Consider the following 57,080-nt stretch of genomic DNA (forward strand, 5'->3'; position numbering starts at 1 on the left):
AATTCACGCACGCTTTTAAAATGATAGTGAACGCCCTCAATCTCGCTGGCGCGGCGCTGACGGGTTGTCACGCTGACGGACAGGGAAAGATCCATATCGCGGTCTTCCAGCAACAAACGTGCAATCGTTGACTTACCCGCGCCTGACGGCGAAGAAATGACCAACATAAGGCCGCGTCGTGCGACAGCATTTTCCACGAAGGAGATGGCCATAATCTATTCTGCTCCAGATTCTCTATTCACTGCTATGTCTGATATCATTGCGCCGCAATGATGTCTCTTTTGTTCTCTCTTTTCACAGCAATTGCGGCGTTTTTTAGTTATTAAAGCATTACCTGATCTTCACTATACGCGGAGCGGAAACGCTTGCAATCTTTACTATTCGAGGTTCTGTACCTGCTCGCGGAACTGATCGACAACCGCTTTCAGCTCAAGACCGATTGCAGTAATGCTGGCCGCATTGGATTTTGAACACAGCGTATTGGTTTCGCGATTGAATTCCTGCGACAGAAAATCGAGCTTACGCCCCGCAGGGCCGCCGTCGCTGAGCAATTTATGCGCCGCAGCCACATGCATATCCAGCCGGTCAAGTTCCTCCTGAATATCCGCTTTGGTGGCAAGAAATGCTGCTTCCATATGCAGACGCTGTTCGTCCAGCACGATCGCCGCACTGCGATTGCTGTTCATAGCATCCAGCAGCAATGCCACCTGCCCCGCAAGGCGTTCACGGATCGCCTCAGCACTGCGCGACGTATCCTGACGCGCCTGCACTGCCAGTTCCGCAATCCGGTCAACATGGCTGCCAAGCAGATCGGACAGGCGCTTACCCTCCTGCAAACGCATCAGTTTCAGCGCATCCAGTGCTTCATCAAAGGATGACAGCAATACGGCTTTCAAAGCCGCTTTACCTGCATCGTCGCTCAAGGTCTGCGGCGGCTCCAGAATACCGCGTAAATTCAGCACGGCATCCACACTGGCAGGTGCCAGACCATATTGGTTTTGCAACTGCTGCGCTGTCTGCATAACTTTGCTCAGCAAAGCCTCATTGATAACCAGCGCTGTCTGCGCCTCCGGCTCTTCAATTGTCAGGCTGACCTGAAACGATCCGCGGGCAAAAATGCGCCCCAAAGCCGTGCGCAATTGCAGTTCAAGATCATCAAAACCGTTCGGAATACGAAAGCGGGCATCAAGCCCTTTACCGTTCACACAACGAATTTCCCAGCTGATCCGTGTCTGCGCATTCTCATCCGCCCCCGACATGAATGTCGCTGTGTGGCGGGCGAAACCGGTCATGCTCTGTACTGTCATCTTAAAACCCGTTATCTGCGCCGTTTATCTTTGAAAGCGGCTTTTGCAAAAATGCCGTCCGGATGGCCGGACGGCATCATATTTTATCTGTATATTTAGAGCGGTCCAGTTAATGTTAAATCGCTGGAGCCGCTCTATCTATTTGTTTCTACGCGTATCTTATCCGAAAACCGCTTCACACTTTTCGGGATACGCTTTAATTACAAGCTTTACGGAGCCGGCGTTGGTGCAGTGCCATTTGTTCCTGCCGCCGGATTTTCCTTGCGCTGACGCTCAACCTCACGCCATTTACGCACATTTTCATTGTGCTCTTTCAGCGTTGCCGCGAAGACATGGCCACCGGTACCGTCTGCCACGAAATACAGGTCCTGAGTATCCAGCGGATTAGCAACAGCCTCCAGAGCATCGCGTCCCGGATTGGCAATCGGTGTCGGCGGCAGGCCTTTGATAATATAGGTATTATAGGCAGTTTCTTTTTCGATATCCGACTTATAGATCGGGCGGTCTGCAGGTTTGCCGCGTCCGCCGAAAATACCGTAAATAATTGTCGGATCGGATTGCAGGCGCATACCGGTATTCAGACGATTTACGAAAACCGAAGCCACATGCGGACGCTCGGATGCCACGCCGGTTTCCTTCTCAACGATGGAAGCCAATGTCACAAATTCGTTCTTGTCTTTGACCGGAAGACCGTCACGGCGTTTGGCCCAGACTTCATCCACCAGTTTGCTCTGCGCGGTTTTCAGGCGATTGACCACTTCCTCACGCGGTGTGCCGCGAGTGAAGCTCAGCGTATCTGCTACCAGACTGCCTTCAACCGGCAGTTCTTTCGGCAGGTCGCCGGAAAGCAATTCGCTATTGGCAATTCGGTCGAAAATCTGCTGGACGGTCAGGCCTTCAGGAATGGTCACTGAATGCATCAGCGACTTACCTTCAACAAAGATATTCATAATATCACGCATGGATGCACGGGCAGGAATGGCATATTCACCGGCCTTCATGCTCTTTTCCAGACCATAAGCGCGTGCGCCATAGCGGAAAATCCGCGCATCGGTAATCAGGTCTGCGCGTTCCAGCTGATCGGAAATTTCAATGATGCCGCTGCCGCGCTTCACAAAGAATGTCGAATCCTGTGACAGCGGCCCTTCAGTCGTGAACTGAACCTTGCCGAAATAGAACAAGGCACCCATGCCGATCACCAGAAAGACCAGCATAGACAGCATGAAATTGGCAAAAACCACAATCTGGCTGCGGGCATGGCGCGAACGCTTGCGCTTTTTCGGCGGCGGCGGTGTGCCCGGTTCAGGACGCAGTGCTTCGCTTGCCGATTTCAGAACCAAAGGCCCTGTTGCCGGTTCAGCCGCATCCGGTGCCGCAGTTTTTTCAGCTTGTACGGCAGCTTGCGGCTGGGCTGGTGCCGATGGTGACACCGGAGCTGAAGCAGGCGCAGCTGGTGCTGCGGCGATTTCCGGAGAAACCGGTGCAACAATTGCATTTTCATCGGAGGTAACAGGCTTATGCGCGCTCGCAGAAGCAGCGCTCCCCGCATGAGATGGTGACGCACTATTCTGAACAGCGCTATCAGAAACGGCAGGCTGACCAGCAGATTTATTTTCAGATGATTGGTCTGACGTCACACTTACACTCCGGTTCAACTCGACCCGATGGCAATGAAAACCAAGGGCCTGAGCCGATTAATCTGTATTTTTAGTTTCTTCACTCAATGGGCACAATAATTGCGGCAAAAGCACGAATGTCGCAACCCGTGAACAAAGCTTTCGACAGAAAGAATCCATATTTAAGAGAGTATTTTGATCTGAAATACGGATTGCCTGCGTCTGCTGTTCAAAAACGGCCTCACCCGTCGCGGTACAGGCTCTTAATAAAAGGCCGCCTTCACTGAAAGCGGCCTTTTCACTCCATCAGCTAAAATGCTGTATCAGGCCTGATAGCGGCGCAGGATCAGCGAAGCATTGGTGCCGCCGAAGCCGAACGAGTTCGACACAGCAACATCAATCTGACGAGCGCGTGGCTTATGCGGCACCAGATCGATCTTGGTGCTGACCGACGGATTGTCGAGATTGAGTGTAGCAGGCGCAATATTATCGCGGATTGCCAGTGTCGAGAAAATCGCTTCTGCCGCCCCCGCTGCACCGAGCAGGTGACCGATCGAGGATTTGGTCGAAGACATAGAAATCTTCGAGGCTGAATCTCCGACAACGCGTTCAACTGCTGCCAGCTCGAGCGTATCAGCCATGGTCGATGTGCCGTGAGCATTGATATAATCAACGGCATCCGGTGTGATTTTGGCGCTGCGTAACGCGGCTTCCATGCAGCGCTGTGCGCCTTCACCGTTCTCGCTTGGTGCAGTGATGTGATAAGCATCGCCGGACATGCCGTAGCCGATCACTTCCGCATAGATTTTCGCACCGCGTGCCAGCGCATGTTCCAGCTCTTCGAGAACCACAACGCCTGCACCTTCACCCATAACGAAACCGTCGCGGTCTTCATCATATGGGCGCGATGCCGCTGTCGGATCATCATTCCGCTTGGTGGAGAGCGCTTTACAGGCAGCAAAACCGGCCAGAGAAATACGGCTGACCGGCGATTCTGTACCACCGGCAACCATTACATCGGCATCGCCGAAAGCAATCATACGGGCAGCATCACCAATAGCATGTGTACCGGTTGCGCAGGCTGTGACCACGGAGTGGTTCGGGCCGCGCAGCTTGTGCTTGATTGAAACATGGCCGGAAGCCAGATTGATCAGGCGACCCGGAATGAAGAAAGGCGAAATACGGCGTGGACCTTTGTCGCGCAGCGTATAACCGGCTTCAACAATACCTTCGATACCGCCGATACCGGAACCGATCAGCACGCCGGTGCGGATCTGGTCTTCATCGCTTTCCGGATGCCAGTTCGCATCATCCAGTGCCTGATCGGCAGCACCGACCGCATAGACGATGAAAGGATCAACTTTGCGCTGTTCCTTCGGTTCCATATAGAGATCAGCGTTGAATGTGCCGTCCGTGCCATCGCCGACAGGAATACGGCAGGCAATCTGACAGGCAAGGTCGTCAACTTCGAATTCGGTCACGCGGCGCGCTGCGCTTTGGCCGGCGAGCAAACGCTTCCAGGTTTCTTCAACACCATTTGCCAAAGGTGACACCAGGCCAAGACCGGTAACGACGACTCTTCTCATATGTATCCTTCCCTGCACCTGACCCTGTTTCTCGCTGGTCTTCGCCAACGGCAGGCGGCACAGATTAATCAACCGCGTAATATCTCGACCGGAATCGATCAAGGGTTAGAATTACGCAGAATTAATAGATTGTTACAGCGCTTTTGTGGAGTGGTTAATTACAGATCCGCAAACAGAACTGTCTGACCGGCATAAAGGCAGTAAAAACATTGCCTGAGCCTTATTCAAATATTTTCCGCGCTTCAAACGATAAGGGCCGGAAGATATGATCTTCCGGCCCGATATCTGCCTGCCGATTATACAAATAATCAGGCAGAAGCTTTATCGATGAATTTAACAGCGTCGCCGACCGTCAGGATGGTTTCAGCTGCATCATCAGGAATTTCTACGCCGAATTCTTCTTCGAAAGCCATTACCAGCTCAACTGTGTCCAGGCTGTCTGCGCCCAGATCATCAATGAAGCTTGCGCCTTCAGTTACTTTATCGGCATCTACGCCCAGATGTTCAACAACGATTTTCTTGACGCGTTCTGCGGTGTCGCTCATGTCGGACCTCGACCTGTTAATACCATAGCCTTGGTAGCGGCATGGCTGATTGTAATCAAGTGTTAAGATAACTCACCATTGCAACATTCATCACAATGAAAAGCATCCTGTGGATATTCCTACTGCATAATGCCTGAAACAGAAATGCATTTCAGACGCATTATACAATATATTTCAGTTGCAGCGATTTAACTGCTGCGCCGTTGAAGCGCAATCATATTTTATCTCTGCAGCCGCCACGAAGCATAAAACATGCAGCGTAGCAATATTCGGGGCATTATCACGGTTCTGCTGTTTGGCAAAGTCCATTTTAACAAGCAACCACAGCGAAACAGAGCAAAAACCGTTAAAACAACAGAAAAAAGAGCTTTATTGCTGTATTATCAGCTTTTTAAAGTTCTTTTATTCATCATTATTCCGGCCGGAACCGTTCAGAAACCGGCCGGATCTTCATCAGATCATGGCCATACCGCCATTTACGTGCAGGGTCTGGCCTGTCACATAAGCGGCTTCATTACTTGCCAGATAGACAACGGCCGATGCAATTTCAGCACCCTGCCCCATGCGCTTCATCGGGATAGCCGACATGATTGTGTCTTTTTGCTTCTCATTGAGCTTGTCGGTCATAGCCGACTCAATAAAGCCCGGAGCAACGCAGTTCACAGTCACATTGCGCGAAGCAATTTCCTGAGCCAGCGATTTGGAGAAGCCGATAATACCGGCCTTAGAAGCGCAATAGTTTGCCTGTCCCGGATTACCGGTTACGCCGACGATGGATGTAATATTGATAATACGGCCAAAACGGCGGCGCATCATCGGATGGGTCAGCTCGCGGGTCAGGCCGAATACGGAAGTCAGGTTCACTTCGATCACCGCATCCCAGTCTGCATCGCTCATACGTACAAACAGACCATCACGGGTAATACCGGCATTATTGACCAGAATATCGACGCCTTCGAGCTGCTTTTCCACAGCCTGACCAAGCGCCTTCACTTCTTCACGGTCGGAAAGGTTCGCAGGGAAGATATAAGCGCGTTCGCCCAGCTCTTTGGCCAGCGCTTCCAGCTTTTCAACGCGGGTGCCGTGCAGAGCAACAATAGCGCCCTGTGCATGCAGCGCGCGTGCTACTTCTTCACCGATACCGCCGGTTGCACCGGTTACGAGAGCCTTACGGCCAGTCAGATCAAACATGAAATCCTCTTGAATCTGATACGCGGACAATCTTCGTCCGCTTTATAACATTATTTTCAGCGCTTCAAAATCTGAGCGATTACGCCAGCAGCGTCTGCATCTTAAGTTATGCAAGCAGAGCTTGCAGGACAGCATCAATCTCTTCAGCAGTGCCGACAGTCACACCGGTTACATCTTTGGAGATGCGGCGTGCCAAGCCGGTCAGCACCTTGCCGGAACCGATTTCATAAAGCGTTGTCACGCCGTGGCCTGCGAACCATTCAACGGTCTCGCGCCAGCGCACCTGACCTGTGACCTGCTCAACCAGCAGATCAGCAATTTCGATAGGATCCTTAACCGGAGCAACGCGCACATTGGCGATTACCGGCACAACAGGTGCCTGCTTATTAACAGTTGCCAGCGCTTCACGCATGGCATTGGCAGCAGGCGCCATCAGGCTGGAATGGAATGGTGCGGAGACCGGCAGCATGATTGCGCGTTTTGCACCGCGCTCTGAAGCCAGCTTTGCAGCCAGCTCAACAGCCGCTTTGGAACCGGAAATAACCAGCTGACCGCCGCCATTATCATTAGCGATCTGGCAAGAACCTTCTGCGGAAGCATGTTCACAGATTGCAAAAACATCAGCATGTTCAAGTCCGATGATTGCAGCCATGGCGCCTTCACCGACCGGCACGGCAGCCTGCATTGCATTGCCGCGGATACGCAGCAAGCGGGCAGTATCGGAAATGGAGAATGTACCGGCAGCGCACAGAGCCGAATATTCGCCGAGCGAATGACCGGCAACATAAGCGACTTTATCCTGCAGCTTCAGTCCCTGTGACTCCAGCACCCGCATAACAGCCATTGAAACTGCCATCAGCGCAGGCTGGGCATTTGCTGTCAACGTCAGCTGGTCTTCCGGCCCTTCAAACATCAGGGTTGAGAGTTTTTCACCGAGCGCATCATCAACTTCTTCGAAAACAGCGCGCGCTTCCGGATAGGTTTCAGCCAAAGCCTTGCCCATACCGACAGCCTGACTGCCCTGTCCCGGAAATGTAAATGCTACAGTCATTAAAGCCTCTTTATTTTGTATCTGTGTTTGGCGATCCGCACACATATATATTATATTGCCTCTGCGGATACGATAAAATTATCTATAACTGCAACGCCCTGTGCCTTTCAGCCGCTTTCAAGTCAAGTCTTCGCGCCTGAAAACCCGTATACGCCGCTGCGATAACCCGTGTTTTTGCCTGCATAAGCGGCACAACACGCATAGCTTTGCTTTTGCCGGTTGCAAAATTTTCAAAAAGCCACTAATAGGCACTCGTCATTGTCCGGCATCAGCTGGGGGCTGAACGGAGGCCGGATTTAAATATCCGGAGAAATTCTAGCGATTTCAACCTCCCGTGTCTCCGCTCTCGATCGTCTCGACCCGCGTCCTTTCTTCTCCGTTTTACGGATATAGACAAGTCGCAGAGGCTTAGCCGTTGATCCGGATGGTGGTTTTTTGAAGAAAGGCAAAGACAATGGCTCTTTATGAACATGTGATCCTTGCCCGACAGGATATCTCGCAGCAGCAGGTTGACGCACTGGTAGAACAGTACAAGGGCGTTCTTGAAGCTAACGGTGGTAAAGTCGGGAAAATCGAAAGCTGGGGACTGCGTCCTCTGACTTATCGTATCAAAAAGAACCGTAAAGCTTACTACACACTGGTAAACATCGATGCTCCTGCTGCTGCAGTTGCTGAAATGGAACGCCAGATGCGTATTAACGAAGACGTTCTCCGCTTCATGACCATTCGTGTTGAAGAACACGAAGAAGGCCAGTCAGCAATGCTGAGCCGTCGTGATGACCGTCGTGAACGTGAAGACCGTTTCGGCCGTGATGACGATCGTCCACGCCGTCCGCGTCGTCCACGCGACAACGAATCTGCCGGTGAAGGAGAAGAATAATGGTTGATATCAATCAGATCCCGACCCGTCGTCCGTTCCATCGTCGTCGTAAGACCTGCCCATTCACAGGTCCTAACGCACCGAAGATCGATTACAAGGACATCAAACTCCTGCAGCGTTACATTTCTGAACGCGGCAAGATCGTTCCTTCCCGCATTACAGCTGTAAGCCAGAAGAAACAGCGCGAACTCGCAAAAGCGATCAAGCGTGCACGTTTCCTCGGCCTGCTGCCATATGTTGTGAAATAAGATTTTTGATTCGGGGTGTGTCCGCACACCCCGGTTCATTTCTGATGCACCGGGGCATTAAAAACCGGAATAAATGATTTAGTGGCCGCAAGGTCAGGTTGGGAACAGAGCGCTGAAGCGATCGTTCTCTAACTGCAACCGGAAACTTCCGGGCAGGACAGCAGGATTAAGATGAATTACAATAGCAAACATATCGGAACCGGTGTTCTTGCGGGGCTTGCAGCCGCGCTGCTGGCGTCCGGCGTGCTGGTTCAATCCGGCCTTGCTATGGTTCTCTATGTCCTCACCCCTCTTCCTATTTTTATCGCCGCACTTGGCTGGGGCACTGCCGCAGGCCTGATTGCCGCTGCGACAGCGAGCATTGCCGTTGCGATTTTCGCCGCGCCTATGGTTGCGGTTCTGATTGCCCTCACCAGTTTCATCCCTGCTGCAACCGGCGCTTATCTTGCTGGTCTTGCGCGACCTGCTCAGGAACTGGGCGGCCCTAAAGATGCACTGGTTTGGTATCCGCTGCCGGACATTATGTTCCGCCTCGCACTTCTGATTTCTGTCAGCTTCATCATCGTCGGCTCGATTATCGGCTATGGCGAAGAAATGGTGCGTGAACTGACCGGTGCGATGATCGCAAGCCTGCAGGCTTCTGATCCGCAGTTCAATGCAAGCGACGATTTCCGTGAAATGCTGCAGCAGTTTCTGCTGTTCGGTCTGCCTGCCATTCAGGCTGCAACCAGCCTGATGTTCCTGACCGCTAATTTCTATCTCGCGCTGCGCATCACTGAACGCTCCGGCGTGCTGCGCCGCCCGCGCGATAACTGGCCTGCAACATTGCGCATGCCGCGCCCTGCTCTGCTGGTTTTTGCACTGACCTTTGCCGGCTCCATGTTCCTGTCCGGCCCTGCAAGCATGATCGCCACCACTTTTGCTGGTGCGCTTGCTGCGGGCTTTATCATGGCCGGTCTGGCAATTATTCACTGGCGGACACGCGGTGCCACATGGCGTCCGTTTGCCCTGTGGCTTGCCTATTTCCTGCTCATCATCTTCGCATTCTCTGCACTGATCTTTCTGGTATTCGGCCTGCTCGATACATCGCGCGGCGCTCCGCTCTCCAAAGATCCGTCCCAGAATTCATAACCATAAACACATTCAGAACTTAAACACTCAAGGAATAGTCCAATGAAAGTTATCCTGCTTGAACGCATCAGCCGCCTCGGTCAGATGGGCGATACTGTTACTGTAAAAGACGGCTTTGCCCGTAACTTCCTGCTCCCGCAGGGCAAGGCACTGCGTGCCAACGAAGCCAACATGGCTCGTTTTGAATCCCAGCGCGCTCAGCTCGAAGCCCGTGATCTGGAACGCAAAACCGAAGCACAGGCCGTTGCTGACAAGCTGGACGGCAAGAGCTTCATCGTTGTTCGCTCGGCTGGTGAAACCGGTCAGCTGTACGGTTCGGTTTCGACACGTGACGTTGCTGATGTTGTAACTGCTGAAGGCTTCTCGCTGAACCGCAACCAGGTTGACCTGAACCACGCGATCAAGACAATCGGTATTCACACAATCTCGATCGTTCTGCACCCGGAAGTATCGGCCACAATCACCATCAATATCGCACGTACAGCTGACGAAGCTCTGCGTCAGGAAAAAGGTGAAGATCTGTCGACTGCTGCTGCTATCTACGGCATCGAAGAAGAGCCTCTGGCTGAAGAAGTTTTCGACGAAGACTTCGATGGCGAAGAAAACGCATAATCAGCGTTTTCCTACAGATTTCGTATCTGAAAGGCTGCACCGGACATCCGGTGCAGCTTTTTTATTGCCCGTTTATTTATGAAACCATCACGCGAAAATGATTACACTCTCCGTAATTATTTCTGCCCCGCTCTTTCCAGAACAATAAAACCGGCTATTCTTAAAGCGCTGTACCGTGTTTAGCTCTTTGTATTGACGCATTATCCAGCGAAAAACCGCTTTGCACTTTTTCTGGAAATGCTCGAAAGGCGGATACAGGCGCGGAAACCCGCCGCTTCATCCGCCGCTCAACCGGTTCTGCAAGATCGGAGGAGGATGAGACATGAGTAGCATGCTGCATTCGGTTCTGAACAAGCTGATCTCAAGCGGCGATCTTAAAGTACAATTTGCCGATGGCACGACACACACTTACGGCAACGGCACTGCGCCGCGTGTCACGCTTGCCTTTCACAATAAAGCGGCGGAAAGAGCGATCGCTCTTGATCCGGAACTGAAGCTTGGCGAATGTTTCATGGACGGGGATATCAGTTTTCCGGAAGGCGATATTTACAGCTTTCTCCGGCTGGTCTTTGAGAATACCGGCCCTACGGCGGCAAAAGAGCCGTGGATGCGTATCCTAACCAGATTACGCAAAATTTTCAGACCATTACAGCAAATGAACACGCTGGCACGCTCTTCCAGAAATGTGCAACGGCACTATGATCTGAGTGGCGAACTGTATGATCTGTTTCTTGATCCCGACAAGCAATATTCCTGCGCCTATTTTGAAACGCCGCAGACCAGCCTTGCGGAAGCACAACTGGCAAAGAAGCGGCATATTGCGGCCAAGCTGCAAATCAAACCCGAGGATAAATTACTGGATATCGGCTGCGGCTGGGGCGGATTAGGTCTGTATTTTGCAGAATTTCTTGATGCTGATGTTACCGGTGTAACCCTGTCTCAGGAGCAGTTCCAGATTGCCAATCAACGGGCAAAAGCGCGCGGGCTGAATCAACAGGCACAGTTTTTGTTGCAGGATTATCGCGAGTTGAACCAGCAATTCGACCGGATCAGCTCTGTCGGCATGTTTGAACATGTAGGAGTTACCCATTATGCCGAATTTTTTCAGCAGGTTGCGCGGCTGTTAAAACCGGATGGTTCCATGCTGCTGCACTCTATCGGCCGCAGTGACGAGCCTTCCGTCACCAATCCGTTCATCCGTAAATATATTTTCCCCGGCGGCTATATCCCCTCCCTCTCGGAAGTCCTGCCGCATATTGAAAATGCGGGACTGATTATAACGGATATCGAAATTCTCCGCCTGCATTATGCGGAAACGCTCAAAGCATGGCGTGAAGCTTTCATGGCGAACCGCGATAAAGCAAAAGCCATTTATGATGAGCGTTTTTGCCGGATGTGGGAGTTTTATCTGGCAGGCTCGGAATCCGCCTTCCGCTGGCAGAATATGATGGTGTTTCAGATACAGCTTGCACACAGACAGGACGCTGTGCCGCTAACCCGTAATTATATTGAGCAAGAGGAAAAGCGGCTTAAGCGACTGGAAATGCGCAAATTCAAAGCCTGTAATGACAGTAGCAGCGAGAAAGCCAGCCCGAAACATCTGGTTTATTAAAGCGCGGGTCAACGGGCTGCAGTTTTGTGACAAATTGACGACACTCTGTTACTCATAAAGTTTTTATCAAGAGATTGTGAAGTTCCGGCGATTGCACCGCTGGTGCGCTTCAGACATTTATCTGTTTGCTTTTACGCGCTCTTTTACCTGAAACCTGCATCGCATCTTTCGGAGCGCTGTTGTTTCAAGGGATAAATATCTGATGCCCAGCGTGCAAACCAAGCTGCACTCACGCCTGAATAAAACAACCCTGCTTGTCTTATCAGCAGGATTACTGGTTCTTCTCGCTTCCTATCCGCTGGCATTCATTCTCCCTGCATGGACATCGTGGGAAAACGGCCCTGTTGAAAATGCTCAGGCAATATTGCTATTTCTGGGTATGATACAGGCACTGATTTTTCAAAAATCCGGCAGTTCAGACTGGAAATGGTTCTGGCGCGGTGCGGCATTGATCTGGTTTATCTGCGCAGTTCGGGAATTGAGCTGGGGTGCGGTTTTCCTTGAGCCAATCAGCCTTTCCGAGCTTGGCCCTTTCTTCTCATCACGCCAGCTCTGGTACAAACCAGCCATCATGCCCGCATTAATTGCCTCTGTTTTGCTGTTAGCGGTTCTGATGCTGAAAAACGGCTCGCATAAATTGCTCAAACCATTACAGCAATCCGGCGGGTTGCCATGGGGTTCATTTTTGCTGGCAACGCTGTGCATGATGATTTCAACGGCAGCAGAAGAGCATCTCGGCCTCACAACCGGCCTGACCGGCGCAGCCGCTCAAAACCTTGAAGAACTGAGCGAATTGGCAGCCTATATTTTTCTTCTGACCGGACAGGTCCAGCTCCGCTATCACCAGTCCGTTTTGTCAACCGCTCTCTGATCGGGTTAATATACTTTAGAGTTTAGACATCCGCAGACCTATTACAGATAATCAAAACAGTAAAATGATCCGGTAGAATCTTACCGGATCACTTTAGATACACTATATTTACAATTTTAAATTTATTTCAGCTGGACAACCAAGTCGCCATTAACAAAACTATCTGTCATGTTCATGTTCAATTTTCTCTTAACATATGCTGTGTCAGTAATACCATCAACAGCTATAAGCTTGTAGTTCAACATAGCTGTTTGTTGAAAAGCATTACCGATCCCTTTAAAAACAAACTTACCTTTACTATCACTTTTAAAATTAAATAGTCCTTCCTGATAAGTCTCGTACATAAAATCAACGATCGTCACATCAGGCGATGTTCCTATAAAATTAAATACCGGACTTCCAGCTCCCAGTGTAAAACGGGGGAGAAGAGTAAGTGTCGGAAGACCACTCGCAAATTCAGCGAAAAACTGTGCCGCTGTAAAATTTACAACCGCATTATCTGCTGCGTCAATCCATCCAGAACTGGCAAATATATAATCCGCATTGACGTCAAATTTGCCATTTTCAGTTACGTTGATTTTTGGCTGATCAACAGAATCTTTTTTAAGGGATGAAAAATATACAAATTGTGAGCCTACTGTAAAATGACCGCTATCACTTACACTGATATTCACAAAGTCCGGATAAATAGGATCTCCGGAAGAACCACAATTGAACTGTGAAAGCCCTATTAACTGGAAAGCACCCTGCCGGACTATAATCTCAGGATGTGAACCGTAACCTGAACCACTCCGTTTGTCAGGCCAGCTTGTAAAATTGGGACTGGTGTTTTCTGTCGCCTTTAGCGTCAGAGTACAATCCCTAGCATCCATAATAAAAAATCTTTCATTATATTTATTAAAATCAACACCACTCCCCAATTGAGTTTGTGATCCATAATCACTTATATAAATCTGATCATCATCAGGTTTCCAATTAAATATATCAGTCATTAAACACCTAAAAAACAAAGATAAAAATATTAAATATTATAAATTGAACAAGAAATATAAAATATACTATATTTTGACGATAAAACACTGTAAAAATTACGAGATAAAGCAATAAAATATTATTCTGAATTCTGAAATTATTAAAATCCTAACACACAGCTGCAGCCTGTGAATCGCTGTGAATCATGGTATAGCCGCTTCAACTGCACCGGCAGATTGTTTACACTCATATTTCAACAGACTCTGATGTCCGGCTTTTTGCCGGATAATTCCCGCTTGATTGCGGCAAAGGATCCAGAACTTTATGGCTGACGCGACTGTTCACAAACTTGAAGAGACACGGGACACCCAAAATTCGCTTTACCGCGAAGCCCCGAACAATATCGAAGCGGAACAGGCTCTTCTCGGCGCGATTCTGATTAATAATGATGCTTTTTACCGTGTTTCGGACTTTCTGAAGCCGCCGCATTTTTACGACCCGCTGCATCGCCGTATTTATGAACTGGCGTCCGAGCTGATCCGCGTTGGTAAAATGGCCAATCCGGTGACCATGAAAACCTTCCTGCCTGCCGATGATAAAGTCGGCGACATGACTGTGTTTCAATATGTGGTGCGCCTTGCCGCTGAAGCAGTAACCGTTATCAATGCGGAAGATTATGGCCGCGCGATCTATGATCTTGCCACACGCCGCTCGCTAATCGGCATCGGTGAGGAAATGGTCAATGTCGCCTATGACGCGCCGGTCGATATGGCACCGCGAAGCCAGATCGAAGATGCGGAACGCCGCCTGTTTGAACTGGCAGAAACCGGTCGCTATGACGGCGGCTTCCAGCCTTTCAACGAAGCCGTTAAAACCGCGATTGATCTCGCGGGTGTAGCCTTCCAGCGTGACGGGCACCTCTCCGGTGTTTCCACCGGCATCCACATGCTGGATGGTAAGATGGGTGGCTTGCAGTCTTCCGACTTGATCGTGCTGGCGGGGCGTCCGGGTATGGGTAAGACCTCCCTTGCCACCAATATCGCTTTCAATATTGCCGCTGCCTATCAGGGTGAACAGCTGGCAGACGGCTCAATGAAAGCCATCAATGGTGGTGTGGTCGGCTTCTTCTCGCTCGAAATGTCCGCCGAACAGCTGGCAACCCGTATTATTTCCGAGCAGACAGAGGTTTCCTCATCCAAAATCCGCCGCGGTGAAATCTCGGAAACCGATTTTGAAAAGCTGATCGCCTGTACACAGACGATGCAGCGTATTCCGCTCTATATTGACCAGACCGGTGGTATCTCCATTGCGCAGTTGTCTGCGCGTGCCCGCCGCCTCAAGCGTCAACGCGGCCTTGATTGTCTGGTGATTGACTATATTCAGCTGATGACCGGTTCTTCAAAAGCCTCCGCGCAGAACCGCGTGCAGGAAATTACCGAAATCACCACAGGTCTTAAAGCCCTTGGCAAAGAGCTGAATGTGCCGATTATCGCACTGTCACAGCTCTCCCGTCAGGTAGAAAACCGCGAAGACAAACGTCCGCAGCTCTCCGATCTTCGTGAATCGGGTTCCATCGAGCAGGATGCGGACGTTGTGCTCTTCGTGTATCGTGAAGAATATTACGTCAAAAACCTTGAACCACGCGACGAATTCGATCCGAAATATGACGAGTGGAAAATGCACTTTGAGAAAGTCAAAGGCACGGCAGATGTTATCATCGCCAAACAGCGTCACGGTCCTACCGGTACTGTAAAGCTTGCCTTCCAGTCGGAATTCACGCGCTTTACCGATCTGGCCGAAGGCACTTATCTGCCTGAACAATATGACGACCACTGAAAGAGCATAACTTGGCCAAGAACCGGATTCAGTTCATCTGCCAGAATTGCGGTGCCACGCATTCGCGCTGGGCAGGCAAATGCGACGGCTGCGGCGAGTGGAACACACTTGTCGAAGAAGGCACATCCGGCGGCATCGGCTCGGGTCCGGGCAAAATGGCGATGCGCAAAGGCCGTGCCGTTGCGCTCACCACGCTCTCCGGTGAGATTGAAGATGCACCACGCATCCAGTCCGGTATCAGTGAGCTGGATCGCGTAACCGGCGGCGGTTTTGTCCGCGGTTCCGCACTGCTGGTCGGCGGTGATCCGGGTATCGGCAAATCCACATTGCTCACACAGGCTGCGGCCGCATTGGCACGTCGCGGCAACCGCATCATCTATGTATCCGGTGAAGAAGCGGTGGCACAGATCCGTTTACGCGCACAGCGTCTGCATGCAGCAGATACGTCCGTGGAACTGGCGGCGGAAACCAATGTCGAGGATATTCTCGCCACCATTGATACCAAGCCGCGCCCTGATCTGGTGATTATCGATTCCATCCAGACTTTATGGACAGATGCGGCCGATAGCGCACCGGGTTCGGTAACACAGGTTCGTGCCGGTGCGCAGGCGATGATCCGCTATGCCAAATCAACCGGCGCCGCCGTGGTGCTGGTCGGCCATGTGACCAAGGAAGGTCAGATTGCAGGCCCGCGCGTGGTTGAGCATATGGTGGACGGTGTTTTGTATTTTGAAGGCGAAGGCGGGCACCATTACCGCATCCTGCGTACTGTCAAAAACCGTTTTGGCCCGACTGATGAAATCGGCGTGTTTGAAATGTCCGATAAGGGGTTGCGGGAAGTTTCCAACCCGTCTGAACTGTTTCTCGGTGAACGTAATGAAAAGGCTCCGGGGGCTGCGGTTTTTGCCGGTATGGAAGGCACCCGCCCTGTTCTCGTGGAAATTCAGGCACTTGTCGCTCCATCTACACTCGGCACACCGCGCCGCGCCGTTGTCGGCTGGGATAACAGCCGTCTTTCCATGACCCTTGCCGTGCTGGAAGCCCATTGCGGTGTGCGCTTCGGGCAGCATGATGTTTATCTCAATGTGGCCGGTGGTTATCGTATTTCCGAGCCTGCTGCGGATATGGCTGTGGCAGCGGCACTTGTCTCGTCGCTTGCCGGTATTCCGCTGCCTGCCAATAGCGTTTATTTTGGTGAAGTCAGTCTTTCCGGTGCAGTACGTGCCGTAGCTCATGCGGCTCAGCGCATTAAAGAGGCGGAGAAACTCGGCTTTAAACAAGCTGTTCTGCCTGTCGGCGGGGGTGAGTTGTCACGTCCACACAATTTCACGCTGACAGAAACCGGTTCCCTGCCCGATCTGGTGGCACGAATTGCTGCTTCCGGCCCCGGAAAGAATGCGCAGAACCGAGATTAGCATAGGTCTATCACAACAGAAAACTCGGGAATCATAGGCTCTCTGCAACTTAAAATAACGGATGCGGAGCATTAACAACCGGACATAGGCTGTAATTTTTACAGGCTATAACGGCTTTAAATTGCAATCGGCTCCCGAATTAGTGATTTATGAAAGAAATTCAGGTTAATTTTCGACGACAAAAGTGTCACAACTCTATCGGACTGACGCGAGACACTGTAAATCTTTGAGCTGCGGCAATTATGCCCGCACGAAATTATATGTCCCGAGGGACAGACCGACACAGAGGAATTAGGCAGGATGCCGATTACATTGCTAGACGGAATTCTTATCGGGGTAACCCTCGTATCGGCCATTCTGGCCATGGTACGCGGATTTTCGCGCGAAGTGCTTTCGGTGGCATCCTGGGCTGCGGCAGCTCTGGCCGCCTATTTCTTCTATAAGCCTGTCGTGCCTTACCTGCAGCCATATATCAGCAATGAAACCATTCTGAATATTGCGGCAGCCGGTTCAGTCTTTCTGGTGACATTGATTGTTGTATCAATCATCACCATGAAAATTGCCGATTTCATCATCGACAGCCGTATCGGTGCGCTTGACCGCACATTGGGTTTCATTTTCGGTGCGGCACGCGGCGTTCTGCTGGTTGTGGTTGCAATGCTGTTCTTCAACTGGCTTGTGGCTACAGATCAGCCAAGCTGGATCACCAATGCCAAATCCAAGCCGATGCTGGATTCTCTTGGCCAGCAGCTGGTGGATATGCTGCCGGAAGACCCTGAAACCGCAATCATTGAGCGCCTGAAGCCGCAATTGGGCACCCAGCCTTCCGCGCAGGATGTGCCTGAGAATGATGTACCGGCTCAACCGGCAAACTAAATCCAATTCCCATATTTAACAAAAACGCCGGCAGATAAATCTGCCGGCGTTTTTGTTATACTCCCAGTCTGGCATTCGGCTTTCGAAAATCCGGCCATCGCCCGATTGTCAATGCCCTCAGCAGCCATTCCAGCGGCCCGTAATAATAATGGCGCATCCACCACCGGCTCACAAATAGCTGAACAATAAAAACAGACAGGCCAATCAGAACATTGACAATCGCTGTTGTTTTCTCGATCAATCCAAGCCCAAAGCCGTAGAAAATGAAGCTGCATATCAGCGATTGCAGCAGATAATTGGACAGCGCCATACGCCCCGCCGGAGCCAGTGCATCGCGCCAGAACTGGCCATGTTTTGCGCCGAAAAGCCGGAGCATCAGTGCGATTATACCAAAAGTCAGCAGCGGCGCCGTTACAAGGGTTAATGCCAGACCAAACACTTCCCATTCTGTACCGCTTGCAAACAAACCTGTCAGCGCAGTCAGTACCGATGCGGGCAAACCGATCATGATAGCGGCTTTTATTGCCGGTTTCAGATAAGGCCTGTACAGCTCCGGTTGCGCGAGAAACTGGTGCCTGCCTGCCAGAAAACCGAGCAAGAACATAGCCAGTGCACAAGGCACCTGTATCAATAACAGCAAAATCCACATGGTTTGCAGCTCTGTTATATGCTGCATGATAACTGCGCTAAAACTGCCGCTATAGGCTGTATGAGCCAGCTGCGCTTCAGCTAAGAGTTCAGCAATGTCTGTCTGATCCGGGTTCCAGAACAAAGCGCCGACCAACAGCCAGAGCAATGCCGTTAAACCAATCAGCCACACCGCAGCTTTAATCAACGTGTTGTCCGGCTTGTTCCGCCAATATAATAAAACCACGCCGAGCACAGCATAGGTTGTGAGAATATCGCCGTGGAAAAGCAGAACTGCATGCAGCAGACCGACAATCCACAAACCGGCCTGACGCCGTAAAAAACGCGGAATAAAAGCCTCTCCGGCACGCTCTGCCGACTGCATTTGCAGCGTGACGCTATAGCCGAACAGAAAAGAGAACAGCAGATAGAATTTCATCTCAAAGATTGTTGAGATGATTAACTGCACGAACTCGTTAAAACCAAAGCTTAATTCTGCATCGCTATTTGGAAACCCGTAAAAAACGGAAGAAAAGGCCAGAATATTGACCTGCAAAATGCCAAGCAGTGCAAAACCACGCAGGGCATCCACATCCGCAATACGGGATACAGGCTTTGCAGCCGGAGACGGGACATCTGATTTCATTTCTGCGCTTCCCTGCCATTTGCAAGACCAAGCACGCCCGTCATCATTGTTTTCAATGCTGCTTTCTGTTCCTGAGGCTTAAATTGCGGATCAACAGAAACACGGCTGAAAATACCGTCCACCATCACCATAAGACAATGCACAACCGACGCGGCAGAAAATTGCCGGCGGAACTGTCCGCGCTCCATTCCGAGACTGACCAGATATTCCAGTTCCTCACGCATCACACGGGTGCTCAGCCGGTACAAAACACCAATCTCCGCATCCCGCCCTGCCTCTGCAGCAATTTCCAGAGCCAGCGATGCCTGAGCAGTATCGGAAGCAACATCCAGCACCACATCAAAAAAAGCGTCCAATGCAGTTACAAGATTTTCCTGCTCGCGCAATGCCGCAACAAATATCTGGGTCTGCTGCAAATCCTCTTCAACAATCGCAGCGATGATTGCTTTCTTGCTTGCGAAATAATGAAACAGATTTCCGGTGCTGACGCCTGCCGCCGCACAAATTTGTGCCGTGCTGGTCTGGTGAAACCCCTGCTCCGCGAAACAGGCTTTCGCGGCCTCCAAAATCATCTGTTTCTTTGCCTGATGTTTTTCAGAATCTGTCACGCGCATAGCGCACCTCTAAAATAGACTGAACGCTCGGTTTATTAATTTGAAATTACAGCTTACGCAAGCGATAAAATAATCCACACAGACTGCGACCAAATTGTGCTATTGTTTAAAACCTGAGGAGAACTGTTGTGTCTAAGGACTAACCGCCATATATGAGGCTGAAAATCAGAGGCATATGGGGAGTAATGTCTGCGAAGGAGCAATTTTCCTGCTGAGAACAGCAGAAAACATAATCGTCTCCCGAACACCCTCTTCCTGATGTCCCGCTCAGACTTTTCATCAGAGCTGCATTTTGAGCCTCAGTCGTCTGAACTCTGCGCAATGCTCTGAATTGTTCCTTTTGCATGGCACTGCAACCGGAAAGCTTTCGGTTTTGGGACTATGCAGCAAAAGCACTCTTATGATAGAGAGCATTTTTAATTGCTCTGCAATCGAAAGGCCCAGCGGCTATGATAAGTCATTCCGGTGAAACCGCCCATATTTCGTCAGATCATTCTCAGAAGATCTGCGCCTCTCACACAGGAGAGAGCGGCGGCACAGAACCGCTTCATAATTCTTCCCGTTTTTCCTTTGATGAAGACGCCTTGCATGAAGAATGCGGCGTCTTTGGCATTCTCGGCCATGAGGATGCAGCAACGCTGACAGCTCTCGGCCTTCATGCCCTGCAGCATCGCGGACAGGAAGCGGCCGGTATTGTTTCCTATCATGAAGGACGCTTCTATTCCGAACGTCACATGGGGCTGGTTGGCGATCACTTCACCAATCCTGCAACATTGAAGCAGCTGCCGGGCAATCTTTCGATCGGTCATGTGCGTTACTCCACCACCGGTGAAACTGTGCTGCGCAATGTGCAGCCGCTATTTGCCGAACTGGAAGTCGGCGGCATCGCCATTGCCCATAACGGTAATTTCACCAATGGTCTGAGCCTGCGCCGTCATCTGATTGCCTCCGGTGCGATCTGCCAGTCCACTTCTGATTCTGAAGTTGTGCTGCATCTCATCGCCCGTTCGCGCCTTGCGTCATCCAGCGACCGTTTTGTCGATGCGATCCGTCAGGTTGAAGGCGGCTATGCGATCCTCGCTATGACCCGCACCAAACTGATTGCAGCGCGCGATCCTGTCGGTATCCGCCCGCTGGTTATGGGTGAACTCGACGGCAAGCCGATTTTCTGCTCCGAGACCTGCGCACTCGACATTATCGGTGCAAAATATATCCGTGATGTGGAAAATGGCGAAGTTATCATCTGCGAAACACAGGCAGACGGCTCTATCAGCACCACATCCATCAAGGCCTCGAACCGGAAGCCGGAACGTGTTTGCCTGTTTGAATATGTCTATTTTGCCCGTCCTGACTCCGTTGTCGGCGGCCGCAATGTTTATGTTGCGCGTAAAAACGCCGGCATTAATCTGGCCAAAGAATCTCCGGTTGAAGCAGATGTTGTTGTACCTGTGCCGGATGGCGGCACTCCGGCAGCAATCGGCTATGCACAAGCCAGCGGCATTCCGTTTGAGCTCGGCATTATCCGCAATCACTATGTCGGCCGTACCTTTATTGAACCGACACAGCAGATCCGCGCCCTCGGCGTAAAGCTGAAACATTCCGCAAACCGTGCCATCATTGAAGGCAAACGCGTTGTGCTGGTGGATGACTCCATTGTGCGCGGCACTACTTCGATGAAAATCGTGCGAATGATCCGCGATGCCGGAGCCAAGGAAGTACATATCCGTGTGGCCTCCCCGATGATCCATCATCCGGATTTCTACGGTATTGATACGCCGGATGCAGACAAGCTGCTGGCCAACCAATATCCTGACCTGCAGGCAATGTGCGATTATATCGGTGCGGATTCGCTGGAATTCCTCTCCATTGACGGTCTTTATGAGGCGGTCGGCGGCGAGAAGCGCAATCCGAAAGCTCCGCAATTTACCGACCATTATTTTACGGGCGACTATCCGACCCGTCTGGTTGATCAGGAAGAATTGTCGAATATTCACAATTTCGCATTACTTTCCAGCAACGGCTAAAATTCTAAAAGGCGGCTTTCAGCCGCCTTTACATTATGCAGACTGAAACGGGTGGATTTTTATGAGCTTTGATCTGAGCGGACGCACAGCACTGGTGACCGGCGCATCCCGCGGCATCGGTTATTTTCTGGCATTGGAACTGGCGAAACGCGGTGCCCATGTGATTGCTGTTGCGCGGACTGTCGGCGGCCTTGAAGAGCTGGATGATGAAATTCAGGCAATGGGCAATACAGCAACCCTTGTCCCGCTTGATCTGAAAGACATGCCTGCTCTTGACCTGCTCGGCTCATCTATCAATGACCGCTGGGGCAAACTGGATATTCTCGTCGCCAATGCCGGTGTGCTTGGCACAATCTCTCCGGTCGGCCATGTGGAAGCCAAGGTGTTTGACAATGTTATCAGCACCAATCTGACCTCAATCTGGCGCCTGATCCGCTCGGTTGATCCGCTGTTGCGCCGTTCTGATGCCGGTCGTGCTATTCTGATGTCCTCCGGCGTTGCTCATACAGCGCGCGCATTCTGGGCGCCTTATGCCGCTTCCAAAGCTGCGGTAGAAGTGATGGGGCGCTCATGGGCAGAAGAAACCAAACAAATGCCGCTGCGGGTTAACTCCGTCAATCCGGGTGCTACGCGCACAGCAATGCGCGCCAAAGCAATGCCGGGTGAAGATCCGGAAACTCTGCCGCATCCGGCCGATGTGGCTGCAAAAATTGTGCAGCTCGTCGATCCGGCGCTGACCATTACCGGCCAGCTTTATGATGTACGTCAGGATAAATTCCTGCAATATCATATGCCTTCATAAACACATGTCTATAATCGTCTGGCCGGATTATTAATAACCGGCCAGAACTGTTTTTTATCCTGTCTTTTCAATCAAATAATTTTCTTCGCGGCTTTTTTATACGCAGCTCCCTGCTGCCTCATTTTATCCTGCCGCCTTCCCCTCTGAACTGTCCATTTTTTCAACTCTCTGAAAACAGAAGGGTCTGTTATGGATCATTTTTATATACTTACCGGCGGCCCGGGCTCCGGCAAAACCACTCTGCTCAATGTTCTCAAACAGCGGGGGTACCAACATAGTCAGGAAGCCGGACGACATATCATTCAGGATCAGGTCAAAATCAGCGGCAAGGCTTTGCCATGGCTCGATCCCGCACTTTTCGCGGAAATGATGCTGTCATGGGAAATGCGCTCTCACCTGCTGGCCACACAGACAATACCTGATAAGCCATATTTCTTTGACCGCGGGCTGGCCGATATTGCCGGTTACCTCACCCTTTCCGGCCTGCCTGTGCCGGATCATGTGCATCAGGCAGTGAAGCACTTTCGCTATAATAAAACCGTTTTCATCGCGCCGCACTGGCCGGAGATTTATCAGGGAGACCAAGAGCGTAAGCAATCACTGCAAGAGGCTGAGCGCACATTTGAGGCTATGCACTCAGTCTATCAAGATTATGGCTTCACTCTGATGGAACTGCCTAAGGCAGATGTTAAGGCAAGAGCAGATTTTATACTCGCCCACACAGCTGAATTTACGTAACAAAAAAGCCCGCTCAAAAGCGGGCTTTTTATTTTTCATTATCTGAACAGTTTCACGCCTGATTTTCAGAGGACTTTTTCTCTTCCGCCGCGAAACGGCGCTTCCATGCCAGTGCACTGAAAGGCAGAAATACCAGATAGGCCAAAGCTGTCAGTGTCAGTGTCTGCCAGGTAAAGCTCATCAGAAAACCGGCATAGATTACTACGCCGAGGATCAGCGGCATAACAAAGTCACGACGGATAAAGCTGCCTGCGGTTTTGCCGTTATAAACCGGCAGACGGCTGACGAGCAAAAAGGCAATCACAATCGTGAAGCCTGCTGTGCCATAGGCCAGAGCCTTGCTTGGCAGCACGCCGAGAAAGCCGGAATAGACCGGTAGCAAAACCAGCATCGCACCGGCCGGTGCCGGAACACCGATGAAATAATTACCCTGCCATGCAGGCTGGTTCGGATCTTCCAGCATTACGTTAAAGCGCGCTAAGCGCAGACAGCAGGCAATCGTATAGATCAGTGCGGCAATCCAGCCGAAAGAACCGGCCTGATCAAGCATGAACAGATAGAGCACCAGTGCCGGAGCCACGCCGAAATTGACGATATCGGCCAGAGAATCCATCTGGGCACCGAATTTGGAAGACCCTTTCAGGAGCCGCGCAATCCGTCCGTCAATACCGTCGAGAAAGGCTGCAAGCAGCACCATAGCCACGGCCTGTTCGAAACGATGCTCAATGGCAAGACGGATACCGCTCAAGCCTGCACAGATCGCAAGAACGGTAATCAGATTAGGAATGATGATCCGCATCGGAATTTCGGAAAAGCGCGGACCGCGCCCTTCCGTATTGCCATTTGGATCCAGCGGCGGGAAAGGTGCTTCAAGCATCAGGCAATCCGCACAGTTGGCGCAGTGCGCGTTTCATCAAATTCTGCCAGAACGGTTTCACCTGCCACAGCCGTCTGGCCGACAGCAACGCGGGCAACGGCACCTTTTGGCAGGTAAATATCATTACGCGAACCAAAACGGATCAGACCAAAGCGCTCGCCGGTTGAAAGATCTTCACCGGCTTTTGACCAGCAAACGATACGGCGGGCTACAAGACCGGCAATCTGCACTACGGCAACGGTGCCATGGGCGCTGTCGATCAGCACCGAATTGCGCTCATTCTCAGTGCTGGCTTTATCCAGTTCCGCATTCAGGAATTTACCCGGGCGGTGCATCACGGCAGTGATTTTGCCACGCACCGGTGCACGGTTGATATGAACCGAAAACACATTCATGAACACGCAGATGCGCAGCATCGGCTCTGTACCCAGATCCAGCTCTGCCGGCGGAACGCACATGCCAACAGAAGAAATCTTGCCATCTGCAGAGCTGATGACGAGTTTGTCATCCAGCGGCGTGATACGCAGCGGATCACGGTAGAAATAAATGCACCAGATGGTCAGCACCATCCCTACCCAGAACAAAGGTTCCCACAACCAGCCAAGCAACAGCGACACAACAAAAAATGCTGCGATAAAGGGGTAGCCCTCGCGGTGGATAGGAACAAAAGTATTGCGAATGGTATCGGACAGGCTCATCGGTTTTCCTCAGATTTTCCGCTTCAATAACGCAAAGTAACAGCGTTTAAAATGATTAAGCGCAAACAGCGCAACAAAATTCATGATATTCGTGCTTTATCATAACAAAATGCTCACAGAACATTACCGCAAGCACCGGTTTTGATTTTTTTATATTCCGCATTGATACGGAATCAAAACGGTTCAGGTGATGTTGATATCACCGGAACCGCCATTGCTGCATGCATATACAATGAACAGCCAGTGCGAATATCTGCTGTCATCATAGAGGATCATCGGTGCCCTGTCATTCTCCGGCAGGGGCGCCGCGAATAACAATGCCAAGTTCATCGCTTTCACGAACCTGACGCAGACGGGCTTCCGCTTCATCAGCTTCACGCTGACGATCCCACATGGAAGCATAAAGTCCGCCTTCGACCAGCAGATCACGATGGGTACCGCGCTCGGCAATCTGGCCGTCTTTAAGCACGATAATTTCATCGGCGCTGATAACAGTCGACAGACGGTGCGCAATCACCAATGTTGTGCGGTCACGGCTGACCAGATCCAGAGACTGCTGAATATCCTGCTCGGTTGCTGTATCCAGTGCCGAGGTTGCCTCATCAAGGATCAGGATCGGCGGGGCTTTCAGAATTGTACGGGCAATCGCCACGCGCTGCTTCTCGCCACCGGAGAGTTTAAGTCCGCGTTCGCCAACCATCGACTGATAGCCTTCCGGCAATAGCTGGATAAAACGGTCGATCTGTGCCAGCTTGGCAGCCTGTTCCACTTCCTGCTCAGTCGCCGACGGACGGCCATAGCGGATATTATAGGCAATAGTATCGTTAAACAGCACCGTATCCTGCGGGACCATACCAATCGCATGGCGCAGGCTGACCTGCGACACTTCGCGGATATCCTGCCCGTCAATTGTCACCGAACCCTGCTGCACATCATAGAAGCGATAAAGCAGACGGGAGATGGTTGATTTACCTGCACCGGACGGTCCTACAATCGCAATGGTCTTGCCGGATGGTACTTCAAAGCTGATATTGCGCAGGATCGGACGGGACGGATCATAGGCAAAGCTGACATTGTTGAAGCGGATTGCCCCTTGCGAGACGGCCAGAGCCGGTGCATCGGGCTTGTCTTTAACCTCTTCTTCAACTTCAAGAAGATCGAACATCTGCTCAATATCGGTAAGCCCCTGACGGATTTCACGATAGATAAAGCCGATCATATTCAGCGGCAATGACAGCTGCATTAACAGCGCATTGATGAAGACAAAATCGCCGAGTGTATGGGTTCCGGCCTGTACTTCGCGGGCAGACATCACCATCAGGATCATCATGCCGACACCGAAAATCACGGCCTGACCAAAGTTCAGCCAACCAAGCGATGTCCATGTCTGGGTTGCCGCTTTTTCATAACGTGCCATCGAGCGGTCATAGCGCTCGGCTTCCATCGCCTCATTGCCGAAATATTTGACGGTCTCAAAATTGAGCAGTGAGTCAATCGCTTTGGTATTGGCATCCGTATCGGATTCATTCATTTCGCGGCGGATATTAATACGCCAGTCACTCGCCTTGACGGTGAACCACATATAGAGCCAGACCGTTGCCGCAACCACGATCAAATAGCTGACACCATAGGCGAAACCGAAAATCGCTGCAGTCAGCGCAAATTCCAGCAGGGTCGGTACCGAGCTCAGAATGGTGAAGCGCACAATGGTTTCAATGCCTTTGACGCCGCGTTCAATCACACGGGACAGGCCGCCGGTGCGGCGCTCAAGATGAAAACGCAGCGACAATTTATGCATATGCACAAAAGTCCGATAGGCAAGCTGACGCACTGCATATTGGCCGACGCGGGCAAATAACGCATCGCGCAACTGGTTCAGACCGGCCTGAATAATACGTGCCAGATTATAGGCAACGACAAGCATCAAAGCGCCGACAAAAATCTGCGGCACCCAGCTTTCCGGTTTGAAAGAACCATCCAGCGCATTCGTTGCCCATTTGAAAAAATAAGGCACCAGCATCAGCACGAATTTGGCGATGACCAGATAGAAGGTCGCCCAGACGACCCGCATTTTGAGATCATGACGCTCACTCGGCCACATATATGGCCAGAGTTTCGCCAGTGTTTTCAGGGTCTGACCGGATTCTGCCGAGACTGTTTTTTGTTTTTTCATCTTTTTATTTAACGCCACAGACGGTCACTGCTGCCGCCTTCATGCTGTATTGCGGTCTAAGTGCCGCAGAATTGCTGCAAGTTTCTTCATCGTCTTATCATAGCTGCAGGCGTGATAGAAACAAAACGCCTGCACAATGTTGTGAGGAAGACAAACACACTCCGGAGAAACAGGATTTACGGTAGTTTCTGCTTCACATCCTGCTCGCTGAGCGGGGTTTTCGGCATGACGAAAACCTGTCCCGGCCAGATCAGGTCAGGGTTCTTAATCTGATCAGTATTGGCCAGATAAATCGTGGTATAACGCGTGCCGCTGCCATAAGTGCGCTTGGAGATTGTCCAGAGATTATCGCCTTTACGGATAATCACCGAGCCTTCCGCTTTTTCCAGAGGCTGTGCCTGTGTCTCTCCGGCAGGCTGGCTTTCCTGAGCGGCCTGTCCGGCATCCGGTGCACTTTGCGCGGCGATTGCAGGAGCAACAGCCGCAATATTCTCACCGGCTTCGCGACGGAAAGGTACACGCGCTGTGGCCAGAATTTTACCGCCCTTATCCATCAGATCAGCACGGATAATATAGTCACCGACAGCAAGCGGCTGCTGGGTCTGCACCAGATAGCGCCCCTCAGGGGTGATGACAGCTGTGCCGAGCAAAGTCTCATTGGCTGATACATTAACCGTCTGGCCACCGCGTGCATGACCGGCGACAAATACCGAGCGGCCTTCAATCTCCACGGCCTCCACGGCAATGCTGACGGCATCCTGAGAATTGCCCTCTGCAAGCCCGCCCTGTACGGCCTGCGACGGCAGCAGGGTAACAGCAGCATCATTACCATGCGCAGCTGCCGGTGCATCTTTATTCTCAGTTGTCTGCGCAGCATTTCCGCTACTGGCCTGCGGCGTAGTAATCATGCGGCTGGCCTGACCAGGCTCTTCAACAAGTGCGAGAACCTGACCATCCGGTGTTGCAGGAACGGAGAGGATCGCGGTCTGCTGCGATGTTGCAACGGAATTATCTTCTGCAGTTGCGCGCAGAACCAGCTGATAGTCGCCGCTTTTCAGCGCCTCATCCAGAATAATTGCAAAATCACCGTTCTCACCGGCCTTGGCAGAGCCTAGCACACGGGTTTTGGAAATCACATCAACCACAGAATTCGGTGCGGCTTTACCGGCAATGACCAGTGAGCCGTTGCCTTCAAGGCGCAGCACATCAAAAACCGGAACTGTGACACTCTGTTCCGGCACTGTTTTTTCCGGTTCTGTTGGCTTGGTATCCGCCGTTGCAGCAGTATTACCCGCAACAGGCTTGTCAGTCTGGGCAGGAGTTTCAGGCTGGGTCGTCGCAGCAGGCTTGTTATCTGTTGCTGTTTTTGAAGCAGGTGCCTGTGGAGGCTGATCCGTTTTCTGCGGAGCCATGCTAAAATATGCAAGAAGACCACCTGCTATAACAACAGCAGCAAAACCGGCAAGCGCATAACGACTATTCTGCATACGGGGCTGACCCTTTTAACACCAAGCTTAAAAAAATATTATAACATGCTGTGTCTGCTTATAAATCCAAATGTATAAGCAGCACATTTGCCAACAACTAGCGCTTTTTTATTGTTACAGCAAGAATATCACATATCAGCGCCAAAATTCTTGTCACATATTGCGCGATAAAATGTCAGCTATACATGGTTTTCGGTACAAGGCAATGATTTTAAAAAGACTTCGGGAACAGCGGTGAAAGAGCTGATTTTTTATACGGATTTTTACTAACCGAATTCATGGCCGATTTCACCGCATAAACTTGACGGCAAACAGCCCGCGCGCGAAAAGAAAGCATGAGCAAGATTCGATCAATATGTGTCTATTGCGGTTCTTCAACCGGCAATAATCCGGTTTACCGGGAAGCAGGACTGGCTCTTGGCCGCTCCATTGCAGAAAACGGTCTTCGCCTGATCTATGGCGGCGGCACAAAAGGAATTATGGGCGCGGTTGCAGAAGGCGCTTATAAGGCCGGCGGCAAAGTCACCGGTATCATTCCGACATTTCTTCTCAATAAAGAAGCTGACGGCAAGCAGAATGAAATGCTTGATGAGCAGATCATTACCGAGAATATGCATCAGCGCAAACAGCTGATGTTTGAACGCTCGGATGCATTTGTCACCCTGCCGGGTGGTATTGGTTCTGTTGAGGAAATCGTAGAAATGATGACCTGGGCACAGCTCGGCCATCATAAAAAGCCGATGGTTTTCGCCAATATCAATCATTTCTGGGAGCCGATGATCGCCATGCTCGATCATATGCGCACAGAAGGCTTTATCCATACCGGCCATCGCGTGCAGCCTAAAATGCTGGATACTGTGGAAGAAATTATCCCTTACATCTTTGATGCAGCCGCGAAAGGCGATGCATCCGGTGATGAAGAGATTATTGCCCGCATGTAAGCAGATTACATGACTATTTAAAAAGCCCCTCAGTGAGGGGCTTTTTTATGTGTCCGATTAAGATTTAGCGGCAATCGCTTTATCCGCTCGTGCTTCTTTCAGGATTGACCATGTATAGAGGATCAACCCTGCCCAGATCAGTGCGAAAGCATAGAGCTGCACTGTGTTAAACGGTTCCTTGAAGGCGAAAACAGCGATCAGAAACAGCATGGTCGGTGTAATATACTGCATTAGTCCCAGCGTGGTGTAGCGCAGCAGTTTCGCGCCGGTGGCATACATAATCAGCGGCACAGCGGTAACAACCCCAGCCAGCATCAGCAGAGAAATATCCGCTGGCGTACCGGTAACAAAATGATCCTGCCCTTGTGTGTATAGCCAGATTGCATAGGCACTGGCCGGAATGAACAGGATAATCACTTCCAGCATGAAACCCTGCGACGGGCCGATCGGCAGAGATTTACGGAAGAAACCATAGAAGCCGAATGACAGTGGCAGAATGATAGATACCCATGGCAGACCGCCCTGCTCTACAGTCAGCAACACCACCGCAGCAGCGGCAAGGAATACGGCAACCAGCTGTACTCTTGTCAGGCGCTCTTTAAGGAAAATCGCGCCAAGCAGCACATTGACCAGCGGGTTGATATAATAGCCCAGAGCCGCATCCAGCGCGTGATCATTGAAAATTGCCCAGACATAGACGCCCCAGTTCAACGTGATCAGGGAAGCTGTCAGACAGGCCATTGCCAATGTGCGCGGATTGCGCAAGGCTGCGCCAACATCTTTAGTGCGCCCCATAAACACCAGAATGATCGCTGCGACCGGCAATGACCAGATCACCCGATGCGCCAGCACTTCCACAACCGGAATATGGGCAACCGCTTTCATATAAAACGGGAAAAGCCCCCAGAACAAATAGGCCAGCATCGCGAAAATAAAACCGCGTGTCGCCTCCGGCATTGCCGCTTGAGACCGGTCACTCATAGTTATCCATCCTCAGATTTCCGGTCTCGGGCTTTATTCTTACAGCGGGAGCCGTTCATTACAATTGCATCAGTAACAACCGGTACTCCCGTTTCATCGGCTCCGCAAACGGCAAATTTTATTCTGCTGCAATATGTCCCGCAAGTTCGCGGTTTTTCATCAGCTTATAGACGACAGAATCCATCAGTGCCTGAAAGGATGCATCAATAATATTGTCCGACACACCGACTGTGCGCCAGCGCTGGCCGCTGGCATCATGCGACTCGATCAGAACGCGGGTGATCGCTTCCGTACCGCCATTGAGGATACGGACTTTAAAATCGACCAGTTCCAAATCGGCCAGTTCTTCCTGATAGCGGCCGAGATCCTTGCGCAAGGCAAGGTCAAGCGCGTTAACCGGACCATGACCTTCGGCCACCGACAAGTGCTCCTCACCGTCGATGATGATTTTCACAATCGCCTCCGACACGGTTTTCAGGCAGCCATTGCTGTCATAGCGGCGCTCAACCATACAGCGGAAAGCTTCAACACGGAAAAACTGCGGCACCGCACCGAGTTGCTGACGGGCGAGCAGCTCAAAACTCGCATCCGCGCTTTCATAGGCATAGCCCTGCGCTTCACGTTCTTTGACCAGCGCGATCAGCGTATCGAGATGACGATCATCTTTAGCAACCTGAATGCCGCGCTTGTTGAGCTCAGCAATAAAATTGGATTTACCACCCTGATCGGACACCATGACACGGCGATGATTGCCCACCATTTCCGGCGGCACATGTTCATAGGTTTTAGGCTCTTTCAGCAAAGCAGAAGCATGAATGCCTGCTTTGGTAGCGAAAGCTGAACTGCCGGTAAAAGCCGCCTGATCGTTCGGCGCGCGGTTGAGAATATCGTCAAAAGTGCGGGACAGTTTGGTAATACCTGCCAACGCATCGATGCTGATGCCGACTTCGAAACGGTCTGCCCAGACCGGTTTAAGCATCAATGTCGGGATCAGCGTGACAAGATTGGCATTGCCGCAACGCTCGCCGATACCATTGAGCGTGCCCTGCACCTGCCGCACACCGGCATCAATTGCGGCCAGCGACACGGCAACAGCCTGTTCCGTGTCATTATGCGCATGAATACCCAGACATTCGCCCGGCACAACAGCTTTGACTGCACGGACAATGTCACCGACTTCACCCGGTTGCGTGCCGCCATTGGTATCGCAAAGCACTACCCAGCGCGCACCGGCACCATAGGCCGCTTTGGCACAAGCCAGCGCATAATCAGGATTGGCTTTAAAGCCGTCGAAGAAATGCTCGCAATCGACAATACATTCCTTACCGGCCATACGCGCAGCAGTGACTGATGAAGTGATCGATTCCAGATTATCTTCAAGAGAACAACCAAGCGCCAGATGCACATGGTAGTCCCAGCTTTTGGCAACATAGGTGATAACATCGCTGGAGGCCTGCAACAGTACCGACATGCCCGGATCATTGGAGGTGGAAACACCCGGGCGTTTGGTCATACCAAAAGCGGCGAACTTCGCCTTTGCCGTATGTTTGCGCTGAAAAAAGCTCGTATCTGTCGGGTTTGCACCCGGATAACCGCCCTCAACATAATCCATGCCGAAATCATCCAGCATGGCGGCAATGGCTTTCTTATCCGCAACAGAGAAATCAATGCCCGGTGTCTGCTGACCATCGCGCAGGGTGGTATCATAAATATAGATACGCTCTTTTTTCATTGTTGTTCTTTCCTCCATATCCGTATTTATGCGTGAGATTTATGCATGGCCTTGTGGCCATGTCTCAGTGTCATGATCCGGATGCTGATAAGATACCATAGTGCGCACGAATTCCGCACTTTCAGGATCACGTTCTGTCGTATAGGCAGGCAAGGTGCTCAGCTTGTCCAGATAAGGCAACCTGCCCTCCATGCCCCATTGCACAACCGGCTCAATTTCCTGCGGATTGTCAAAAGCCGCAATGGACAGCGCCAGACCGTCCGGCGCTTCATAGGTCAGCGGTGTGCCGCAACCGGCACAAAAGCCGCGCTGCACATGGTTGGATGAGCGGAACAGTTTTCGTGTTCCGCGCGTCCATTCCAAGGTCCCCTCTTTAACGGAGACCAAAGGAGCAAAATAATTGCCGAAGGCTTTCTGGCACATGCGACAATGACAGATGGATGCACTGCCCAGCTGCCCCTTCACACGAAAACGCACGGCACCGCATTGGCAGCCGCCGCTGGCGACCGGATTTTCACTCAGCGTTTCACTTCCCATGTTGTCACCCGTTCTCCGCTAGCCGGATCTTTGCCGTCCTTGAGCTGAATATTCTGTGCCAGCAATGAGTCACGAATACGGTCAGCTTCCGCCCAATTTTTCCCGTTAATGAATGCCAGACGCTCGGCGATCTGTCTTTCAACATCTGCCGTGTCGACATCTGCGGCAGCGCTGAACAGATATTGCGCAGCCTCAGCCAGCAATTGCGCATCGTGAAGACCAAGCAGGTTAAGGCCGGAAACCAGCGCCTCCACATCACCCTGTTTATAGGCTTTGCGCAATTCTGTGAGTGCAGCCCATGTGTTCAGATCATCACCAATGGCATCAGCAAACACCCTTGCCTTATCCGCAGAAGCAGCAACCGGCTGTTCGGAAATCGCCTGATACCACTTCGCCAGTTCTTCACCGGATTCATTCAGACGCTGCTGCGTCCAGTTGATCGGCTCACGATAATGGGTCTGCAACATCGAAAGGCGTGCAGCCATCCCTGTCCAGCGACGGCGGAACTCTTCCGGCGCATCTGTGCCTGACAATTGCGGCAGTTCCGATTTCAGCACATCGTCAATGGTGATGAAATTGCCCAGAGATTTGGACATTTTCTGACCTTCGACCTGCAGAAAACCATTATGCATCCAGATATTGGCCATGCGTTCTGAACCAAAAGCGCAGCATGATTGGGCAATCTCATTCTCATGATGCGGGAATACCAGATCAATACCACCGGCATGAATGTCGAAGGTATTTTTCAGCGGATCCTCGCATTTCAGACCACCGCCAAACGGCTCCAGCAATTTGGCCATCGACATGGCGGAGCACTCGATGTGCCAGCCCGGACGACCGTGAACCGCAATACCTGCCGGAGACGGCCAGCCCGGCTCCCCCTCTTTGGATGGTTTCCACAGCACGAAATCCATCTCATCGCGCTTGTAAGATGCCACATCCACACGCGCACCGGCAATCATCTCATCCAGTGAGCGGCGGGCAAGCGCACCATAACGGGGACCATGGTCGCCGCTCATGGTTTTAACTGCAAACAGCACATGATCGTCAGCCACATAGGCATGACCGCGCTCGATCAGACGTTCGATCAGCTGGCGCATTTCTTCCAGATGTTCGGTTGCGCGCGGCTGGCTGGATGGTTCGAGATTGCCAAGCGCTGTTACATCGCTCTGGAACTGCGCATTGGTGCTTTCCGTGACTTTGCGAATAGCTTCATTCAGCGGCAGATCAGGATAATCGCGCACGGCACGCGCATTGATCTTGTCATCCACGTCAGTGAGGTTACGCGCATAAGTCACTTGGCTCTCACCATAGACATGGCGCAGCAGACGGAACAGCACGTCAAATACAATCACCGGACGCGCATTGCCGATATGGGCAAAATCATAAACTGTCGGGCCGCAGACATACATGCGCACATGATCAGGATTGATCGGAACAAAGTCCTCTTTCCTGCGGGTCAGCGTATTATACAAACGCAATTCAGTGGCAGACATCTGACTTCCCTTTAACATACGGTTCTAAAGCACAAACAAGACTTGCGCAGCCTGCTGGCCGGTGCATTTGTCTGCTTCAAAAGGAAAAGGAAGACGAAAACATCCGAGCCAGCAATCTGCTAGCGAATAATGACCGCAATAATACAAATGGTGTTTGCGAATGGTGTTTTCATGACAGCACTTATCTCTCTGATCCTGTGCCGCGTCAAGAGACAGCTCAGAGATTTTTGTGACCGGCAGTCATCATGACACGCGGCATTACCGCCGTGACATTACCCAGATTTGCGCCCGAATTTGCACATTTCCAGCCATGCTTCAGTCCTATTTTTCACGATAATGGGAGCTGTGAGTTAGGGAAGGAAACATTATGAAAAAGATCTTCAGCGCATCTAAAAAAGATCAGCTTACCGAGCAGTATCGTGCAATCGGCCCTGCATTTTTGGCGGCAGCTCTGCGGTCGGCACCGCGCAGCCACCGTGACGAGAAGCGGCTGCACGTCTCTTATCTGCCGTCAGATAAGACCTTACGACCACAACAGACGGCTAAATAGGCTGAACGCAATCGCCCACATAATGATGCCGATAATGCAGTCGAGAATACGCCATGCCGAAGGTTTGGCAAAAAACGGCTGCAGCAATCGTGCACCATAGCCGAGCGAGAAAAACCAGACAAAAGAGGCTGTTATCGCACCCAGCCCATAGGCCAGACGCGCCTGCCCTTCAAAACGGGCAGAGAGGCTGCCGACCAGTACGACCGTATCAAGATAGACATGCGGATTGAGAAAGGTCAGCGCCAGACAAGTCCCGACTGCAGCTTTCAGGCTGACCGCACCGCCATTGCCGGCACGCAACCCGTCAGGATGCATTGCACGACGAAAAGCAGACAGACCATACCAGAACAGAAAAGCAACGCCACCGACAGTCACCACTGTAATCAATGAAGGGGACTTTGCGATCAGTGTGCCCAGCCCTGCAACGCCTGCGGCAATCAGCAAGGCATCAGACAGAGCACAGATCAGACAGAGAATAAACACATGCTGACGCAGCAGTCCCTGTCTCAGAATATAGGCATTTTGCGCACCAATGGCGACAATCAAGGATAGTCCGAGCAGAAAGCCCGAAATTGCTGCTGTTCCCACGATATACTCGTTCTTGTTAAATTGACGCGCATCTTATCCGCAAACCGGCAACCACTTTTCGGGATGCAAACTTTACATCAACGCGCATCCTACCCGAAAACCGGCAACCACTTTTCGGGATGCAAACTTTACATCAACGCGCATCCTACCCGAAAACCGGCAACCACTTTTCGGGATGCGCTTTAGGTTATGTTTTTGAAAGAATTAATTAAAACATACTGAACTGGTCGTCATTGTCATCTGTTTTCTTTTTGACAGCAGTTTTTTTAGGTTTAGCCGGTTTTTTGACGACTGGTTCCTGGGAAACTGTCAGCTCTTCCACTACCTCATGCACATCTGTGCCAAAATAACGGGCATTATTGATCTTGTCCGAGACGGGAATCGCCTCAAAAAAATCATCCTGCACCGGTTTGAGCAAATGCTTTACATCCTTGGCACGGTTGCGCTTGCAATCCAGCCACTCCTGATAGTCCTCAGGATGAATCACCAGCGGCAGGCGGTCATGAATGTGCGATAATGCATGATTGGAAGCCGTCGTCAGAATGGCTGCCGTATCCATCTGCGAACCGTCACCGCTCACCCATGTTTCCATCAACGCGCCAAACGCAACGGTTCCGCCATGGCGCGGACGTATCCAATAGGCCTGTTTTCTGCCGTCACCGAGTTTACGCCATTCATAGAACCCCGTTACCGGCAGCAAGCTACGCCGGTGCTCCATCGCAGTGCGAAAAGACGGCTTTTCATGTGCCGTCTCGGAACGGGCATTAATCATCAGCGGAAAGTTCAGCGGGTCTTTTGTCCATGACGGCACAAAGCCCCAACGCACCAGCATTGCAATACGATCCGGCCGGTTGCTGCCGGGTGCCGGTGTTTCACCGTTCATCACAATCATGATCGGTTGGGTCGGTGAAATATTATAGCGCGGCGGAAAGGCTTCATCGACAATCACGCCGAACTGCGCCTCCACCTCATCAATTGTTGCCAGTAATGCAAAACGTCCACACATAATATTTGGTGTTGCGAGTTTTACCGTAAAGGTCAAGGTACCTGATAAACAAAGCTTGCAAATCTGCGGGCAGGTTTTTACCACTCATTCTATGATACAGGACATTTCCCCTCACCCGCTCATCGCCCATGGTGCCTCCATCATCTGCCGTAAGGAGAACCGTTTCCTGCTGGTGAAACGCGGCAAGGAGCCACTCAAAGGTTCACTCGCTTTTCCGGGTGGCGGGGTTGAAGCCGGAGAAAATGCCGAACAGGCCGCACGGCGTGAACTCACAGAAGAAACCGGCTTGCACTGCAGCCGCCTGCGGCTGGTCGATACAATTGATCTGTCTCAGGAAGGGCTTTACGGCAAGGTCTATAATCTTTGCATTTTCCGCGCTTATGACCTCAGCGGACAGGAACAGGCCGGAGACGATGCCGTTTCGCTGCACTGGCTGACAGTTGAGGATATGCTGCAGCATATTGTGACCGTCAGCACTTTGGCTTTTGCTCGCCGTATTCTGCAGGAAGAAGGCTGAGCGCCTTGAAACAGCCTGATTACTGCACAATTTATAGTGAAGGCGCGGAGTATATGTATGACCCGATTTCTTGTTAGCTTCCTGTTGGTTACAGGATTTTCTGTTTCCGCTCTTTCCGCACAGGCACAAACACAGGAAACCAGCGGCCCGCCCTATGAAAGCCAGATGATCCAGCTGGCAGGCACCCTCGGCTCCCTCCACTATTTGAGCAATCTTTGCGGCGACAAAACCAGTCTCTGGCGCGATCAGATGAATGAACTGCTCACCGCTGAAAAAGCAGATGAAACGCGACGTAAAAATCTGGTTTCAGCCTTTAACAACAACTACCGCAGCTATGCTGATAATTACAGCCAATGTACCGATCAGGCGCTGAAAGCAATCGACCGGTTTAAATTGCAGGGTGAAAAGCTCTCTGAAGGACTGGTTGCCCATTACGGCAATTAACCAAAACTTCATTCATTGCAATAAAGGCGAAATCTGCCATTCACAAACCATCGCAATCTGTTAACAAGAGATTAAATTATTGATGGTGATGCGTCGGCTGATGGTGTAAGAAACGGTCTTCAGATAGTCGTTTCTGCTCTGAATGGCTCTATGACAGCACTTTCTTTAGCTAAGTCCTGTCCGTCTTCTGCGATGCAGTGTCCAACGGCATAAAGCCAAGGTGATATTTTAATGAATCATGCTCCGACAGACCTCGATGAATTGATTGCCCATGAGAAAAAACAGGCGGCGATCGAATATCAGCATGAAGCCTGGGCTGACGGGATTTCAGAAGGCATTGAACCGGAAATTCTCGCAGAGGCTGCTTTTGCCAATGCACTGACCGAACTTCTGCGCAGCACGGGCGAAGATGCGGCACTTGGCCTGCTCGATAAATTGCGCGAACAGATCATTGCCGGTGAGTTTCTGCCCAACCGTATTTTGCAGTAATTTTGCAGTAATTTCGCGAGCACAGTCGGCATCCGTCATAATTTGTGCTATTGGATGCCGTAAACATTTATTTTGAATATATATTTATCTTCCGGAGTTTCTGATGTTGCTTTCATCCCGCCACTGGCCGAGCAAGCTCAGCTCAGACAAATTTCTGAGCACGTCTTTCCTCTCCGGTCTGGCTCTGGCCATGATTGCCGCATCAGTCTCAGTATCGGCCTCCGCCGGAACACTGAGCGGAAAACCACAAATTTTAGCATTGAGCGAAACACCTGCCGGTGAAGATGGCGAAGAGGTTAATCCGGCGCAGGTGCCTTTGCCAGGACCGTTGCGTCAGGTACCGACTGAAACCTACAGAGCGCCTGAATCCGGCGCAGCCTCCGAAAACGGCAGCCCGGAGCGCGATATTACCCGTCCGCATGTTTCGCCGGAAGGTAAGATTCCGGAAGTCTCCTATGACTATTCAAAGCTTCCGCAGGCTGTGCAGGACACCCGCAAGAAAATTCTCGATATTGCCAAAGCCGGAAAGATTGACGCGCTGAAACCATTGCTCGGTGACGGCGGCGAAGCCAGCCCGATGCTTTCGCTCGGTGAATATGACGGTACACCACTGGAATTTCTCAAAAGCCTTTCCGGTGACAGTAATGGTCAGGAATTGCTGGCTATTCTCGTAGATCTTCTCGAATCCGGCTATGCGCATCTCGATGCCGGTACACCGAATGAAGTTTATGTCTGGCCGTATTTCTTCGCCTACCCGCTGGACAAGCTGGACGACCGGCAGATGGTTGAGCTGTATCAGATTGTAACTGCCGGTGATTTTGAAGAAATGAAGGGCGTCGGTGCCTATATTTTCTACCGTCTCGGCATTACGCCGGATGGCTCATGGAAGTTTTTTGTAGCCGGCGACTGAACGGCTCATATAGTCTTATTAAAAAAGCCGCCTTTTCAGGCGGCTTTTTATTTCTTAATGCAATTTCTCGGCAAAGCCGCTCCCGTTAATTTCTTGGGAGCGCTTCGATAAACTCTACCGGTTCACCGAGTGCAGGATTAACGATCTCGCCTTCCCACATCACTTTATGACCGCGCACGATAGTGCCAACCGGCCAGCCAGTGACTGTCTTGCCGTGATATGGTGTCCAGCCAGCCTTGGAGCCAGCCTGCTCGTGAGTAATAGTTACGCTACGCTTCATATCAACAATCGTCAGATCCGCATCATAACCGACTGCAATGCGACCCTTACGGGACATGCCGAAAATGCGGTTCGGGCCATGTGATGACAAATCAACAAAGCGTTCCAGTGACAGGCGACCGGCATTCACATGATCGAGCATGATAGGAACCAGTGTCTGCACACCTGTCATGCCCGATGGCGATGCCGGATAAGGCTTCTGCTTTTCTTCCAGCGTATGCGGTGCATGGTCGGAGCCGAGAACATCGACAACGCCCTGCCCGATACCTTGCCAGATACCATCGCGGTGACGTGCATCGCGTACCGGCGGGTTCATCTGAATGAGATTGCCGAGTGTTTTATAATCTTCCGAAGACAGTGTCAGGTGATGCGGGGTCGCCTCACAGGTGGCCACATCTTTGTAGTCTTTCAGGAATTCAATTTCTTCCGCAGTCGAAATATGCAGTACATGAATGCGCGCGCCGGTTTCGCGGGCAATGCGCACCAGACGCTGGGTGCAGGTCAGTGCTGCAATCTCATCGCGCCAGACCGGATGGCTGGACGGATCATTTTCAACACGCAGACCTTCGCGCTCACGCAGGCGGAATTCATCTTCCGAGTGGAAAGCTGCGCGGCGGCGTGTATTGCGCAGAATGGATGCAACGCCTTCATCATCCTCCACCAGCAGATCACCGGTTGAAGAGCCCATAAACACTTTGATACCCGCAGCGCCCGGCAGGCGCTCCAACTCAGGCACATCTTTAGCATTGTCACGTGTGCCGCCAACCCAGAATGCGAAATCGCAATGCATACGATGTGTGCCGCGCTTTACCTTATCAGCCAACGCTTCCGGTGAAGTGGTCAACGGCTTGGTATTCGGCATTTCGAAAACAGAGGTCACGCCGCCAAGTACAGCTGCAAGCGAACCGGTCTGCAAATCTTCTTTATGCTCGAGACCCGGCTCACGGAAGTGCACCTGACTGTCCACAACGCCCGGCAAAATATGCAGGCCGGTGCAGTTGATAACCTCGCCTGCGGCATTCTCTGACAGGGAACCGATAGCGGTAATGCGACCGTTTTTAACGCCGATATCACGAACGGCACTGCCGTCATGATTGACTACCGTTGCACCTTTGAAAATCGTATCGAATGTTGTGGTCATTCGCGGCTCTCCTGTCTTGCGATAACTCGCTGTTCCTGACTTGCGATTACTCGCAATGCGGCTTACGTAACAAAGCGATGAATATCAAGATATTTGCATCTGCACTGCTTTATAAACCGGAAAGTTGATATGACAACGACAGAACCTTTAACTCTGTTTACCGGACCAACCGGAAATCTCGACGACCGCACACAGATTCTCGTGCGTGGTCCCGATGCGGAAACATTTCTGCAATCCATTTTCACAGCTGATCTGACCTCCCTTGAAACCGGCATCCTGCGCGCTTCGGCGCTGCTGAGCCCGCAAGGTAAAATCCAGTTCGATTTTCTGATCTCACGCGTTGAAGACGGCTTCCGCATTGATATTGCGAAGGATGTGGCAGAGGTTTTTTCCAAACGTCTCACGCTTTATCGGCTGCGTGCCAAAGCGGAAATTATCGTTTTAAATGAATCAATTATCAGAATTAGCTGGAAAACTGATTCAGGCAGTTCAGAAAGTGATTCAATTAGCCTTGAGAGCTATCAGGCCGTGCGCGATGAGCGCTTCCCTGAAGAAGCGAATGTCCTGCGTCATTATGCTGAGAGCGGCAGCGCCTCCCCCGCCACGCAATCTGATCGCGATGCATGGGCAGCTTTGCGTATTCACTATGGTATTGCCGAAGGCGGTGCCGATTTCATCATGAATGATGTTTTCCCGCATGATATTAATTTCGAGCAATTCAGCGGTGTATCCTTCAAGAAGGGCTGCTTCGTCGGACAGGAAGTCGTGTCCCGCATGCAACATCGCGGCACTGCACGACGCCGGATTTTGCAGGTGACGGCGCAGGCCGATCTGCCCGCATCGGACACACCGATTACTGCCGGTGGCAAAGAAGTCGGAACCTTGCGCAGTGTCAATGGCAGCAATGCACTCGCACTGGTTCGCATCGACCGCGTTAAAGACGCAATGGATAAAAACATTCCGCTGCTCGCCGGTGAAACAGAGGTCAGCCTGACAATTCCTGCCTATGCTAAATTCACCTTCCCTGAAGGAGCGGCAGACTGATGGCAGTATCCGGCGGTGCCAAAACAAAACCGGTTCGGGCATGGCAGCGTATGTTGTCAGGCCGCAGGCTGGATTTGCTTGATCCATCACCGCTGGATATTGAAATCAGTGATATTGCCCATGGGCTGGCGCGTGTTGCCCGCTGGAACGGCCAGACCCGTGGTGATCACGCCTATTCTGTAGCGCAGCATTCGCTGCTGGTGGAACAGATTTTCCGTGAGCAAAATCCTGATGCTCCTTTGCAGCATCAGCTGCTGGCCTTACTGCATGATGCACCGGAATATGTGATCGGCGATATGATCTCGCCCTTCAAGGCGGTGATGGGCGGTGCCTATAAACAGATTGAAGCGCGACTGGAAACAGCCATTCATCTGCGCTTTTCTTTACCCGCGACCGTGCCTGCAGTTTTAAAAAAAGCGATTAAGAAAGCTGACATTGTTTCCGCTTATTTTGAAGCAACAGAACTGGCCGGTTTCAGCACGGCAGAAGCTGCAGAGTTTTTTGGTCGTCCGCGCGGTTTTCATGCCGGTCACTTTGATTTATCACCAAGGCCAACCGCAGAGATAGAACAGGCTTTTATCAACCGATTCAACGCATTGGAGACACAAATTCATGGCTGATGTTTCCGCTGTCGTTGAGGTGGGTTTGAGTGCTGCAGTTGTTACAATCAGCAATAACCGTCCGGTTATTCTCTGCTCTGACGACCATGAAATGCCCGCAGCCCATGAAGTATCTGCCGCGCTTTCGCTGCCTTACGGGCGGTTTGATCCGCTGAAACACCGCACATTAGAAATGGGTTTGCGGCTATGGGTTGAAGCGCAAACGGCCTTGCGCCTCGGCTATGTAGAGCAACTTTATACATTCGGCGACCGTGGCCGTGCCAAATCTGCCATGCCGACCGATGATACCCATGTGATTTCTGTCGGCTATCTGGCACTGACACGTCAGAATGGCGAGCAGCCGGAAAATGACTGGCAATATTGGTATGATTTTCTGCCTTGGGAAGACTGGCGCAGCGGCAAACCGCCACTCATCGACCAGCTCATCATTCCCGCCTTGCGTGAATGGGCACAGAGCGACAAGCGCAGCCATCCGGCCTATGATCTACATCAGCTACCACGCCTGACACGTTTGCGTCTTGCCTTTGGCACCGATGGTATCCAATGGGATGAAGAGCGCGTGCTGGAACGCTATGAGCTGCTTTATGAGGCCGGTCTGGTGCGGGAGGCAACCATTGACGGCACAGTCAGCCCGAGCGCACAGCTGGACGAATTGCAACGCCATACCGGCAAAGCCATGGTGTTCGACCATCGCCGCATTCTCGCAACCGCAATTGCCCGCCTGCGTGCCAAGCTGAAATACCGTCCGGTAATCTTTGAGCTGATGCCCGATTGTTTCACCCTCACAGCCTTGCAGGAAACTGTTGAAGCGATCTCCGGCCGACATCTGCATAAACAGAATTTCCGTCGTCTGGTGGAAAATGCCGAACTGGTAGAGCCGACCGGTGCCAGTCTCAGCCAGCAACGCGGAAGACCAGCTGCGCTCTACCGCTTCCGCCGTGCGGTTCTGGAAGAGCGCCCTGCGCCGGGCTTAAAGGTAACGCTGTCGCAAAGATAAATTTTGGTATTTCGCATTATCCTACGCAAAACCGCTACGCACTTTTGCTGGAAATGCTCTAGCGATAGATATGCCGCTCATCAGGAAAGCTGTGGCTTTTCACATCTTCTGCATAGGCTTTCACAGCCTCGTCAATAGCTGCACCAATGGCACCATATTGGCGGACAAATTTGGCAGGCTTGTCGTTGAGGCCAAGCATATCTTCCAGCACCAGAATTTGCCCGTCGCACTCCGCCGATGCGCCGATACCAATGGTCGGCACAGCAACCTGCACGGTAATTTCACGCGCCAGCGGCTCGACAATACCTTCCAGCACAATACCGAATGCACCAGCATTGGCAACCGCCTGCGCATCCTGCTTGATCAAATCCCACAGCGCCTGATCGCGCCCCTGTACTTTATAACCGCCCATCACATGCACGGCCTGCGGAGTAAGACCGATATGCGCCAGCACCGGAATGCCGCGTTTGGTCAGAAAGCTGATCGTCTCAGCCATCTGCACGCCGCCCTCAAGCTTGACCGCACCACAGCCGGTTTCCGCCATGATCCGCGCAGCATTGCGAAAGGCGATTTGCGGGCTTTCCTCATAGGAGCCGAAAGGCATATCCACCACGACCAGCGCACGGGATGAGCCACGCATGACCGCCTGCCCGTGCATAATCATCATTTCCAGAGACACACCGATGGTTGAATCCATGCCATGCATCACCATGCCAACACTGTCACCCACCAGCATAAAATCCGCATAGCGATCAACAATCGCAGCCGTATGGGCATGATAAGCCGTGAGTGATACCAGCGGCACACCGCCTTTGCGGGCGCGGATTTCCGGCACGGTAATACGGCGGATTTGTTTCTGAACACTCATGGCCGTTTCCTTTGATTACAAATTAAAAGCGCAGCACATGCTGGTCAATCAGGCGGGTTTTGCCAAAACGCACAGTCAGCAGCAACACTGCCGGTGCGGTGAGCTGCTCCGCTGTTTCAGCCAGTGTTTCTGCATCGCGGATATCCACGGCCTCGATCTCACCGCGCGGTTCCTGCTGCAATTTATTGACAACAGCTTGGCGCAATGACGCAACCGAACGCTCGCCCTGATCCACCAAGACTTGAGCCAGTTGCATCGCCTGCGGCAGGATAACAGCAGCGGCACGGTCTTCAGCACTCAAAAGACTGTTGCGCGATGAACAGGCCAGCCCATCCGGTTCACGTACGGTCGGCACACCGATTACATCCACCGGCTGATTGAGATCAGTCACCATACGTTTGATAACAGCGAGCTGTTGGTAGTCTTTCTCGCCGAAGAAAGCCTTATCCGGCTGCACAATATTAAACAGCTTGCTCACGACCGTTGCCACACCACGGAAATGATGCGGACGTAATGCTCCCATCAGAATAGAAGAAAGCTCTCCCGCATCGACATAGATCGATGTTTTGCCGCTGCCATCCGGATACATCTCATTCACATCCGGCGCGAAAACATAATCACAGCCCTGCTCTTCGAGCAATTTCAGATCACGAGGCAGATCACGCGGATATTGTGCCAGATCTTCATTGGGCGCGAATTGCGTGGGATTGACGAATATCGATACCACAGACACATCACAATGCTGTTGGCTGTTTTTCACCAATGTGAGATGGCCGATATGCAGATAGCCCATCGTCGGCACAAAGCCGATACTCTTGCCACGACTGCGCTCAATCTTAAGAGCCGCCCGTAAATCTGAAATCGTGCGTATCAGCTGCATATGCTCATTTCCCGATAATCGTAACGGCTCTGTCTCATCATTCAACAACAATATCCAGCCCGACATCAAGCGTCGGTGCAGACATTGTGATTTTCGAGGTTGAGATATAGTCGACACCCGTCTCGGCAACGGCTTTCACCGTATCGAAATTAATATTGCCCGACGCCTCAAGTTTTGCGCGTCCGGCATTAATTTCTACAGCCTTAACAAGGGTTTCCGGCGGCATATTATCAAGAAGAATCACATCGGCCTGCACCGAGAGCGCCTCTGCCATCTGTTCCAGTGTATCAACCTCAACTTCGATCTTCACCAGATGTCCGACAAAGCTGCGGGCGGCTTCAATCGCCTGTTTAACACCACCGGCAACGGCAATGTGGTTATCTTTAATCAGCACCGCATCATCAAGACCGAAACGGTGATTGGCACCGCCGCCGCATCGCACCGCATATTTGGCAAATGAGCGCATACCGGGCATGGTTTTGCGCGTATCACAGATTTTCGCCTGTGTATGGGCAATCTTGTCCGCGAAACGTGCCGTGTAAGTCGCAATGCCGGACAGAACCATCAGATAATTGAGCGCCACACGTTCAGCCGACAAAATGGATCGGGCATTGCCGCTGATACGGGCAATTTCCTGTCCGGCTTTGATGCGGGTTGCATCTGTGACAGCGACCGAAACCTCCAAAGACGGATCAATCTGTGCGAAAGCAGCACGCACAAAATCCAGACCGGCAAGGACACCATCCTCACGGCTGGTCAGTATTGCTGTTGCCTGTTTTTCAGGAGCAATCGTGGCATGGCTGGTAATATCTCCGGCACGTCCCAGATCTTCGAGCAAGGCATTGCGCACAGCCTCTTCAACCAGCGGACGCGGCAGAACAGAAGGATAAGCAGTTTTCATCAGGCAGTTTCCGCTAATTTTTGATAAGTCTCTTGGGCATCTTGCAAAGTCATCATCGAGCGATGTTGCCAGATGACCGAGCTTTCAGGATAGTCGCTGCGATAATGACCGCCACGGCTTTCCTTGCGAGCCAAAGCCGATACGGCCAAAACTTCGGCAGTCGCCAAACAGTTGGCGAATAGCGGATCATGATTATCCTGTGCCAGTTGCCGGATTTGTTGCAGCCCCTGTAGCATCTGATCCTGCCTGCGGATAACGCCGAAGCTGCGGCTCATCACCGCCCGTAATTGCTGCATGGCCTCAGTGCAATCCTTTTTATTTGCAGCAGGCAGAACCTGCACAACGGATTGCGATGCACATTCCTCCTGCGGCACTTGCCTGATCGCCTCAGCTACCCGCGCGCCAAACACCACTGCCTCAAGCAGAGAATTTGATGCCAAGCGATTGGCACCATGTGCGCCGGTAGAAGCCGCCTCACCACAAGCCCACAGGCCTTTAACCGTCGTGCGGCCATCCATGTCCGTGAGAATACCGCCCATAAAGTAATGTGCGGCGGGCACAACGGGGATGAGATCATGCGCCGGATCGATACCGACCGCCTGACAATAGGCATAAACAGTCGGGAATTCCTGCGCAAAACTCTCACCGATTGCCTTGGTGCAATCGAGATAAGCACCGCGACCGCTCATCACCTCTTCATAAATACCGCGTGCGACCACATCGCGCGGGGCCATTTCCGCAGCCGGATCGTGGCGCAGCATAAAGCGTTCACCGGCTTTATTGACGAGATGCGCGCCGTGACCACGCAGCGCCTCTGTTGCCAACGGTGCCGGATCAGCCTTCACATCCAGCGCTGTCGGGTGAAACTGCACAAATTCCATATCCGCCAAAAGCGCACCGGCCTGTGCCGCCATACCGATACCGGAACCGCTGGCCTCAGCCGGATTGGTGGTCACCTGATAGAGATGACCGATACCGCCACTGGCAATTACCACCTGACGTGCAGGCAAAATCTGGTCTGAGCCATCTGTCCGGCGAATAGCCAGCCCGCTGATACCAGCTGCATCAGAAATCAGCTGATAGGCCGAAGCATTTTCGATCAGCGTGATGGATGGTGTTTCCCGCACTTTGGCAACCAGTGCCTGCATGATCGCACGGCCAGCCATATCACCACGCACGCGCACGATACGGTTATGACTATGTGCCGCCTCGCGCGATACTTGCAAATGACCGGCCAAATCGCGATCAAACGGCACACCGAGTTCGAGAAGATCATGCACACGATCAGAGGCCGAAGAGGCCATCATGCGAATGACATCCTCATCCACAATACCGTCACCGGCGATCAGCGTATCGGTTACATGGCTTTCCACTGTATCATCGGATGACACAGCCGCAGCAATACCGGCCTGTGCCCATGCGGAAGACGCGCCCTGCCCGATAGGAGCGGCCGCTATCACCGTGACCGGCAAAGGGCTGAGCTGCAGGGCGCAAAACAGCCCTGCCAACCCGCCGCCGACAATGATAATCTGACTGGGTATAATCTGATTGGGTTTCGCGCTCATCGTCACGCCGTCAGTTTTTCAGATTGATCATACGTTCAACAGCCTGCCGCGCTTTGACAGCCATTGTTGCATCGACAAAAACCTCGCCGCTCATATTCACCAGCGTCTCGAGAATTTTCGGCAGAGTAATCCGCTTCATATGCGGGCAGAGATTGCACGGTTTGACGAATTCCACCTCCGGCACTTCCGCAGCAATATTGGAGGCCATCGAGCATTCGGTTACCAGCATCACCTTGGCCGGACGATTATCGCGCACATAGTCAATCATACCTTTGGTGGAACCGGCAAAATCAGCCACAGCCACCACTTCAGGCGGGCATTCCGGATGGGCGACAATCTGCACCGACGGATCAGCAGCGCGGTACGCCAGCAGTTCCTCTGCCGTAAAGCGCTCATGCACCTCGCAACGGCCTTTCCATGTCAGCACTTTCACGGAAGTCTGAGCCGCAACATTCTGCGCCAGAAATTCATCAGGAATGCAGAGCACGCGGTCAACACCGAAGCTCTCCACCACCTGCACAGCATTGGCAGAGGTGCAGCAAATATCGCTCTCGGCCTTCACATCAGCAGAAGTGTTGACATAGGTGACAATCGGCACGCCCGGATAGGTTTCACGCAGCAGACGTACGTCCGCACCGGTGATGGATTCCGCCAGCGAACAGCCTGCCTTCATATCCGGTATCAGCACGATCTTTTCAGGGCTGAGCAATTTTGAAGTTTCCGCCATGAAATGCACGCCGCACTGCACGATAATATCGGCATCGACACGGGCAGCCTCGCGCGCCAGCTGCAAGCTGTCGCCGACAATATCCGCCACACAATGGAAAATTTCCGGTGTCTGATAATTATGGGCAAGGATAACGGCGTTGCGTTGTTTTTTGATACGATTAATCGCCGCCACATAAGGCGCATAAGCAGGCCATTCGATGCGCGGAATATGATGCGCCACGCGCTGATAGAGATGCTCGGTTTCTGCAGCGATCTCCGGTGTATAGTCCAGAGACGGCATTTCCAAAATACCGAAACGTTCTGCCGCGCTGCGGATTTCACCTTTATTCAGGTTCTCTTTGGTGGTGGCTGTGGTCATAATCTGCCTCATAAAGCAGCATTAAAGCTGCCCTCTCCATTTTCCCCTTAACCGTCTCTTTGATATTTATACTCAATTAGAGCATAATAATCAGAAAGAAAAAGACGGTCATTTCCTAGACGCAGTTTCGGACGGATCGAAGCGGGATTAGAAATCAATCCGGCGAATTGATTTCCCCGCGAAGGCGTAAACACTTTTCCTGAAACTGCTCAATACCGTGGCGCGAATCTTTATGCTTATTACAGTTTCATGACAAGAAATTATTTTGCTCAAAGTGAGTAAAATTAATCATCAACTTATTCGGACAGCGCAAAACCCAATCACCAGAAATTTTGAAAACACAGCAAAATCAATCAATAAGACAAGCGGACGAAGCATTCTCACTTAAGCCTCTTTCAAGCGTAAAAAAAATAATGTAATCGCTATTACACAATAGATTTACCGGCATTATCGCTGAAAGAACGCACAGCATGTCCACTCGCTCGCAAGACTATCGAAGCCCTTCCATGCCCTGGCTGATCATTATAGCCGGTTGTCTCATCACCTTTCTGACCTTTGGCCCGCGCTCGGCCATGGGTTTTTTCCAGCTGCCGATCATCGGGGACAAGGGCTGGGATCGCAGCACCTATGGTCTGGCTATGGCATTGCAAAACCTGTTCTGGGGTGCCGGTCAGCCAATCTTTGGTATGATTGCCGATAAATACGGTTCATGGCGCGTCTTGCTGATGTCCGGCATTTTTTATGCTTCCGGCCTGCTGTTGATGGCACATGCGGATGCCCCGATTGCCCTGCATATCGGTGGCGGCGTGCTGGTTGGCCTTGGTGTTGCCGCCGGCTCTTACGGGATTATTCTCTCGGCCTTTGCCCGTCACGTCAGCGCACAGCAGCGCAGTCTGGTCTTTGGTCTGGGCACTGCTGCCGGTTCTGCGGGTATGTTTGCTTTTGCACCGATTTCGCTCGGGCTGATTGAGCGTTTCGGCTGGTCGGATGCGCTGGTCTGGCTTGGTGTTGCTATGCTGCTGGTGCCATTACTTGCCATCCCGCTGCGCGGCAATGCCTCTAATGCACGGATGCCGGACACGAGTGCCAAGCAAACTGTTGCCGAAGCGCTCAAAGAAGCATTGAGCCACAAAAGCTATCTGTTTCTGACTGCCGGTTTCTTTGTTTGCGGCTTTCAGGTGGCTTTCATCACCACCCATTTTCCGGCCTATATTTCCGATATCGGCGTGGATAAGCATTATGCGGTCTGGGGGCTCGCGCTGATCGGTTTCTTCAACATTATCGGATCACTTGGTGCAGGTTTCCTCGGCCAGACCCATTCCAAACCGAAAATGCTGGCGCTGATCTATCTGTTGCGCTCAATACTCGTCGCCGGTTTTATCCTGCTGCCGCAGTCCGGCACCAGTGTGCTGATCTTCTCGGCCATTATGGGGCTGCTCTGGCTCTCAACCGTACCGCCGACCAATGGTCTTGTCGCCACCATGTTCGGCACACGCCATCTCGGCCTGCTGGGCGGCATGGTGTTCTTCTCGCACCAGATTGGCTCATTCATTGGTGTCTGGCTGGGCGGCACGCTCTACCAGATTTACAACAGCTATGATGCGGTGTGGTGGCTCAGCATTATTCTCGGATTGTTTGCGGCGCTTATCCATCTGCCGATCCGTGAAACAGCAGTACAACGCCCTGTACTCGCAGCAGCCTGATTAAGCGGCCCGATTTAAAGCAGAAATAAAGCCGGAGCGCGACTCCGGCTGTTGCTGCCCGCGCGGCTCCCACACATGACGGGTAAAGAAAAAGCCGGTCAGTTTAAACGCCGTACAAATATCCGGCACAGTCTCGGCTCTGACACGGGAATTGCAGACAAATTCCGGCATCGCCAGAAGCCGGTCTGCCCAAGGTGCACCGGCATCGCGGGACACGGCTCGTCCGCTTTTCGGCGAGACATAAATCAGATCAGTGGTACCGCCGGTTGCGGCACAGCTTTTGAGATCAAGGCCGAAACCTAACTCTTCCAGCAACATCAGTTCAAAACGCAACAGCAGCTCACCGGCAGCAACCGGCGTGTCACAATGCTCCAGCAAGAGCTGCAATGTCTCATAGAGATTTTCGTGCGGATCACGCTCCGGCAGCAAACGCAAATGCGCTGCCGCGAGCTGAATAGCAAACAGCGCCACCGGCAAATCAATCAGCCGCGCTGCGGAAAAGCTCAAAGGCTCGATCTGGTAAGAACCCAGATGCTCATCGAGCCGCGCCCACCAATGTAGCGAAACATGATTACCGACCTGCAACATCGGCTGCATACGCTTGGAGCGGCCGCCGCGCACCACACCCATATGGCGGCCATGGGCACGGGTCATCACCTCCACAATGGCACTGCTCTCGCCATGCCGTCTTGTGCCGAGAATGATGCCCTCGTCGCGCCACTCCATAATCAGCTATCCTCAGGAATTCGGGAATTCCAGACCCATTTCACGGTAACGCTCAGGGTCATTGCCCCAGTTGTCACGCACTTTCACGAACAGGAACAGATGAACCGGCTGCTCGAGAATAGCAGACATTTCCTTGCGGGATGCCTGACCAATCGCCTTAATCGTCTCGCCTTTATGGCCGAGAACAATTTTCTTCTGGCTGTCGCGCTCAACATAAACAACCTGTTCGATACGCACCGAACCGTCTTTGCGCTCTTCCCACTTTTCGGTTTCTACCGTTGAGGAATAAGGCAGTTCCTCATGCAGGCGCAGATAGAGCTTCTCACGGGTTACTTCCGCTGCCAGCTGGCGCATCGGCATATCGGAAATCTGATCTTCCGGATAATACCATGGGCCGTAAGGCATTTGGGCAACCAGATATTTCAGCAGATCTTTACAGCCCGAACCATTCAGCGCCGAGATCATGAAAGTGCTTTCAAACTTCACTTTCTCATTGGCGGCCTGTGCCAGTTCCAGCAGCTTTGGCGGGTCAACACGATCAACTTTGTTGAGGATCAGAATTTTCTTCTGATGCGTGTTTTCAACACTGGCCAGCAAAGCCTCAGCGGATTCATTCAGACCGCCCTGTGCATCAAGCAGGATCAGCACCAGATCGGCATCACGGGCACCGCCCCAAGCGGTTGTGACCATAGCGCGGTCAAGACGGCGCTTCGGCTTGAAGATACCCGGTGTGTCAACCAGCACGATCTGTGTCTGATCTTCAGTGATAATGCCACGCACCAGAGCACGGGTGGTCTGTACCTTATGGGTCACAATCGACACTTTAGTGCCAACCAGACGGTTCACCAAAGTGGATTTGCCCGCATTCGGCGCACCAATCAGCGTCACGAAACCCGAACGGGTCTGTGCTTCTGCTGTGGTTGCGCTGTCACCCTGCGGATGGTTGATTTCAGTCATTTTTATCTCTTTTAAGCCAAGCGCTGTATCGGAAATGCTCTGAAGAACCTGCGCAGGTTTAACGAGCTCTATTTAAGTTTAGCGCACATCTTATTCCGAAAACCGGTTTCCACTTTTCGGGATATGCTTAAGTTTAGCGCAAATACGGAAACTTTATAAGATCAGTTATTTCTGCCAGACACCTTGGCGGTGCAGCAGATTTTCAGCGGCATCCTGCTCGGCAATACGTTTGGAACGTCCTGTTCCGGTTGCCGGCTGAAAACCGGAAATTGCTACTTCCACCACAAAGACAGGCTCATGGTCGGGACCAGTGCGGCTGACAATACGGTAAACAGGTTGCAACTTGCCCTGCTGTTTGCCCTGCTGATGCGCCCATTCCTGCAACTCAGTTTTGGCATCACGGCGCGCCGCATCGCTCACTTTAGAGCGTGGCTCCCAATATTTGAGCACAAAACCACGTGCAGCTTCCAAACCACCATCCAGATAGATAGTTGCAATCAGTGCTTCAATCACATCGGCGCGCACATTCAGAAGGCGCTTGTCATTGAGGCTTTTGATGTCGGAACCGGTTTCGATCAGATCACCCAGACCGATTTCATCGGCAACGGACGCACAGCCTTCAGCACTGACCAGCGCATTCAGGCGCACGGACAATTCACCTTCCGGCGCATCGGGAAAAGCCGCAAACAGCATTTCCGCAATAATCAGTCCGAGAACACGATCACCAAGAAATTCCAGCCGCTCATAATTGGAGCCGGATTGCGGCCGCGCACTGGAATGCGTCAATGCGCGCTCAAGGCGCGCATGATCGACAAAGCTATGACCGGTTTTTTCTTCCAGTATTTTTATACGCTGGCGATCAGAAACCATTATCAGGCTCCTGACCGGCAGCTTTATTGCTGTTTAATTTCGTCAAAACACACATCAGTTATTTGTCGTTACAACGGATTTTGGATCTTCCGTTGCACCGACCCAGTTCAGCAAGCGGTCAAACCGCAGATTGGTTGGCCAGCGCCACAGTTCCAGCGGGCTGTATTTTCCGGAAATGGAGAAGAAGATCACATTGGCACGGCCAACAAGATTTTCATAAGGCACATAGCCTACAGAATAGCGGCTATCCAGCGAGTTATCGCGATTGTCACCCATCATGAAATAATGACCGGCTGGTACCTCGAATACACGCGTATTGTCACCCATAGCATTCGGATTCACATCCAGCGTTTCGTAAGAAATGCCATTCGGCAATGTCTCGCGATAAACTTCAATCGGACGGTTTTCATCGGTCACATCAGGATTGGCAATCTCGCCAACCTTCTCGCGCTGCACTGCCACATCATTGATATAAACAACGCTGTCGCGTACCTGAATCTTGTCGCCAGGTAAGCCGATTACGCGTTTGATATAATCAATATTGGTATCGCTTGGCAGCTTGAATACAACAACATCACCGCGCTTCGGCTCAGCACCCCAGATGCGGCCTTCAAACAGATCCGGTGACAGCGGCAGGGAATATTTCGAATAGCCATAGGCATATTTGGAAACGAACAGATAATCACCTTCCAGAAGCGTCGGACGCATCGAGCCGGACGGAATGCTGAATGGCTGAAACAGCAAGGTACGGATCACAAGTGCCAGCAGCAAAGCCTGCACAATAATACTGACGAGTTCACCAACACCGCCGGACTTTTTCACTTCATTCTTGTTAGACAAGCTGGGTTTTCTCCGCTTCTGCGCGTTTATTGTGCGACTCTTAACCTCTACAAAGCCATGAAGCAATCAGGAACTCGCAACTCAAAGGACTGCGCCCCGCTTGCGTTGCATAAAACCCGCATCCTATGCCGGTTTTTGAGTAAAAAAGCCCATACCGGCTCTTGATATTTTCGTTTGCGATTCACGACTGAAATGCCGACAGCTTTGAGCCTGAAAATTGTTCAAATTATTGCATTTACCGGCTCTATCGCTCTGGTTATCACCAAACAGACATGATGTATTCTTTGGCGTAATGTTCATAAATCAGCGCCCGAATGCCGTTATAAAACGACGATCGGACGTTGCATAAAACGCAGGGGAATAAACATAATCATGTCTCAGCCAGTGGAAATCCGTCTCTTCACAGCACAGGATAAAGCGGCATGGCTGCCTTTATGGAAAGCCTATCAGGATTTTTATAAGACCACCATTGCCGACAACGTTACCGATTTAAGCTGGCAAAGATTGCTGGATGCGAATGAACCTATGAATGGTGCGCTGGCAATTATTGACGGTAAAATTACCGGTTTTGTACATTATATCCGCCACCGCTCCACATGGTCGACAGGCGGTTACTGCTATTTGCAGGATCTCTACGTTAATCCGAATGTTCGCGGCAAAGGCCTTGGCCGTGCACTGATTGAGCATGTTTATCAAGCTGCAGCGGAAGCAGACTGCTCACGCGTCTATTGGCTAACCCATGAGACCAATACGGATGCGATGGTGCTCTATGACCGCGTTGCCGATAAATCCGGCTTCATTCAATATCGCAAAATGCTGTGATGTGTGAAAGCGCCCGTATCTATCAAGCGGGCGCTGCTTTTAAGCCGGTACGGCTTCAATAATCACAAAGGCCTGCGCCATCGGATATTCATCCGTAATGCTCAGATGCACAACAGGTTTCATTCCTTCCGGCATCATGGATTGCAGGCGAACTTCAGCGCCATTGGTGAGGTGCATCGTCGGCTTGCCGGAGGGGAGGTTAATCACTTCCATGTCCCGCCAGAAAACACCGTGAGAAAGACCGGTACCCAGAGCTTTGGAACAGGCCTCCTTGGCGGCAAAACGCTTGGCATAGGTATCCGCCTGGCGTTTGCGGCTTGCAGCCTTGGCACGCTCGCGTTCCGTAAACACCCGCTCCGTAAAGCGGCTGCCGTGGCGTTCAAGTGTTTTTTCAATGCGGCGGATATCAATCAGATCACTGCCGATACCAATAATCATCGGGAAGCGCCCTGCTCTGCCAGATTTTTCTTTAATGAAATACGCTGCAGACGCTTATGACGATAGCTGATCGTTGCCCAGCGCGTTGCCACATAAACAGCCAGCGCACAGCCAAGACCAAGCACCAGCGAACCGAACAGCATCGGCTTCAAAATCGGCTGCCACAGTTCAGCAAAACTCATCTGCTTGAAAATTTCGCTTTCCAGAATTCGGGTCAGCGGTAATGCCTGTGCCTGACCGTTTTCATCAACGATCATCCGGCCGACTTCATAGGTGCCGCCCCAGATAAACGGAATTGTCAGCGGATTTGCCAGTGCCGTACCAATCGCAGCGGCAGCAATATTACCGGCAATGAGGTAAGCGAGAACAATCGCAAGAATGAGATGAAAACCGAAGAACGGGGTAAAAGCCGCAAAAACACCGACGGCCAGACCTGCCGCAACAGCATGCGGGCTGGCAGTAATACGGGTGATCCGCTTGCCCATATAGCGCATTGAGCGCGAGAAAGAACGGCGCGGCCAGATCATCGTGCGAAGGCGCTCCCTGTAACTCAAGGGTTCTCTGCGTCTGAACAACATGACTTTCTGCCACCATCCTTAACTAAATCTGAGTATATCTGCATTGATGCACAGACATAACTGCTTCGCTTCATAGGCGGGAAACTCCCGTGAAGCTATCTCAATTATACGAGAATTAAGACTTTTTTAACAGTTCAAATAGTTATCGCATGAGGAAAGCACAGCAGCAATGCGGCAAGAGGTAGTATGCCGCCTGAATAATGCGTCTTGAGACGGGGTTATATGTTCCGCGAAAATGTAGTTTTTCCAATAATATCAGACAGGTTTACATATAATTTGCACTGCTTTTGAGTACAAAAAAGCATCGCACTGATCCGCCGCGCCCCCGTGGCAGATCAGGCGATGCCTCTTGCAGGCAAAATCCGCGCTGAAGCTTACCCCTTCAGCCTGCAGTCTCTGCCCTCTCCGCATCTGCCCGCGCCCCCGCGGCTAATGCGAAGCTCTTTCCATGGCCAAAATCAGATGACCATGCTGAAACCCGGCCGGTTTTATATGGCCATACTAAAACTATGTGCACATTCCTTACGGAACTCATCAAATACTGCTGCGACGAGCCTCACCAGCGAATGATGTTCCGGCGCCATCACAATCACTGAACCCTGCACTGTGACGATACCATCGGCAGCCAGCGGACGCAGTAATGCGAGTTCATCAGAAAAATTCACACCTGCTGCGATATCATTCAGATCGACACGGAAATCGCACATCAGTTTTTCAATGATCTTCGCCCGCAAGCGGTCAGAATCGTTAAATGCATAGCCGCGCGTTACAGGTGCCCGTTCTGACAGCACCGCAGCTTTATACTGACCGATATCGGCAACATTCTGCGTGTATCCTTCGCGGAACTGCGAGATAGACGACGCGCCGAAACCGAGCAGTGTCGGGCAGTCATCATCCGTATAGCCCTGAAAGTTGCGGCGCAATTGTCCGGCCTTTGCGGCCACAGCCAATGCATCAGACGGCAGGGCATAATGATCAATGCCAACCGGCTCATAACCCATAGCCATAAATGTCTCACCGACGATTTGCGCTTGCTCAAAACGGGCATCGGCATCGGGCAACAGGCTGGTATCAATCAACCGCTGATTGGCACGGCGCGCAGGCAGATGCGCATAACCGTAACAGGCAATACGGCTCGGACGGAATGCCGCCACACGTTTGCAAGTCTCACGCAATGTAGCGACCGTTTGCAAAGGCAGGCCGTAGATAAGATCAAAATTCAGGCTGGTTATGCCAACCTGCCATAGCGAGTTGACAGCGGATTCAACCTGCTCAATCGGCTGCACACGGCCAATGGCCTGCTGCACATCCGCATTAAGATCCTGCACGCCAAGGCTGGCACGGTTGACACCAACCTGCGCCAGATCACGGCACAGTTTCTTGTCAACTTTGCGCGGATCAAGCTCGATGGCATGTTCCATATCATCCGCAAAATCGAACTGCTCACGCAGCACCTGCGTGATACGGGCAATGCCCTCACCGCCCAAAATGCTTGGTGTGCCGCCACCCCAGTGCAGATGCACGGCTTTCGGGCGTTCAGTCAGATATTGCCCCGCTTGGCGAATTTCGCGGATCAGTATATCGGCATAAGCCTCAATCACAGTATCACGCCGCGCGATCTTGGCGTGACAGCCGCAATAGTGGCAAAGGTCACGGCAATAAGGCACGTGAAGATAGAGAGAAACCGGTTCCCCCTGTCTCAAACGCCGTAACCACGCCTCATACTGATCTTTCCCGACTGCCGGAGAGAAATCCGCGGCAGTCGGATAAGATGTATAGCGGGGTACGGCAAGAGAAGCATAATGTCTTGCCGCAATCTCCGTCATACTTTTTGTCCTTTACCGGCAACAGCTGCCTGTTCGTTCAGTTTCATTTCCGGCGTAACCGGCATTTTCTTCATTTCCGGCGTAATCGCCGGGGCGCGCACCAGCACGTCATTGCGCAATTCAAACCACATGGCATTGAAAATTGCGAAGGAAGAGGCCAGTCCCAATCCAAGGATCCAGGAAAAGTACCACATTTCATTGTTCCTTTTTCTTTACTCTTCAAAGGGTTAGTAAGCATTAGGCGTATTATCGACACTGTCTTTAGTAATCGGGCCGCGCATCACGCTATAGACCCAGCTGGTATAGAGAAGA

General features: G+C 51.8%; 58 protein-coding genes (2 of these 58 running past the window's edge). 23 read left to right on the plus strand and 35 right to left on the minus strand.

Annotated features, from left to right (window positions below; genetic code table 11):
* The 7 genes from gmk to fabD form a co-directional block, all read right to left on the minus strand.
* Positions 1-212, minus strand: partial view of a guanylate kinase gene (gene gmk, locus F7P81_RS00650; protein ID WP_075654629.1) — the beginning only. It extends 448 nt beyond the left edge of the window; only the first 212 of its 660 coding nucleotides appear in the window; its start codon is at positions 210-212; its stop codon lies beyond the left edge, outside the window.
* A 165-nt stretch (positions 213-377) separates the two neighbouring features.
* Positions 378-1,307, minus strand: coding sequence for a YicC/YloC family endoribonuclease (locus tag F7P81_RS00655; RefSeq protein WP_116089202.1), 930 nt, complete (start codon positions 1,305-1,307; stop codon positions 378-380).
* Between the two features lie 209 nt (positions 1,308-1,516).
* The gene (mltG, locus tag F7P81_RS00660) at positions 1,517-2,773 is read right to left on the minus strand and encodes an endolytic transglycosylase MltG (RefSeq protein ID WP_374828107.1); all 1,257 of its coding nucleotides are present in this window, start codon (positions 2,771-2,773) and stop codon (positions 1,517-1,519) included.
* Positions 2,774-3,246: 473 nt separating this feature from the next.
* Positions 3,247-4,509 carry a beta-ketoacyl-ACP synthase II gene (gene fabF / locus F7P81_RS00665; protein WP_151158030.1) on the minus strand — a complete coding sequence of 421 codons (1,263 nt, stop codon included), beginning with the start codon at positions 4,507-4,509 and terminating at the stop codon, positions 3,247-3,249.
* A gap of 308 nt (positions 4,510-4,817) precedes the next feature.
* Positions 4,818-5,054: an acyl carrier protein gene (locus F7P81_RS00670; RefSeq protein ID WP_002963616.1), complete on the minus strand. Its 237-nt coding sequence runs from the start codon at positions 5,052-5,054 to the stop codon at positions 4,818-4,820.
* 453 nt (positions 5,055-5,507) lie between these two features.
* Positions 5,508-6,245, minus strand: a complete 738-nt coding sequence (gene fabG / locus F7P81_RS00675) for a 3-oxoacyl-[acyl-carrier-protein] reductase (RefSeq protein WP_022712181.1) — start codon at positions 6,243-6,245, stop codon at positions 5,508-5,510.
* 106 nt (positions 6,246-6,351) lie between these two features.
* Complete coding sequence (gene fabD / locus F7P81_RS00680) at positions 6,352-7,296, minus strand: ACP S-malonyltransferase (protein ID WP_151158032.1); 945 nt, start codon at positions 7,294-7,296, stop codon at positions 6,352-6,354.
* Positions 7,297-7,750: 454 nt separating this feature from the next.
* Between fabD and rpsF the strand changes: the two genes are divergently transcribed.
* From rpsF to F7P81_RS00710, 6 genes are all read left to right on the plus strand, one after another.
* Complete coding sequence (gene rpsF, locus F7P81_RS00685) at positions 7,751-8,176, plus strand: 30S ribosomal protein S6 (protein WP_022712183.1); 426 nt, start codon at positions 7,751-7,753, stop codon at positions 8,174-8,176.
* Positions 8,176-8,424, plus strand: a complete 249-nt coding sequence (gene rpsR, locus F7P81_RS00690; RefSeq protein WP_022712184.1) for a 30S ribosomal protein S18 — start codon at positions 8,176-8,178, stop codon at positions 8,422-8,424. The genes rpsF and rpsR overlap by 1 nt, the downstream gene beginning before the upstream one ends.
* Before the next feature lie 171 nt (positions 8,425-8,595).
* Positions 8,596-9,555: a DUF2232 domain-containing protein gene (locus F7P81_RS00695; protein WP_022712185.1), complete on the plus strand. Its 960-nt coding sequence runs from the start codon at positions 8,596-8,598 to the stop codon at positions 9,553-9,555.
* Positions 9,556-9,597: 42 nt separating this feature from the next.
* A complete protein-coding gene (gene rplI / locus F7P81_RS00700) occupies positions 9,598-10,167 on the plus strand; it encodes a 50S ribosomal protein L9 (RefSeq protein WP_022712186.1) in 570 nt (189 codons plus the stop codon).
* 322 nt (positions 10,168-10,489) lie between these two features.
* Complete coding sequence (locus F7P81_RS00705; protein WP_151158034.1) at positions 10,490-11,779, plus strand: cyclopropane fatty acid synthase; 1,290 nt, start codon at positions 10,490-10,492, stop codon at positions 11,777-11,779.
* Between the two features lie 202 nt (positions 11,780-11,981).
* A complete protein-coding gene (locus tag F7P81_RS00710; protein ID WP_151158036.1) occupies positions 11,982-12,650 on the plus strand; it encodes a hypothetical protein in 669 nt (222 codons plus the stop codon).
* Positions 12,651-12,772: 122 nt separating this feature from the next.
* On the opposite strand, the gene F7P81_RS00715 is transcribed toward F7P81_RS00710, so the two are convergent.
* On the minus strand, positions 12,773-13,642 hold the full coding sequence (locus F7P81_RS00715) for a hypothetical protein (protein ID WP_151158038.1): 870 nt from the start codon (positions 13,640-13,642) through the stop codon (positions 12,773-12,775).
* 304 nt (positions 13,643-13,946) lie between these two features.
* Between F7P81_RS00715 and F7P81_RS00720 the strand changes: the two genes are divergently transcribed.
* From F7P81_RS00720 to F7P81_RS00730, 3 genes are all read left to right on the plus strand, one after another.
* Positions 13,947-15,458 (plus strand): replicative DNA helicase, encoded by a 1,512-nt coding sequence (locus F7P81_RS00720; protein ID WP_075654624.1) that lies wholly within the window; start codon positions 13,947-13,949, stop codon positions 15,456-15,458.
* 11 nt (positions 15,459-15,469) lie between these two features.
* A complete protein-coding gene (gene radA / locus F7P81_RS00725; protein ID WP_151158040.1) occupies positions 15,470-16,873 on the plus strand; it encodes a DNA repair protein RadA in 1,404 nt (467 codons plus the stop codon).
* A 300-nt stretch (positions 16,874-17,173) separates the two neighbouring features.
* Positions 17,174-17,749: a CvpA family protein gene (locus F7P81_RS00730; protein WP_022712192.1), complete on the plus strand. Its 576-nt coding sequence runs from the start codon at positions 17,174-17,176 to the stop codon at positions 17,747-17,749.
* 55 nt (positions 17,750-17,804) lie between these two features.
* Here F7P81_RS00730 and F7P81_RS00735 read toward each other — a convergent pair whose 3' ends face one another.
* Entirely contained in the window at positions 17,805-19,022 is a 1,218-nt protein-coding gene (locus F7P81_RS00735; RefSeq protein WP_151158041.1) for a DUF418 domain-containing protein, read from the minus strand.
* Positions 19,019-19,630 (minus strand): TetR/AcrR family transcriptional regulator, encoded by a 612-nt coding sequence (locus F7P81_RS00740; RefSeq protein WP_170265199.1) that lies wholly within the window; start codon positions 19,628-19,630, stop codon positions 19,019-19,021. Before F7P81_RS00740 ends, F7P81_RS00735 begins: the two co-directional genes overlap by 4 nt.
* Positions 19,631-20,085: 455 nt before the next feature.
* Between F7P81_RS00740 and purF the strand changes: the two genes are divergently transcribed.
* The 3 genes from purF to F7P81_RS00755 all read left to right on the plus strand — a co-directional run bounded on the left by purF (position 20,086) and on the right by F7P81_RS00755 (position 23,200).
* Complete coding sequence (purF, locus tag F7P81_RS00745) at positions 20,086-21,660, plus strand: amidophosphoribosyltransferase (protein WP_022712195.1); 1,575 nt, start codon at positions 20,086-20,088, stop codon at positions 21,658-21,660.
* Between the two features lie 61 nt (positions 21,661-21,721).
* Positions 21,722-22,462: an SDR family NAD(P)-dependent oxidoreductase gene (locus F7P81_RS00750; protein WP_151158045.1), complete on the plus strand. Its 741-nt coding sequence runs from the start codon at positions 21,722-21,724 to the stop codon at positions 22,460-22,462.
* A gap of 189 nt (positions 22,463-22,651) precedes the next feature.
* Positions 22,652-23,200, plus strand: a complete 549-nt coding sequence (locus F7P81_RS00755; RefSeq protein WP_151158047.1) for an AAA family ATPase — start codon at positions 22,652-22,654, stop codon at positions 23,198-23,200.
* A gap of 52 nt (positions 23,201-23,252) precedes the next feature.
* On the opposite strand, the gene pssA is transcribed toward F7P81_RS00755, so the two are convergent.
* From pssA to F7P81_RS00775, 4 genes are all read right to left on the minus strand, one after another.
* The gene (gene pssA, locus F7P81_RS00760; protein ID WP_022712203.1) at positions 23,253-24,077 is read right to left on the minus strand and encodes a CDP-diacylglycerol--serine O-phosphatidyltransferase; all 825 of its coding nucleotides are present in this window, start codon (positions 24,075-24,077) and stop codon (positions 23,253-23,255) included.
* Positions 24,077-24,775, minus strand: a complete 699-nt coding sequence (locus F7P81_RS00765) for a phosphatidylserine decarboxylase (protein WP_075654616.1) — start codon at positions 24,773-24,775, stop codon at positions 24,077-24,079. Before F7P81_RS00765 ends, pssA begins: the two co-directional genes overlap by 1 nt.
* Before the next feature lie 286 nt (positions 24,776-25,061).
* The gene (locus tag F7P81_RS00770) at positions 25,062-26,948 is read right to left on the minus strand and encodes an ABCB family ABC transporter ATP-binding protein/permease (RefSeq protein WP_075654617.1); all 1,887 of its coding nucleotides are present in this window, start codon (positions 26,946-26,948) and stop codon (positions 25,062-25,064) included.
* 176 nt (positions 26,949-27,124) lie between these two features.
* Positions 27,125-28,435, minus strand: a complete 1,311-nt coding sequence (locus F7P81_RS00775) for an Ig-like domain-containing protein (protein WP_151158049.1) — start codon at positions 28,433-28,435, stop codon at positions 27,125-27,127.
* Between the two features lie 335 nt (positions 28,436-28,770).
* On the opposite strand from F7P81_RS00775, the gene F7P81_RS00780 reads away from it, so the two are divergent.
* A complete protein-coding gene (locus tag F7P81_RS00780) occupies positions 28,771-29,376 on the plus strand; it encodes an LOG family protein (protein ID WP_022712198.1) in 606 nt (201 codons plus the stop codon).
* Between the two features lie 57 nt (positions 29,377-29,433).
* Here F7P81_RS00780 and rarD read toward each other — a convergent pair whose 3' ends face one another.
* From rarD to cysS, 4 genes are all read right to left on the minus strand, one after another.
* Positions 29,434-30,357 carry an EamA family transporter RarD gene (gene rarD, locus F7P81_RS00785; protein ID WP_151158051.1) on the minus strand — a complete coding sequence of 308 codons (924 nt, stop codon included), beginning with the start codon at positions 30,355-30,357 and terminating at the stop codon, positions 29,434-29,436.
* 118 nt (positions 30,358-30,475) lie between these two features.
* On the minus strand, positions 30,476-32,089 hold the full coding sequence (cimA, locus tag F7P81_RS00790) for a citramalate synthase (RefSeq protein ID WP_151158052.1): 1,614 nt from the start codon (positions 32,087-32,089) through the stop codon (positions 30,476-30,478).
* A 39-nt stretch (positions 32,090-32,128) separates the two neighbouring features.
* Complete coding sequence (locus F7P81_RS00795) at positions 32,129-32,626, minus strand: GFA family protein (RefSeq protein ID WP_151158054.1); 498 nt, start codon at positions 32,624-32,626, stop codon at positions 32,129-32,131.
* Complete coding sequence (gene cysS, locus F7P81_RS00800) at positions 32,608-34,122, minus strand: cysteine--tRNA ligase (protein WP_151158056.1); 1,515 nt, start codon at positions 34,120-34,122, stop codon at positions 32,608-32,610. The genes F7P81_RS00795 and cysS overlap by 19 nt, the downstream gene beginning before the upstream one ends.
* A 367-nt stretch (positions 34,123-34,489) precedes the next feature.
* Here cysS and F7P81_RS00805 point away from each other — a divergent pair, with 367 nt between their 5' ends.
* Positions 34,490-34,672: a hypothetical protein gene (locus tag F7P81_RS00805; RefSeq protein WP_151158058.1), complete on the plus strand. Its 183-nt coding sequence runs from the start codon at positions 34,490-34,492 to the stop codon at positions 34,670-34,672.
* Here the strand turns inward: F7P81_RS00805 and F7P81_RS00810 are convergent.
* Together F7P81_RS00810 and F7P81_RS00815 are read right to left on the minus strand one after the other, a co-directional pair.
* Positions 34,646-35,260, minus strand: a complete 615-nt coding sequence (locus tag F7P81_RS00810; RefSeq protein ID WP_151158060.1) for a LysE/ArgO family amino acid transporter — start codon at positions 35,258-35,260, stop codon at positions 34,646-34,648. The genes F7P81_RS00805 and F7P81_RS00810 overlap by 27 nt on opposite strands.
* Before the next feature lie 208 nt (positions 35,261-35,468).
* On the minus strand, positions 35,469-36,266 hold the full coding sequence (locus tag F7P81_RS00815) for an SOS response-associated peptidase (RefSeq protein ID WP_151158927.1): 798 nt from the start codon (positions 36,264-36,266) through the stop codon (positions 35,469-35,471).
* A gap of 91 nt (positions 36,267-36,357) precedes the next feature.
* Between F7P81_RS00815 and F7P81_RS00820 the strand changes: the two genes are divergently transcribed.
* The 4 genes from F7P81_RS00820 (at position 36,358) to F7P81_RS00835 (ending at position 38,626) form a co-directional block, all read left to right on the plus strand.
* Complete coding sequence (locus F7P81_RS00820) at positions 36,358-36,783, plus strand: NUDIX hydrolase (protein WP_151158062.1); 426 nt, start codon at positions 36,358-36,360, stop codon at positions 36,781-36,783.
* Positions 36,784-36,840: 57 nt separating this feature from the next.
* A complete protein-coding gene (locus F7P81_RS00825) occupies positions 36,841-37,227 on the plus strand; it encodes a TIGR02301 family protein (RefSeq protein ID WP_151158064.1) in 387 nt (128 codons plus the stop codon).
* A gap of 231 nt (positions 37,228-37,458) precedes the next feature.
* On the plus strand, positions 37,459-37,716 hold the full coding sequence (locus F7P81_RS00830; RefSeq protein ID WP_022712213.1) for a hypothetical protein: 258 nt from the start codon (positions 37,459-37,461) through the stop codon (positions 37,714-37,716).
* Positions 37,717-37,819: 103 nt separating this feature from the next.
* Positions 37,820-38,626: a hypothetical protein gene (locus F7P81_RS00835; RefSeq protein ID WP_151158065.1), complete on the plus strand. Its 807-nt coding sequence runs from the start codon at positions 37,820-37,822 to the stop codon at positions 38,624-38,626.
* An 85-nt stretch (positions 38,627-38,711) separates the two neighbouring features.
* Here F7P81_RS00835 and F7P81_RS00840 read toward each other — a convergent pair whose 3' ends face one another.
* Positions 38,712-40,046 (minus strand): dihydroorotase, encoded by a 1,335-nt coding sequence (locus tag F7P81_RS00840; protein ID WP_151158067.1) that lies wholly within the window; start codon positions 40,044-40,046, stop codon positions 38,712-38,714.
* Positions 40,047-40,175: 129 nt separating this feature from the next.
* Between F7P81_RS00840 and ygfZ the strand changes: the two genes are divergently transcribed.
* From ygfZ to F7P81_RS00855, 3 genes are read left to right on the plus strand one after another with little or no spacing between them, the layout of a single operon-like run.
* Positions 40,176-41,090, plus strand: a complete 915-nt coding sequence (gene ygfZ / locus F7P81_RS00845) for a CAF17-like 4Fe-4S cluster assembly/insertion protein YgfZ (protein WP_151158069.1) — start codon at positions 40,176-40,178, stop codon at positions 41,088-41,090.
* The gene (locus tag F7P81_RS00850) at positions 41,090-41,710 is read left to right on the plus strand and encodes a YfbR-like 5'-deoxynucleotidase (RefSeq protein WP_151158070.1); all 621 of its coding nucleotides are present in this window, start codon (positions 41,090-41,092) and stop codon (positions 41,708-41,710) included. Before ygfZ ends, F7P81_RS00850 begins: the two co-directional genes overlap by 1 nt.
* Complete coding sequence (locus tag F7P81_RS00855) at positions 41,703-42,707, plus strand: NUDIX hydrolase (protein ID WP_151158072.1); 1,005 nt, start codon at positions 41,703-41,705, stop codon at positions 42,705-42,707. The genes F7P81_RS00850 and F7P81_RS00855 overlap by 8 nt, the downstream gene beginning before the upstream one ends.
* A gap of 58 nt (positions 42,708-42,765) precedes the next feature.
* Here F7P81_RS00855 and panB read toward each other — a convergent pair whose 3' ends face one another.
* The 5 genes from panB to nadA are packed head-to-tail and all read right to left on the minus strand — an operon-like array spanning position 42,766 to position 48,008.
* Positions 42,766-43,575 (minus strand): 3-methyl-2-oxobutanoate hydroxymethyltransferase, encoded by an 810-nt coding sequence (panB, locus tag F7P81_RS00860; RefSeq protein ID WP_151158074.1) that lies wholly within the window; start codon positions 43,573-43,575, stop codon positions 42,766-42,768.
* Positions 43,576-43,597: 22 nt separating this feature from the next.
* Positions 43,598-44,455: a pantoate--beta-alanine ligase gene (panC, locus tag F7P81_RS00865; protein WP_151158076.1), complete on the minus strand. Its 858-nt coding sequence runs from the start codon at positions 44,453-44,455 to the stop codon at positions 43,598-43,600.
* A 37-nt stretch (positions 44,456-44,492) separates the two neighbouring features.
* Positions 44,493-45,356, minus strand: a complete 864-nt coding sequence (gene nadC / locus F7P81_RS00870) for a carboxylating nicotinate-nucleotide diphosphorylase (RefSeq protein ID WP_151158078.1) — start codon at positions 45,354-45,356, stop codon at positions 44,493-44,495.
* Entirely contained in the window at positions 45,356-46,921 is a 1,566-nt protein-coding gene (locus F7P81_RS00875; protein WP_151158080.1) for an L-aspartate oxidase, read from the minus strand. Before F7P81_RS00875 ends, nadC begins: the two co-directional genes overlap by 1 nt.
* 10 nt (positions 46,922-46,931) lie before the next feature.
* Positions 46,932-48,008, minus strand: coding sequence for a quinolinate synthase NadA (gene nadA / locus F7P81_RS00880; RefSeq protein WP_151158082.1), 1,077 nt, complete (start codon positions 48,006-48,008; stop codon positions 46,932-46,934).
* A 470-nt stretch (positions 48,009-48,478) separates the two neighbouring features.
* Between nadA and F7P81_RS00885 the strand changes: the two genes are divergently transcribed.
* Positions 48,479-49,711 carry an MFS transporter gene (locus F7P81_RS00885; protein ID WP_151158084.1) on the plus strand — a complete coding sequence of 411 codons (1,233 nt, stop codon included), beginning with the start codon at positions 48,479-48,481 and terminating at the stop codon, positions 49,709-49,711.
* Here F7P81_RS00885 and recO read toward each other — a convergent pair whose 3' ends face one another.
* The 4 genes from recO to lepB all read right to left on the minus strand — a co-directional run bounded on the left by recO (position 49,712) and on the right by lepB (position 53,104).
* Positions 49,712-50,437: a DNA repair protein RecO gene (gene recO / locus F7P81_RS00890; protein WP_075654596.1), complete on the minus strand. Its 726-nt coding sequence runs from the start codon at positions 50,435-50,437 to the stop codon at positions 49,712-49,714. It abuts the gene before it with no gap.
* 12 nt (positions 50,438-50,449) lie between these two features.
* The gene (era, locus tag F7P81_RS00895; protein WP_022711974.1) at positions 50,450-51,394 is read right to left on the minus strand and encodes a GTPase Era; all 945 of its coding nucleotides are present in this window, start codon (positions 51,392-51,394) and stop codon (positions 50,450-50,452) included.
* A 165-nt stretch (positions 51,395-51,559) separates the two neighbouring features.
* Entirely contained in the window at positions 51,560-52,264 is a 705-nt protein-coding gene (gene rnc, locus F7P81_RS00900) for a ribonuclease III (protein ID WP_151158086.1), read from the minus strand.
* Positions 52,265-52,318: 54 nt separating this feature from the next.
* Positions 52,319-53,104, minus strand: coding sequence for a signal peptidase I (gene lepB, locus F7P81_RS00905; protein ID WP_121992872.1), 786 nt, complete (start codon positions 53,102-53,104; stop codon positions 52,319-52,321).
* 372 nt (positions 53,105-53,476) lie between these two features.
* Here lepB and F7P81_RS00910 point away from each other — a divergent pair, with 372 nt between their 5' ends.
* Positions 53,477-53,926 carry a GNAT family N-acetyltransferase gene (locus tag F7P81_RS00910; protein WP_151158088.1) on the plus strand — a complete coding sequence of 150 codons (450 nt, stop codon included), beginning with the start codon at positions 53,477-53,479 and terminating at the stop codon, positions 53,924-53,926.
* Positions 53,927-53,965: 39 nt separating this feature from the next.
* Here the strand turns inward: F7P81_RS00910 and acpS are convergent, their stop codons facing one another.
* The 5 genes from acpS to cydB all read right to left on the minus strand — a co-directional run.
* Positions 53,966-54,364 (minus strand): holo-ACP synthase, encoded by a 399-nt coding sequence (gene acpS / locus F7P81_RS00915; protein WP_075654593.1) that lies wholly within the window; start codon positions 54,362-54,364, stop codon positions 53,966-53,968.
* The gene (locus F7P81_RS00920; protein WP_022711969.1) at positions 54,361-54,942 is read right to left on the minus strand and encodes a DUF2062 domain-containing protein; all 582 of its coding nucleotides are present in this window, start codon (positions 54,940-54,942) and stop codon (positions 54,361-54,363) included. Before F7P81_RS00920 ends, acpS begins: the two co-directional genes overlap by 4 nt.
* Positions 54,943-55,430: 488 nt before the next feature.
* Positions 55,431-56,768, minus strand: coding sequence for an oxygen-independent coproporphyrinogen III oxidase (gene hemN, locus F7P81_RS00925; protein ID WP_151158090.1), 1,338 nt, complete (start codon positions 56,766-56,768; stop codon positions 55,431-55,433).
* Positions 56,765-56,962 carry a cytochrome bd-I oxidase subunit CydX gene (gene cydX / locus F7P81_RS17250; protein WP_151158092.1) on the minus strand — a complete coding sequence of 66 codons (198 nt, stop codon included), beginning with the start codon at positions 56,960-56,962 and terminating at the stop codon, positions 56,765-56,767. The genes hemN and cydX overlap by 4 nt, the downstream gene beginning before the upstream one ends.
* A gap of 33 nt (positions 56,963-56,995) precedes the next feature.
* On the minus strand, positions 56,996-57,080 hold the 3' end of the coding sequence (gene cydB / locus F7P81_RS00935) for a cytochrome d ubiquinol oxidase subunit II (RefSeq protein WP_183956660.1). It continues 1,064 nt past the right edge of the window; only the last 85 of its 1,149 coding nucleotides appear in the window; its start codon lies off the right edge, out of view; it ends in the stop codon at positions 56,996-56,998.

The sequence above is a fragment of the Pseudochrobactrum saccharolyticum genome, from assembly GCF_008801715.1.
GTDB lineage: Bacteria > Pseudomonadota > Alphaproteobacteria > Rhizobiales > Rhizobiaceae > Pseudochrobactrum > Pseudochrobactrum saccharolyticum.

Excerpts from the sequence above, each read along its gene's own strand:
- rnc (WP_151158086.1), bottom strand. The coding sequence starts at position 52,264 with ATGGTTTCTGATCGCCAGCGTATAAAAATACTGGAAGAAAAAACCGGT.
- fabD (WP_151158032.1), bottom strand. The coding sequence starts at position 7,296 with ATGACTGTAGCATTTACATTTCCGGGACAGGGCAGTCAGGCTGTCGGT.
- F7P81_RS00875 (WP_151158080.1), bottom strand. The coding sequence starts at position 46,921 with ATGAGCGCGAAACCCAATCAGATTATACCCAGTCAGATTATCATTGTC.
- F7P81_RS00770 (WP_075654617.1), bottom strand. The coding sequence starts at position 26,948 with ATGAAAAAACAAAAAACAGTCTCGGCAGAATCCGGTCAGACCCTGAAA.
- F7P81_RS00910 (WP_151158088.1), top strand. The coding sequence starts at position 53,477 with ATGTCTCAGCCAGTGGAAATCCGTCTCTTCACAGCACAGGATAAAGCG.
- panC (WP_151158076.1), bottom strand. The coding sequence starts at position 44,455 with ATGCAGCTGATACGCACGATTTCAGATTTACGGGCGGCTCTTAAGATT.
- fabF (WP_151158030.1), bottom strand. The coding sequence starts at position 4,509 with ATGAGAAGAGTCGTCGTTACCGGTCTTGGCCTGGTGTCACCTTTGGCA.
- F7P81_RS00755 (WP_151158047.1), top strand. The coding sequence starts at position 22,652 with ATGGATCATTTTTATATACTTACCGGCGGCCCGGGCTCCGGCAAAACC.
- rpsR (WP_022712184.1), top strand. The coding sequence starts at position 8,176 with ATGGTTGATATCAATCAGATCCCGACCCGTCGTCCGTTCCATCGTCGT.
- F7P81_RS00705 (WP_151158034.1), top strand. The coding sequence starts at position 10,490 with ATGAGTAGCATGCTGCATTCGGTTCTGAACAAGCTGATCTCAAGCGGC.
- purF (WP_022712195.1), top strand. The coding sequence starts at position 20,086 with ATGATAAGTCATTCCGGTGAAACCGCCCATATTTCGTCAGATCATTCT.
- F7P81_RS00820 (WP_151158062.1), top strand. The coding sequence starts at position 36,358 with ATGATACAGGACATTTCCCCTCACCCGCTCATCGCCCATGGTGCCTCC.
- F7P81_RS00815 (WP_151158927.1), bottom strand. The coding sequence starts at position 36,266 with ATGTGTGGACGTTTTGCATTACTGGCAACAATTGATGAGGTGGAGGCG.
- rpsF (WP_022712183.1), top strand. The coding sequence starts at position 7,751 with ATGGCTCTTTATGAACATGTGATCCTTGCCCGACAGGATATCTCGCAG.
- F7P81_RS00920 (WP_022711969.1), bottom strand. The coding sequence starts at position 54,942 with ATGTTGTTCAGACGCAGAGAACCCTTGAGTTACAGGGAGCGCCTTCGC.
- F7P81_RS00775 (WP_151158049.1), bottom strand. The coding sequence starts at position 28,435 with ATGCAGAATAGTCGTTATGCGCTTGCCGGTTTTGCTGCTGTTGTTATA.
- F7P81_RS00825 (WP_151158064.1), top strand. The coding sequence starts at position 36,841 with ATGACCCGATTTCTTGTTAGCTTCCTGTTGGTTACAGGATTTTCTGTT.
- hemN (WP_151158090.1), bottom strand. The coding sequence starts at position 56,768 with ATGACGGAGATTGCGGCAAGACATTATGCTTCTCTTGCCGTACCCCGC.
- cydX (WP_151158092.1), bottom strand. The coding sequence starts at position 56,962 with ATGTGGTACTTTTCCTGGATCCTTGGATTGGGACTGGCCTCTTCCTTC.
- F7P81_RS00655 (WP_116089202.1), bottom strand. The coding sequence starts at position 1,307 with ATGACAGTACAGAGCATGACCGGTTTCGCCCGCCACACAGCGACATTC.
- nadA (WP_151158082.1), bottom strand. The coding sequence starts at position 48,008 with ATGACCACAGCCACCACCAAAGAGAACCTGAATAAAGGTGAAATCCGC.
- pssA (WP_022712203.1), bottom strand. The coding sequence starts at position 24,077 with ATGCTTGAAGCACCTTTCCCGCCGCTGGATCCAAATGGCAATACGGAA.
- nadC (WP_151158078.1), bottom strand. The coding sequence starts at position 45,356 with ATGAAAACTGCTTATCCTTCTGTTCTGCCGCGTCCGCTGGTTGAAGAG.
- F7P81_RS00840 (WP_151158067.1), bottom strand. The coding sequence starts at position 40,046 with ATGACCACAACATTCGATACGATTTTCAAAGGTGCAACGGTAGTCAAT.
- F7P81_RS00710 (WP_151158036.1), top strand. The coding sequence starts at position 11,982 with ATGCCCAGCGTGCAAACCAAGCTGCACTCACGCCTGAATAAAACAACC.
- F7P81_RS00805 (WP_151158058.1), top strand. The coding sequence starts at position 34,490 with ATGAAAAAGATCTTCAGCGCATCTAAAAAAGATCAGCTTACCGAGCAG.
- F7P81_RS00670 (WP_002963616.1), bottom strand. The coding sequence starts at position 5,054 with ATGAGCGACACCGCAGAACGCGTCAAGAAAATCGTTGTTGAACATCTG.
- F7P81_RS00695 (WP_022712185.1), top strand. The coding sequence starts at position 8,596 with ATGAATTACAATAGCAAACATATCGGAACCGGTGTTCTTGCGGGGCTT.
- F7P81_RS00720 (WP_075654624.1), top strand. The coding sequence starts at position 13,947 with ATGGCTGACGCGACTGTTCACAAACTTGAAGAGACACGGGACACCCAA.
- F7P81_RS00850 (WP_151158070.1), top strand. The coding sequence starts at position 41,090 with ATGGCAGTATCCGGCGGTGCCAAAACAAAACCGGTTCGGGCATGGCAG.
- era (WP_022711974.1), bottom strand. The coding sequence starts at position 51,394 with ATGACTGAAATCAACCATCCGCAGGGTGACAGCGCAACCACAGCAGAA.
- F7P81_RS00780 (WP_022712198.1), top strand. The coding sequence starts at position 28,771 with ATGAGCAAGATTCGATCAATATGTGTCTATTGCGGTTCTTCAACCGGC.
- F7P81_RS00750 (WP_151158045.1), top strand. The coding sequence starts at position 21,722 with ATGAGCTTTGATCTGAGCGGACGCACAGCACTGGTGACCGGCGCATCC.
- recO (WP_075654596.1), bottom strand. The coding sequence starts at position 50,437 with ATGGAGTGGCGCGACGAGGGCATCATTCTCGGCACAAGACGGCATGGC.
- F7P81_RS00855 (WP_151158072.1), top strand. The coding sequence starts at position 41,703 with ATGGCTGATGTTTCCGCTGTCGTTGAGGTGGGTTTGAGTGCTGCAGTT.
- F7P81_RS00835 (WP_151158065.1), top strand. The coding sequence starts at position 37,820 with ATGTTGCTTTCATCCCGCCACTGGCCGAGCAAGCTCAGCTCAGACAAA.
- ygfZ (WP_151158069.1), top strand. The coding sequence starts at position 40,176 with ATGACAACGACAGAACCTTTAACTCTGTTTACCGGACCAACCGGAAAT.
- F7P81_RS00795 (WP_151158054.1), bottom strand. The coding sequence starts at position 32,626 with ATGGGAAGTGAAACGCTGAGTGAAAATCCGGTCGCCAGCGGCGGCTGC.
- F7P81_RS00765 (WP_075654616.1), bottom strand. The coding sequence starts at position 24,775 with ATGAGCCTGTCCGATACCATTCGCAATACTTTTGTTCCTATCCACCGC.
- F7P81_RS00885 (WP_151158084.1), top strand. The coding sequence starts at position 48,479 with ATGTCCACTCGCTCGCAAGACTATCGAAGCCCTTCCATGCCCTGGCTG.
- fabG (WP_022712181.1), bottom strand. The coding sequence starts at position 6,245 with ATGTTTGATCTGACTGGCCGTAAGGCTCTCGTAACCGGTGCAACCGGC.
- cimA (WP_151158052.1), bottom strand. The coding sequence starts at position 32,089 with ATGAAAAAAGAGCGTATCTATATTTATGATACCACCCTGCGCGATGGT.
- rarD (WP_151158051.1), bottom strand. The coding sequence starts at position 30,357 with ATGAGTGACCGGTCTCAAGCGGCAATGCCGGAGGCGACACGCGGTTTT.
- F7P81_RS00715 (WP_151158038.1), bottom strand. The coding sequence starts at position 13,642 with ATGACTGATATATTTAATTGGAAACCTGATGATGATCAGATTTATATA.
- F7P81_RS00735 (WP_151158041.1), bottom strand. The coding sequence starts at position 19,022 with ATGAAATCAGATGTCCCGTCTCCGGCTGCAAAGCCTGTATCCCGTATT.
- acpS (WP_075654593.1), bottom strand. The coding sequence starts at position 54,364 with ATGATTATTGGTATCGGCAGTGATCTGATTGATATCCGCCGCATTGAA.
- F7P81_RS00830 (WP_022712213.1), top strand. The coding sequence starts at position 37,459 with ATGAATCATGCTCCGACAGACCTCGATGAATTGATTGCCCATGAGAAA.
- F7P81_RS00730 (WP_022712192.1), top strand. The coding sequence starts at position 17,174 with ATGCCGATTACATTGCTAGACGGAATTCTTATCGGGGTAACCCTCGTA.
- rplI (WP_022712186.1), top strand. The coding sequence starts at position 9,598 with ATGAAAGTTATCCTGCTTGAACGCATCAGCCGCCTCGGTCAGATGGGC.
- panB (WP_151158074.1), bottom strand. The coding sequence starts at position 43,575 with ATGAGTGTTCAGAAACAAATCCGCCGTATTACCGTGCCGGAAATCCGC.
- cysS (WP_151158056.1), bottom strand. The coding sequence starts at position 34,122 with ATGTCTGCCACTGAATTGCGTTTGTATAATACGCTGACCCGCAGGAAA.